The organism is Planosporangium mesophilum (assembly GCF_016863255.1).
GTDB classification, from domain to species: Bacteria; Actinomycetota; Actinomycetes; order Mycobacteriales; family Micromonosporaceae; genus Planosporangium; species Planosporangium mesophilum.
Genome location: NZ_BOON01000006.1, coordinates 1 through 57,671 on the forward strand (window position 1 = coordinate 1; position 57,671 = coordinate 57,671).

The 57,671-nt window shown below is 72.0% G+C and carries 51 protein-coding genes and 1 pseudogene; 19 read left to right on the forward strand and 33 right to left on the reverse strand.

Annotation, left to right across the window (positions count from 1 at the left end):
* Together Pme01_RS03760 and Pme01_RS03765 are read right to left on the reverse strand one after the other, a co-directional pair.
* The coding region (locus tag Pme01_RS03760) for a serine/threonine-protein kinase (RefSeq protein ID WP_203935419.1) at positions 1-1,195 on the reverse strand (1,195 nt) is incomplete at its 3' end.
* A 64-nt stretch (positions 1,196-1,259) separates the two neighbouring features.
* Complete coding sequence (locus Pme01_RS03765) at positions 1,260-3,458, reverse strand: prealbumin-like fold domain-containing protein (protein WP_168112646.1); 2,199 nt, start codon at positions 3,456-3,458, stop codon at positions 1,260-1,262.
* Positions 3,459-3,543: 85 nt separating this feature from the next.
* Between Pme01_RS03765 and Pme01_RS03770 the strand changes: the two genes are divergently transcribed.
* The 3 genes from Pme01_RS03770 to Pme01_RS03780 all read left to right on the forward strand — a co-directional run bounded on the left by Pme01_RS03770 (position 3,544) and on the right by Pme01_RS03780 (position 5,990).
* Entirely contained in the window at positions 3,544-3,753 is a 210-nt protein-coding gene (locus Pme01_RS03770; RefSeq protein ID WP_239088008.1) for an acyl-CoA carboxylase subunit epsilon, read from the forward strand.
* Between the two features lie 147 nt (positions 3,754-3,900).
* On the forward strand, positions 3,901-5,250 hold the full coding sequence (locus tag Pme01_RS03775) for a uracil-xanthine permease family protein (protein WP_168112644.1): 1,350 nt from the start codon (positions 3,901-3,903) through the stop codon (positions 5,248-5,250).
* Between the two features lie 65 nt (positions 5,251-5,315).
* Entirely contained in the window at positions 5,316-5,990 is a 675-nt protein-coding gene (locus tag Pme01_RS03780) for a Maf family protein (RefSeq protein ID WP_168112643.1), read from the forward strand.
* A gap of 1 nt (position 5,991) precedes the next feature.
* On the opposite strand, the gene Pme01_RS03785 is transcribed toward Pme01_RS03780, so the two are convergent.
* The 4 genes from Pme01_RS03785 to Pme01_RS03800 form a co-directional block, all read right to left on the reverse strand.
* Positions 5,992-7,173, reverse strand: a complete 1,182-nt coding sequence (locus Pme01_RS03785; protein ID WP_168112642.1) for an MFS transporter — start codon at positions 7,171-7,173, stop codon at positions 5,992-5,994.
* 46 nt (positions 7,174-7,219) lie between these two features.
* A complete protein-coding gene (locus Pme01_RS03790) occupies positions 7,220-7,963 on the reverse strand; it encodes an ABC transporter permease (RefSeq protein WP_168112641.1) in 744 nt (247 codons plus the stop codon).
* A 1-nt stretch (position 7,964) separates the two neighbouring features.
* Complete coding sequence (locus tag Pme01_RS03795) at positions 7,965-8,918, reverse strand: ATP-binding cassette domain-containing protein (RefSeq protein WP_168113367.1); 954 nt, start codon at positions 8,916-8,918, stop codon at positions 7,965-7,967.
* Positions 8,919-9,053: 135 nt separating this feature from the next.
* Positions 9,054-9,692, reverse strand: coding sequence for a PadR family transcriptional regulator (locus Pme01_RS03800; protein ID WP_239088009.1), 639 nt, complete (start codon positions 9,690-9,692; stop codon positions 9,054-9,056).
* A gap of 202 nt (positions 9,693-9,894) precedes the next feature.
* On the opposite strand from Pme01_RS03800, the gene Pme01_RS03805 reads away from it, so the two are divergent.
* Positions 9,895-11,646, forward strand: a complete 1,752-nt coding sequence (locus Pme01_RS03805) for an acetyl/propionyl/methylcrotonyl-CoA carboxylase subunit alpha (RefSeq protein ID WP_168112640.1) — start codon at positions 9,895-9,897, stop codon at positions 11,644-11,646.
* 58 nt (positions 11,647-11,704) lie between these two features.
* Here the strand turns inward: Pme01_RS03805 and Pme01_RS03810 are convergent, their stop codons facing one another.
* Positions 11,705-12,067 (reverse strand): YbjQ family protein, encoded by a 363-nt coding sequence (locus Pme01_RS03810; protein ID WP_168112639.1) that lies wholly within the window; start codon positions 12,065-12,067, stop codon positions 11,705-11,707.
* Between the two features lie 47 nt (positions 12,068-12,114).
* Complete coding sequence (locus tag Pme01_RS03815; RefSeq protein WP_168112638.1) at positions 12,115-12,264, reverse strand: hypothetical protein; 150 nt, start codon at positions 12,262-12,264, stop codon at positions 12,115-12,117.
* 85 nt (positions 12,265-12,349) lie between these two features.
* Between Pme01_RS03815 and Pme01_RS03820 the strand changes: the two genes are divergently transcribed.
* Genes Pme01_RS03820 through Pme01_RS03830 form a run of 3 tightly spaced genes read left to right on the forward strand, consistent with a single transcriptional unit; the run spans position 12,350 to position 14,363 of the window.
* Entirely contained in the window at positions 12,350-12,991 is a 642-nt protein-coding gene (locus Pme01_RS03820; RefSeq protein WP_168112637.1) for a pyridoxamine 5'-phosphate oxidase family protein, read from the forward strand.
* Between the two features lie 50 nt (positions 12,992-13,041).
* Positions 13,042-13,854, forward strand: a complete 813-nt coding sequence (locus tag Pme01_RS03825) for an Fpg/Nei family DNA glycosylase (protein ID WP_168112636.1) — start codon at positions 13,042-13,044, stop codon at positions 13,852-13,854.
* Positions 13,851-14,363, forward strand: a complete 513-nt coding sequence (locus tag Pme01_RS03830; RefSeq protein WP_168112635.1) for a 2'-5' RNA ligase family protein — start codon at positions 13,851-13,853, stop codon at positions 14,361-14,363. The genes Pme01_RS03825 and Pme01_RS03830 overlap by 4 nt, the downstream gene beginning before the upstream one ends.
* A 20-nt stretch (positions 14,364-14,383) precedes the next feature.
* On the opposite strand, the gene Pme01_RS03835 is transcribed toward Pme01_RS03830, so the two are convergent.
* Positions 14,384-15,787, reverse strand: a complete 1,404-nt coding sequence (locus tag Pme01_RS03835) for an NAD(P)H-quinone dehydrogenase (protein WP_168112634.1) — start codon at positions 15,785-15,787, stop codon at positions 14,384-14,386.
* 109 nt (positions 15,788-15,896) lie between these two features.
* On the opposite strand from Pme01_RS03835, the gene Pme01_RS03840 reads away from it, so the two are divergent.
* On the forward strand, positions 15,897-16,352 hold the full coding sequence (locus Pme01_RS03840) for a gamma-glutamylcyclotransferase (protein ID WP_168112633.1): 456 nt from the start codon (positions 15,897-15,899) through the stop codon (positions 16,350-16,352).
* Positions 16,353-16,501: 149 nt separating this feature from the next.
* On the opposite strand, the pseudogene Pme01_RS03845 reads toward Pme01_RS03840, so the two are convergent.
* Together Pme01_RS03845 and Pme01_RS03850 are read right to left on the reverse strand one after the other, a co-directional pair.
* Positions 16,502-17,221: pseudogene (locus Pme01_RS03845) on the reverse strand (SCO6745 family protein); the annotation flags it as partial.
* A 31-nt stretch (positions 17,222-17,252) separates the two neighbouring features.
* Positions 17,253-18,161 (reverse strand): hypothetical protein, encoded by a 909-nt coding sequence (locus Pme01_RS03850; RefSeq protein ID WP_203935420.1) that lies wholly within the window; start codon positions 18,159-18,161, stop codon positions 17,253-17,255.
* An 18-nt stretch (positions 18,162-18,179) separates the two neighbouring features.
* Here Pme01_RS03850 and Pme01_RS03855 point away from each other — a divergent pair, with 18 nt between their 5' ends.
* Positions 18,180-18,755 (forward strand): 3'-5' exonuclease, encoded by a 576-nt coding sequence (locus tag Pme01_RS03855; protein WP_168112632.1) that lies wholly within the window; start codon positions 18,180-18,182, stop codon positions 18,753-18,755.
* Here Pme01_RS03855 and Pme01_RS03860 read toward each other — a convergent pair.
* A complete protein-coding gene (locus Pme01_RS03860; protein WP_168112631.1) occupies positions 18,745-19,392 on the reverse strand; it encodes an MBL fold metallo-hydrolase in 648 nt (215 codons plus the stop codon). The two genes, Pme01_RS03855 and Pme01_RS03860, sit on opposite strands and share 11 nt — an antisense overlap.
* Positions 19,393-19,501: 109 nt before the next feature.
* Here Pme01_RS03860 and Pme01_RS03865 point away from each other — a divergent pair, with 109 nt between their 5' ends.
* Positions 19,502-20,446: a DUF4349 domain-containing protein gene (locus Pme01_RS03865; protein WP_168112630.1), complete on the forward strand. Its 945-nt coding sequence runs from the start codon at positions 19,502-19,504 to the stop codon at positions 20,444-20,446.
* A 52-nt stretch (positions 20,447-20,498) separates the two neighbouring features.
* Here Pme01_RS03865 and Pme01_RS03870 read toward each other — a convergent pair whose 3' ends face one another.
* Both Pme01_RS03870 and Pme01_RS03875 read right to left on the reverse strand, forming a co-directional pair.
* Positions 20,499-21,761: an amidohydrolase gene (locus Pme01_RS03870; protein WP_168112629.1), complete on the reverse strand. Its 1,263-nt coding sequence runs from the start codon at positions 21,759-21,761 to the stop codon at positions 20,499-20,501.
* Between the two features lie 712 nt (positions 21,762-22,473).
* Positions 22,474-24,069, reverse strand: a complete 1,596-nt coding sequence (locus Pme01_RS03875; RefSeq protein ID WP_168112628.1) for an acyl-CoA mutase large subunit family protein — start codon at positions 24,067-24,069, stop codon at positions 22,474-22,476.
* 339 nt (positions 24,070-24,408) lie between these two features.
* On the opposite strand from Pme01_RS03875, the gene Pme01_RS03880 reads away from it, so the two are divergent.
* Positions 24,409-26,382: a serine/threonine-protein kinase gene (locus Pme01_RS03880; protein WP_239088010.1), complete on the forward strand. Its 1,974-nt coding sequence runs from the start codon at positions 24,409-24,411 to the stop codon at positions 26,380-26,382.
* A gap of 105 nt (positions 26,383-26,487) precedes the next feature.
* On the forward strand, positions 26,488-28,203 hold the full coding sequence (locus Pme01_RS03885) for a phospho-sugar mutase (RefSeq protein WP_373315446.1): 1,716 nt from the start codon (positions 26,488-26,490) through the stop codon (positions 28,201-28,203).
* 61 nt (positions 28,204-28,264) lie between these two features.
* Here the strand turns inward: Pme01_RS03885 and upp are convergent, their stop codons facing one another.
* Positions 28,265-28,897, reverse strand: a complete 633-nt coding sequence (upp, locus tag Pme01_RS03890) for a uracil phosphoribosyltransferase (RefSeq protein WP_168112626.1) — start codon at positions 28,895-28,897, stop codon at positions 28,265-28,267.
* A gap of 86 nt (positions 28,898-28,983) precedes the next feature.
* Here upp and deoC point away from each other — a divergent pair, with 86 nt between their 5' ends.
* From deoC to Pme01_RS03915, 5 genes are all read left to right on the forward strand, one after another.
* Positions 28,984-29,934, forward strand: coding sequence for a deoxyribose-phosphate aldolase (deoC, locus tag Pme01_RS03895; protein WP_168112625.1), 951 nt, complete (start codon positions 28,984-28,986; stop codon positions 29,932-29,934).
* A 5-nt stretch (positions 29,935-29,939) separates the two neighbouring features.
* Complete coding sequence (locus Pme01_RS03900; protein WP_168112624.1) at positions 29,940-31,370, forward strand: aldehyde dehydrogenase family protein; 1,431 nt, start codon at positions 29,940-29,942, stop codon at positions 31,368-31,370.
* The gene (locus Pme01_RS03905) at positions 31,360-32,217 is read left to right on the forward strand and encodes an aldehyde dehydrogenase family protein (protein WP_168112623.1); all 858 of its coding nucleotides are present in this window, start codon (positions 31,360-31,362) and stop codon (positions 32,215-32,217) included. Before Pme01_RS03900 ends, Pme01_RS03905 begins: the two co-directional genes overlap by 11 nt.
* Positions 32,218-32,347: 130 nt before the next feature.
* On the forward strand, positions 32,348-33,367 hold the full coding sequence (locus tag Pme01_RS03910) for a SatS C-terminal domain-containing protein (protein ID WP_239088011.1): 1,020 nt from the start codon (positions 32,348-32,350) through the stop codon (positions 33,365-33,367).
* Positions 33,368-33,609: 242 nt separating this feature from the next.
* Entirely contained in the window at positions 33,610-36,372 is a 2,763-nt protein-coding gene (locus Pme01_RS03915; RefSeq protein ID WP_168112622.1) for a transposase, read from the forward strand.
* A gap of 196 nt (positions 36,373-36,568) precedes the next feature.
* On the opposite strand, the gene Pme01_RS03920 is transcribed toward Pme01_RS03915, so the two are convergent.
* From Pme01_RS03920 to Pme01_RS03940, 5 genes are all read right to left on the reverse strand, one after another.
* On the reverse strand, positions 36,569-37,159 hold the full coding sequence (locus Pme01_RS03920) for a GTP-binding protein (protein WP_168112621.1): 591 nt from the start codon (positions 37,157-37,159) through the stop codon (positions 36,569-36,571).
* A gap of 1 nt (position 37,160) precedes the next feature.
* The gene (locus Pme01_RS03925) at positions 37,161-37,535 is read right to left on the reverse strand and encodes a DUF742 domain-containing protein (protein WP_168112620.1); all 375 of its coding nucleotides are present in this window, start codon (positions 37,533-37,535) and stop codon (positions 37,161-37,163) included.
* Positions 37,536-37,603: 68 nt separating this feature from the next.
* Positions 37,604-38,008, reverse strand: coding sequence for a roadblock/LC7 domain-containing protein (locus Pme01_RS03930; RefSeq protein WP_168112619.1), 405 nt, complete (start codon positions 38,006-38,008; stop codon positions 37,604-37,606).
* The gene (locus Pme01_RS03935; protein WP_168112618.1) at positions 38,005-41,568 is read right to left on the reverse strand and encodes a sensor histidine kinase; all 3,564 of its coding nucleotides are present in this window, start codon (positions 41,566-41,568) and stop codon (positions 38,005-38,007) included. The genes Pme01_RS03930 and Pme01_RS03935 overlap by 4 nt, the downstream gene beginning before the upstream one ends.
* A 406-nt stretch (positions 41,569-41,974) precedes the next feature.
* A complete protein-coding gene (locus Pme01_RS03940) occupies positions 41,975-43,048 on the reverse strand; it encodes an adenosine deaminase (protein ID WP_168112617.1) in 1,074 nt (357 codons plus the stop codon).
* Between the two features lie 28 nt (positions 43,049-43,076).
* Between Pme01_RS03940 and Pme01_RS03945 the strand changes: the two genes are divergently transcribed.
* Positions 43,077-43,895 (forward strand): putative RNA methyltransferase, encoded by an 819-nt coding sequence (locus Pme01_RS03945; protein ID WP_168112616.1) that lies wholly within the window; start codon positions 43,077-43,079, stop codon positions 43,893-43,895.
* A 3-nt stretch (positions 43,896-43,898) separates the two neighbouring features.
* Here Pme01_RS03945 and Pme01_RS03950 read toward each other — a convergent pair whose 3' ends face one another.
* The 10 genes from Pme01_RS03950 to Pme01_RS03995 form a co-directional block, all read right to left on the reverse strand.
* Positions 43,899-44,579 (reverse strand): DUF4272 domain-containing protein, encoded by a 681-nt coding sequence (locus Pme01_RS03950; RefSeq protein ID WP_168112615.1) that lies wholly within the window; start codon positions 44,577-44,579, stop codon positions 43,899-43,901.
* Positions 44,580-44,651: 72 nt separating this feature from the next.
* A complete protein-coding gene (locus Pme01_RS03955; RefSeq protein WP_168112614.1) occupies positions 44,652-45,011 on the reverse strand; it encodes a cupin domain-containing protein in 360 nt (119 codons plus the stop codon).
* The gene (locus Pme01_RS03960; RefSeq protein WP_168112613.1) at positions 45,011-46,294 is read right to left on the reverse strand and encodes a thymidine phosphorylase; all 1,284 of its coding nucleotides are present in this window, start codon (positions 46,292-46,294) and stop codon (positions 45,011-45,013) included. The genes Pme01_RS03955 and Pme01_RS03960 overlap by 1 nt, the downstream gene beginning before the upstream one ends.
* 43 nt (positions 46,295-46,337) lie before the next feature.
* Entirely contained in the window at positions 46,338-47,042 is a 705-nt protein-coding gene (locus tag Pme01_RS03965; RefSeq protein ID WP_168112612.1) for a cytidine deaminase, read from the reverse strand.
* Positions 47,043-47,064: 22 nt separating this feature from the next.
* Positions 47,065-48,327 (reverse strand): ABC transporter permease, encoded by a 1,263-nt coding sequence (locus tag Pme01_RS03970; protein ID WP_168112611.1) that lies wholly within the window; start codon positions 48,325-48,327, stop codon positions 47,065-47,067.
* Positions 48,324-49,490 carry an ABC transporter permease gene (locus Pme01_RS03975; protein WP_168112610.1) on the reverse strand — a complete coding sequence of 389 codons (1,167 nt, stop codon included), beginning with the start codon at positions 49,488-49,490 and terminating at the stop codon, positions 48,324-48,326. Before Pme01_RS03975 ends, Pme01_RS03970 begins: the two co-directional genes overlap by 4 nt.
* Positions 49,483-51,033, reverse strand: a complete 1,551-nt coding sequence (locus Pme01_RS03980) for an ABC transporter ATP-binding protein (protein ID WP_168112609.1) — start codon at positions 51,031-51,033, stop codon at positions 49,483-49,485. The genes Pme01_RS03975 and Pme01_RS03980 overlap by 8 nt, the downstream gene beginning before the upstream one ends.
* An 80-nt stretch (positions 51,034-51,113) precedes the next feature.
* The gene (locus tag Pme01_RS03985) at positions 51,114-52,184 is read right to left on the reverse strand and encodes a BMP family lipoprotein (protein ID WP_239088012.1); all 1,071 of its coding nucleotides are present in this window, start codon (positions 52,182-52,184) and stop codon (positions 51,114-51,116) included.
* Between the two features lie 232 nt (positions 52,185-52,416).
* Complete coding sequence (locus Pme01_RS03990; RefSeq protein WP_168112608.1) at positions 52,417-52,764, reverse strand: hypothetical protein; 348 nt, start codon at positions 52,762-52,764, stop codon at positions 52,417-52,419.
* A gap of 10 nt (positions 52,765-52,774) precedes the next feature.
* On the reverse strand, positions 52,775-53,002 hold the full coding sequence (locus Pme01_RS03995; RefSeq protein WP_205863645.1) for an SCO4848 family membrane protein: 228 nt from the start codon (positions 53,000-53,002) through the stop codon (positions 52,775-52,777).
* A gap of 144 nt (positions 53,003-53,146) precedes the next feature.
* Between Pme01_RS03995 and Pme01_RS04000 the strand changes: the two genes are divergently transcribed.
* Complete coding sequence (locus Pme01_RS04000) at positions 53,147-54,193, forward strand: LacI family DNA-binding transcriptional regulator (protein ID WP_168112606.1); 1,047 nt, start codon at positions 53,147-53,149, stop codon at positions 54,191-54,193.
* Here the strand turns inward: Pme01_RS04000 and Pme01_RS04005 are convergent, their stop codons facing one another.
* From Pme01_RS04005 to Pme01_RS04015, 3 genes are all read right to left on the reverse strand, one after another.
* Positions 54,194-54,628: a hypothetical protein gene (locus Pme01_RS04005; protein WP_168112605.1), complete on the reverse strand. Its 435-nt coding sequence runs from the start codon at positions 54,626-54,628 to the stop codon at positions 54,194-54,196.
* 149 nt (positions 54,629-54,777) lie between these two features.
* Positions 54,778-56,757, reverse strand: coding sequence for a fibronectin type III domain-containing protein (locus tag Pme01_RS04010; RefSeq protein WP_168112604.1), 1,980 nt, complete (start codon positions 56,755-56,757; stop codon positions 54,778-54,780).
* 353 nt (positions 56,758-57,110) lie between these two features.
* The gene (locus Pme01_RS04015; protein ID WP_168112603.1) at positions 57,111-57,665 is read right to left on the reverse strand and encodes a hypothetical protein; all 555 of its coding nucleotides are present in this window, start codon (positions 57,663-57,665) and stop codon (positions 57,111-57,113) included.
* Positions 57,666-57,671 lie beyond the last annotated feature (6 nt).

Below are 57,671 nucleotides of genomic sequence, written 5' to 3' on the forward strand. Positions count from 1 at the left end.
CGGGACGGTCGGCCGGTTCGGCGGCCGGGGCCGCCTTCGCGGGCGGGGTCGTCTTCTCGGGTGTGGCCACCTTCGCAGGCGCCGCAGCGGGCTTTGAAACGGGCACCGGAGCGGGCGCCGCAGCGGGCGGCTCCACGGGCTTTGAAACGGGCGCCGGAACGGGTGCCGACGCGGAGACCGTCGCCGGCGGAGCGGAGGGCGCCGGATCCGCCGCGGACGGCGCCGGCGCGGAGGCGGCCGGCGGCACGGGCGGCTCTGCAGCCGGCGGCACGGGCGGCTCGGCAGCCAGCGGCACGGGCGGCGACACCGGTTCGGCCTTCGGCGGGCGCGCCTGGCTCCGGCGGGGTTTGGGTACCAGCCACATCCGGGAGGCGAAACCGCCGCCGGCGGCCCGGCGCAGCAGCCGCTCGGCCTCCTCGGCGTCGATACGGCTCTCCGGATCCTTGCGCAGCAGTCCATTCAGGACAGACTTCAGCGGGCCCGCGTTACGCGCCGGCGGCGGCTCCTCCGTCACCAGCGCGGTCAGCGTCTCGATCGCTGACGACCGCTGGTAGGGCGAGCTGCCCTCGACGGCCGCGTACAGCGTCGCGCCCAGCGACCACAGGTCCGACTCCGGCCCGGTGATGCCCTGGCGGGCCCGCTCGGGCGCGATGTACGCCGGCGAGCCGAGCACCATGCCCGGTCTCGTCACCGTCGCGTCACCGGCCATGGTCGCCAACCCGAAGTCGGTCAGCACCACCCGGCCGTCGTCGGTGAGGAGCACGTTGCTGGGCTTCACGTCACGATGCAGGACGCCGGCCCGGTGGGCGGCGCGCAGCGCGCCGAGCACCTGAAGCCCGATCCGCGCGACCCGGGCGGGCGGCAGTGTGCCGTCCTCGTTGATCACCTCGTGCAGCGACCGCGACGGCACGTACTCCATCACGATCCACGGATGCATATCGGTGCGCACGACGTCGTAGACGCGGACGACGCTGGGGTGGTTGAGCCGCGCGGCCGCGCGGGCCTCGCGCAACGTACGCCGGCGCATCTCGTCGCGTTCCTGCGCGGTCAGCCCCTCCGGCGGGACGACCTCCTTGATGGCGACGTCGCGGTGCAGCACCTCGTCACGCGCGAGCCAGACCCGACCCATGCCGCCCTGACCGAGCGACCGGACAAGCCGGTACCGCTCGGCTAGTAGAGGTTGCGTGACCGACATCCCGAGGAAGATACCCGGTTTCGACCAAAGGCATGCGTCACCGTCACCGGCGCGGCTGACTGCGTCACACGGACCGGCGACGCAGAAGTACCCCGATAAGAATGATTCCACCTAATACGAAGACCCCACTACCGACCAATATGATCGGCAACAGGCCGCGAATCTCCTCCAGGTACGTGCTGCCGGCCACCACCGCCAGCGGGGCGCTGAACTCGTCGGTCACGGTGACGCCGTACTCCGGCACGTCGCGGGTCACGCCCACGGGGGACGGCAACTCCGACGGTTCGCCTCCGGAGGCCGGTTCCCGCAGGGCGGAGGCCTTCACCGTGCTGGTACGCGCGGCGCCGGTCGCGGGCTGGCTGACCACGCAGTCGGTGGGCTCCAGGAACGCGAGCGGCTCCGGCAGGTTCGCCGGCCCGTCCGCGGCCGGGTCGAGCACCACCCGCCCGCCCGATCCGTCCGCACAGGACACCTCTACGACGGCCGGCTCCTGGCGACCCGACCGCGCACCGGTCGCCCGCAGCGTCACCCGCAGGCGCGTGGTCGGCTCCGGCCGGTACGAGGCGGTGCACGTCGGCTCCGGACCGCCTGGCGTGAGCGAGACGCGCACGGTACCGTCGGCCACCGCCTCGGCGGCGGAGTCACAGCTCAGCGAGGCCAGCCGCCACGCGGTCGTGAGCGTGGACCGGGGCGGCACCGCGGTGAGCAGGTAGCCGCCGAACCCCGGATCCCGGGGTACGTCCCCGGCGGCGGCCGCCGGTACCCCGTACCCGGTGGTGTTGGCCGCCGCCCACCAGCCGCCGCCCACGCTGTCGACCGGGACCACCGCGAAGGCCGCGCCCGCGACGCCGTCGGCGGTGACGACCGCGAGTCGCAGCGCCGGCGCCTTGCGGGCCAGCCGCAACACGCACTCCAGCCCGACGCCGGCCACCAGGTCGACCTTGACGGTCATCGCATCCACGCCGACCGTGGCGCCGTTACAGAGCGCTCCCGCTACCGTCCACTGTGGCGCCTGCGCCGGCGGCGGCGTGACGGTCACGGTGTAGCGGCCGGGGGGCAGCGCGGTGAGGTCGGCGCCGCTCGCCGACACCGCCGTGCCGTCGGCGTCGGTCGTGGCCGTGAGGTTCTGCCGGGTGGACCCGCCGACGACGGCGAGCCCGAACGCGCCACCCGCTCCGGCACCGAAGAGCTTCAGGCTCAGGCCGCGCGGCAGCGCCGGTGGCTCCATCGAGTACGTGCAGAGCACGGTGTCACCGGCCGCGAGCGCCACCGACGCCGTGGCGGTGGCCGCGTCCACCGACGACCTGCTCGCCGCCGACCGTCCGTCCGATCGGCTGGCGCCGCAGGTGACCCCGGCCACCCGCCAGCCGGCCGGCACCCGGGGCGTCACCTGGTACGACGCGGGCGGCCGGGTGAACGACGCCTCGACCGGTTCGCCGGAGCCGGCCAGTGAGAACTGCCCGTCGGTGGCGTTGGTCAGCCCGGACACGAACGGCACCGGCTGGGGGTAACCGACCGGCCGGGTGGTGCGCATCCGCACCGTGACGGTGCCGCCCGCGGCGGCGCCCTTGACGTAGTACGCGTAACAGAAGACGTGCCGGACTCCGGACGGGAACGACAACCACTGGAGATTGCCGGCGGTCCGCCCGTCGACGGCGCAGCGCAGGGCGCCGAACCCGGACCCGTCGCCGACCGGCCGGTCGGGCGTGCCGCCCTGTACCCACAGTTGGCGCCGGGCCGCCAGGGCGATCTGCTCGTCACTGAGCGCGACGGTGACCCCACCGGCCAGCAAGCCGCCGGTGTCCCGGCCGGTCGGGTCCAGCCGGGGCGTCCAGTCCCTGGTCGGCGGTGTCGTGAACGGCCGCCCGGTCACCGTCGAGTACCGGCCCTTGCGCTCATGCGCCGAGCCCAGGGTGAACCGCCAGCCGGGCAGGTCGGCGCAGCCGCTGTCGATGCCGTCCTCGACGCTGGGATCGACCGGCTGACCGGCCCGGTACGGGCTGTCGCGCCCGGGCCTGCTCAGGGTCTCCCCGGCGTCGCCCCGGCTGAGCATCTCCCCCACGTCACCGCGGGCCCGGCCCACGGCCACCTCGGCGTAGGAGCCACAGGAGCGGGCCGCGAAGGTCACCTGGTACCGGGTCGCCGCCGACGACGAGTAGGGGGTCGTGTCCCCGGCGCGCGCCGGGCGCACCGGAACGGCGACCAGGGCGCCCAGCAGGCCGCCGACGACGACGGCGAGCAGCATGGGCGCCCTGCTCCGCATCAGGTTGAATGCCTCGATAAGGTCGAGTATGCGCGTCCGCGGCCCATCGGGGGCCGTGCCACGCGAACACATTTCGGGAGGTCAGGTGGCCGACGAGACGACTCCGGCGATTCGGGTGGTGCGCGGGACCCCGACGCCTGAGGAACTGGCGGCGCTGGTGGGCGTGCTGCTGCGACGCCCCGCCGCGGTACCGGAAGCACCGGCGACCCGGTCCCGGTGGCGCGCGAGCGCGCTGCCCGGCGTACCGCTGCGTTCGGGCCCCGGTGCGTGGCGCGCCTCCGGGCTGCCTGCCTGAATCTATGCAAAGTGTCACATATTGCGACCTCGCACGTCCGCGAAGCCGCAAAGAGTGACACTCTGCGCGGATCTCGGGATGGCCCTGCTGACACGCGGCCGCGAACAGCCGCTACGCTGCCGCGCAGCATAGTGCGGAGGCGGCAGGATGATCGACTTGAACTGGCGGTTGCATGGCGACGGGCGGCACATCCGCCCCGGTGAGGTGGTCGCCCCCGACGAGCGGCTGAGCTGGCCACGCACGATCGGCATCGGCGCGCAGCACGTGCTCGCCATGTTCGGCGCGACGTTCCTGGTCCCCCTGCTCACCGGCTTCCCGCCGGCGACGACGCTGTTCTTCTCCGGTATCGGGACCATCCTCTTCCTGCTGATCACCCGGAACAAGCTGCCCAGCTACCTCGGATCCAGCTTCGCGTTCATCGCACCGGTGGTCGCGGCGACGACCGCGCACGGCAAGGCGACGGCGCTCGGCGGCATCGTGGTGACCGGCCTGCTCTTCGCGGTGGTCGGCCTCATCGTGCACAAGGCCGGTACGGGCTGGATCGAGTGGCTCATGCCCCCGGTCGTCACCGGCGCGATCGTCGCGCTGATCGGGCTCAACCTGGCTCCGGTCGCCAAGTCCAACTTCGTCAAGCAGCCGGTCACCGCGCTGGTGACGCTCGTGGTGATCCTGCTGGTCACGGTCGTCTTCTCAGGGCTCCTGGGGCGGTTGTCGATCCTGGTCGGCGTGATCGCCGGGTACCTCGCCGCGGCGATCCAGGGCCAGCTCGACTTCACGGCCGTACGCAAGGCGGCCTGGGTGGGCCTGCCCGACTTCACCGCCCCGAGCTTCGACCTCGGCGTGATCGTCCTGTTCGTGCCCGTCGTCCTGGTGCTGATCGCGGAGAACGTGGGTCACGTCAAGGCGGTGGCGTCGATGACCGGGCGGCCGCTGGACCACCTGATCGGCCGCGCGTTCGTCGGTGACGGCCTCGCCACCGCGCTTGCCGGGGCCGGCGGCGGCTCGGGTACCACCACGTACGCGGAGAACATCGGCGTCATGGCGGCGACCCGGGTGTACTCCACCGCGGCGTACTGGGTGGCCGGCATGGTCGCCTTGCTGCTCGGGCTCTCCCCGAAGTTCGGGGCGCTCATCAACACGATCCCGCCCGGCGTGCTGGGCGGCGCGACGGTGGTCCTGTACGGCCTGATCGGCGTGCTCGGCGCGCGCATCTGGGTACAGGCGCGGGTCGACTTCACCAATCCGGCCAACCTGATGACGGCGGCCGTCGCGCTGATCATCGGTATCGCCGACTTCGCATGGAAGATCGGCAACCTGATGTTCAACGGCATCGCGCTCGGCTCGGTCGCCGCGGTCGTCGTCTACCACGTGATGCGCCAGATCGGCATCCGCCGCGGCACGGTGTCGCCGGTCGGCAGCCTGCCCGAGGCGACGCAGCCGGCACCGGCCGCGACCACCGGCAAGCGCGGCCCGTCCCGTCGGCGCCGTCGCCCGTAAGCCATGATCTTGGACACGTGTGCGACCCGTGGGCCCCATACGTGTCCAAGATCCAGGCGAGGAGTATGGACGACATGACCAGATTGGTACTGGCCTCGCAGAGCCCGGCCCGCCTGCAACTGCTGAAGTCGGCGGGCATCCCGGCCGAGGTCGTCGTCAGCGGCGTCGACGAGTCGGTGGTTCAGGCGGACGGGCCGGAGGCGCTCAGCGGGATACTCGCCCGACTCAAGGCGGAAGCGGTGGCGGCCCGACTCGGCCCCGAAGCGGTGGCGGCCCGGCTCGGCCCCGAAGCGGTCGCGGCCCGGCCCGACTCCGGCCCCGAGCCCGACCGGGTGCTCGTCCTCGGCTGCGACTCCGTGCTGGCCTTCGACGGTCAGATCCTCGGTAAGCCGACCGACGCCGACGACGCGGTACGCCGGTGGCGGGCCATGCGCGGCCGGTCCGGAGTGCTGCACACCGGGCACTGCCTCATCGACGCGCGGACCGGCGACAGCGCGGCCGCGGTCGCGTCGACCAAGGTCCACTTTGCCGACCTCACCGACACCGAGATCGCCGCGTACGTGGCGACCGGCGAACCCCTGCGCGTCGCGGGCGCGTTCACCATCGACGGGTTCGGCGGCGCTTTCGTCGACCGGATCGAGGGCGACCCGGGTACGGTCATCGGGCTGTCCCTGCCGCTGCTGCGCCGGATGCTGTCCGAGCTGGGGACCGAGCTGATCAGTCTGTGGCGGGCGGGCTGACTCAGTCCAGGGTCGGCGCGAGCGCGGGCTGCGCGGCCGCTACCCGGTTCCGCAGCGTCACGATGGCCAGCGCCGACATCGCCAGGAACGCCGGTACCAGCAGGAACGCCAGGTGCGGGCCGACCCGGTCGGCGACCGACCCGAGCGCGAACGGGGCCACCCCGAAGGACACCCCCACCGCGTACGAGGTGCGCGACGCCGCCAGGTCGGGCTGGCCGCCCGAGTGCTGGACCGCGAGCGCCATGCCCAGCGGGTACAGCAGCGCGATGCCCAGGCCGGTGACGACCAGCCCGGTCAGCGCCAGCCACGGAGCGGTCGCCGGCCAGAAGATCGCGAAGCCGACGGCGCTGAGCGCGAGCGCGCCGAGCATGACGGCGGCGCCGGGCAGGCGCGCCACCAGCCGGCTGCCGACGAGCCGACCCACGAACATGCCGCCGAGCAGGGTCGAGACCGCGGCCGTCGCGCCGGCCGGGCTGACGTGCGCATGGGTACGCAGGACGTCCGCCACCCAGAGGTTGAGGCAGACCTCCACCGAGCCGGTGGCGAGCAGGCTCGCCCACACCAGCCAGAACCGCCCCGGCAGCCGGCCGGTCGCCGGGGAGTCCTGGAGCTGGACCGCCGGTAGGCGTACCCGGGTCAGCAACGCGAACGCGGCGATCGCGACGACCACGGCGACCACGGCGGCGATCCCGGGCCGCCAGCCCAGGCCGGCCGCGACGCTCGAGCCGACGATGAGCGGGGCGACCACACCGATCGCGGCGGCACCGGCGTTGGCCTCGCTGATGGCGGCCGGGCCGCCCGGACCGTGATGGTCGGCGAGCGCGGCGGTGACGCCGTTGACGACCAGACCGCCGGCCGTCGACGCGAGAGCCGCCCAGGACAGGGTCGCCGGCAGGGCGTGCGACAGCAGCAGTCCGGCCGCGGAGACGCAGACACCGAGCAGGCCGCCCCAGATCACGGCGGCGCGGCCGAACCGGCGTACCAGCGGCGGTAGCAGCGCGCCACTGATCAGGCCCCCGAGCGCGAACGCGACGCCGTGCAGGCTCGCGACCGCCCTGCTGGTGTGCTGCTCGTCGCGCAGCAGCGGTACCACCGGGCTGAAGCCGTACAGAAAATAGGCCCACGCGGCCAGCTGTGCGTAGGTCAACCAGGTCAGGCGATCACGGACCAGCACACGGGGCACGACCGGAGACGCTAGCCGTCCACGGTCGTGCCCGGGTCAGCAGGGTTCAGCGCACACTGCGGGCGAACGACCGGGCCGCCCAGGCCGCGGCGGCGACCGCCAGTACGGACACGATGACGAGCGCCTTCCAGACGTTGGCGTTGCCCGGGTCGCCGGCGAACAGCGCCCGGGACGCGTTCACCGCGTACGTGAACGGGTTCCACTCCCCGACGGTCTTCAGCCAGCCGCTCAGCGGCAGCAGGATCCCGGACAGCAGCAGGATCGGCATGCTGACCGCGTTCATCAGCGGCGCCAGCGCGTCCTCGCTGCGCAACTTGAGCGCCAGCGCGTAGGACACCGCCGACAGCATCAGCGCGATCAGGGCGAGCAGCGCGAACGCGAGGAACAGATCGCCGGCACGTACCGACAGCCCGAAGGGCAGCGCCAGTACGGTCAGCAGGGCCGCCTGTACCAGCAGCGTGACCACGTCCCGCAGGGACCGGCCCAGCAGCAGCGCGAGGCGGCTGACCGGGGTCACCCGCATCCGCTCGATGACGCCCGCCCGCAGCTCGGCGATCAGGCCGAAGCCGACGAACAGCGTGCCGAACATGGCGAGCTGGACCAGCAGGCCGGGCACGAAGAACCGGTACGCGTCCTCGGCGCTCATCCGCAGCGCGCCCTTGAGCAGCGGCCCGAACAGCAGCAGGAAGTACAGCGGCTGCATCAACCCGACGATCAACCAGACCGGGTTGCGCAGCACGAGCGTCATCTGGCGGGTGAACACCATCCAGGTGTCCCGGACGAGTTTCATCTCAGGCTCCTTCGCCGCTGTCGCGCAGGGATCGGCCGGTCTTGGCCAGGAACACGTCGTCGAGGCTGGGGCGGTGCAGCTCGATCGAGCCGAGCGCCAGCCCCGCGCCGTCCAGGGAGCGCAGGATCTGCGGGATCGCGGTGGCACCGGCGTCGACGTACAGGCGCAGGCCGTTGTCGATGGTCTCCAGCCGGTTGACGTAGGACTCCCCCTGCAGCAGCGCGGCGGCCCCCGGGGTCGCCCCGTTGAGCCCGACGGTCACCACGTCCCCGGCGATCTCGCGCTTGAGCTCGGCGGACGTACCCTCGGCGACCAGCTGGCCGTGGTCCATGATCGCGATGCGGTCGCAGAGCGCGTCCGCCTCATCCAGGTAGTGCGTGGTGATGAAGACGGTCATACCCTCGTCGCGCAGCCGCCGTACCTCGTCCCACATGTGCGCGCGACTCTGCGGGTCCAGGCCGGTGGTCGGCTCGTCCAGGAAGACCACGCGCGGCTGGTGGATCACGCCGAGCGCGATGTCGACGCGGCGGCGCTGCCCCCCGGAGTAGGTCTTGCACGGCCGGTCGGCGAAGGCGTCCAGCTGGAACGCCTTGATCGCGTGCTCGGCGCGGCGCCGGGCCTCGGCCTTGTCCACCCCGTACAGGCGGGCCTGGTAGACCAGCTCCTCGCGGGCGCTCACCTCGTCCCAGGTGCAGCCGCCCTGAGCCACGTACCCGATGCGCCGACGCACCTCGCCCGGCGACCGCCGCAGGTCGGCGTCGGCGACCGTGGCCTCGCCGCCGTCCGGCTCCAGCAGCGTCGCCAGCATGCGCAGGGTCGTCGTCTTACCCGCGCCGTTAGGCCCGAGGAAACCGAAGATCTCGCCCTCCTCGACCACGAGGTCGACCCCGCGTACCGCCTCCACCGTCGTCTTGCGGCCGCGGAACGACTTCCGCAGCTCCTTTGTCTCGATGATCATTTCGGCCTCCGCCTGTCTCGTGACGGGCGCGCCGGCGGTCCCCCCGCTGCGCGACGCCGCGATGATGTCATGATGACGCCATATTGCGACGGACGGAAGCTATCGCGACATCGTTCTGCTAGTCAAGTTTGACTATTTCTCGACAGGTCCCGGGCCGAACTCATCGGCGATCGCCGCCCGCCAGCGCCGCCCGAACTCCGCCTGGTCGACCTCGCTGTCGTGCCAGCCCTCGCCGGCGGCGATCCGGTCGGCTATCCGACCGCACCAGGCGATCTCCGCCTCGGCGCGGGCGACCGTGAGCTCGGCCATCCAGGTCACGTGTGCCGGTTTGTACTTCGACCACTCCGGCTCACCGGCGAGCAGCGCCCGCATCGGCTCGATCCTCGCCTCCAGCAGGCGCACCCGGTTGCGCAGTGCCGCCACCGCTTCACGCCGGGGCAGCGCCGGCAGGTACGAGAAGGCCGCTCCGAACGGGTCGAACGGATCCTGGTACTCCCACCAGTACCGGCGCAGCAGCTCCTGGAACTCCTGGTCACCGGCCCGGGTCACCCGGTACGTGGTCCGGGCCGGTCGGCCGCCCACCTGCTCGGTGGCCACCTCGGCGAGCAGGCCTTCTTCTGCCAGTTTCCGCAGCGCGTGGTAGATCGAGCCCGGCTGGATGTTGGCCCACTGGTCCACGCCCCAGCTCATCAGCTCGCGGCGCACGTCGTAGCCGTGGACCGGCTGGAGCCACTTCACCAGACCGAGAATCATCAGTCGCGTTGTTGACACCCGACTAGCTTATAGCCAAATTTTACTAATCCGTGACGTCACGATCGTCATCAGGACGGCGACTGTCGCGAATGTCATCGCCGGAAGGTGATGTCGGCCGCATTTGGACGACCGGAAGCTTGGCTAAACTGCGCGGCATAACGGTCGGTCAGGCACGACGACGCTGCCTTCAGGCCGTCTCAGCAGCGGGAGGAGCGTCCAGGTGCGCAAGGTACTCATCGCCAACCGGGGTGAGATCGCCGTCCGGGTGATCCGGGCCTGCAAGGACGCGGGCCTGGCCAGCGTCGCCGTGTACGCCGACCCGGACCGCGACGCGCTGCACGTCCGGTTCGCCGACGAGGCGTACGCACTGGGCGGCGACAGTGCCGCCGACTCGTACCTTCGCATCGACAAGCTCCTCGACGTCGCGGCCAAGGCCGGCGCCGACGCCGTGCACCCCGGCTACGGCTTCCTGTCCGAGAACGCCGACTTCGCCCAGGCCGTCATCGACGCGGGGCTGACCTGGATCGGCCCCACCCCGCAGGCGATCCGGGACCTGGGCGACAAGGTGACCGCCCGGCACATCGCCCAGCGCGCCGGCGCGCCGCTGGTACCCGGTACGTCCGAGCCGGTCGGCGGAGCCGACGAGATCGTCGCGTTCGCGCAGGAGCACGGCCTGCCGGTGGCGATCAAGGCGGCGTTCGGTGGCGGTGGCCGGGGCCTCAAGGTGGCCCGCACGATCGAGGAGATCCCGGCCCTGTTCGAGTCCGCCACCCGCGAGGCGGTGGCGGCGTTCGGCCGCGGCGAGTGCTTCGTCGAGCGGTACCTCGACCGCCCCCGCCACGTCGAGGCGCAGGTCCTCGCCGACCAGCACGGCAACGTGATCGTGGTCGGTACCCGCGACTGCTCGCTGCAGCGCCGCCACCAGAAGCTGGTCGAGGAGGCGCCCGCGCCGTTCCTCACCGATGACCAGCGCGCCCGGATCCACTCCAGCGCCAAGGCGATCTGTCGGGAGGCCGGCTACCACGGCGCCGGGACCGTCGAATACCTCGTCGGCGTGGACGGCACGATCTCGTTCCTCGAGGTGAACACCCGGCTTCAGGTCGAGCACCCGGTCACCGAGGAGACCGCCGGCATCGACCTCGTACGCGAGCAGTTCCGCGTCGCCGACGGCGAGAAGCTCCGGTTCGACGCCGACCCGACCCCGCGCGGCCACTCCATCGAGTTCCGCATCAACGGCGAGGACCCCGGCCGCAACTTCCTGCCGGCCCCCGGCACCGTCACGGCGCTGCGCCTGCCCGAGGGGCCGGGTGTACGCGTGGACACCGGCATCGAGTCCGGCAGCGTGATCGGCGGCAACTTCGACTCGCTGCTGGCCAAGGTCATCATCAGCGGCGAGGACCGCCGGCAGGCGATCGAGCGGGCCCGCCGCGCGCTCGACGAGATGGTCGTCGACGGCATGGCCACCGCCCTGCCGTTCCACCGGGTGGTCGTGCGGGACGAGGCCTTCACCGACGAGCCGTTCCGGGTGCACACCCGCTGGATCGAGACCGAGTTCGCCAACGAGATCCCGCCGTTCTCCGGCGGCGCGGGGGCGGACACCGAGGCCGAACCCCGCGAGACCGTCGTGGTCGAGGTGGGCGGCAAGCGCCTGGAGGTCTCGCTCCCCGCCGGCTTCGGCGCGGCCGCACCCGCGGCGGCGGCCGGCCCGAAGGCGTCCCGCAAGCGCGGCTCCGGCCGCAAGCAGGCCGGCGCCCCGAGCGGGGACTCGCTGACCAGCCCGATGCAGGGCACGATCATCAAGATCGCGGTGGCCGAGGGCGACACCGTGGCCGAGGGCGACACGATCGTCGTACTCGAGGCGATGAAGATGGAGCAGCCGCTCAACGCACACAAGGCCGGTACCGTGAGCGGCCTGACCGCGGCCGTGGGTGAGGTCGTACCGGCCGGCACGGTGATCTGCGAGATCAAGTAGCTCGGTGATCGTCCCTTGATCGTCACAACGTCCCCGCCGTTGTGACGATCAAGGCGGTCTAGGCGACCTCCTCCGCCGCGGTCCTGGCCGTCTGCCGGCGCGCCTCGGCGGTGATCGGCACCGCCACCACCGCCGTCCCGTACGCGCACAGCTCGACCCAGTTACCCGTGATGTCGCGGTTGTCGAACCGCATGCCGATCACCGCGGTTGCCCCCCGGCTGTGGGCGGCGTTGATCATCTGTGAGATGGCCGACGCACGGCTCTGTACCAGCACCTGGGCCATCTGCGCGCCCTGACCGCCGTCCAGGGCGCGGAAGCCGGCCACGTAAGGGTTGCGGGTACAGGCCGTCACGCCGAGCACCTCGCCCAGTACCGCGCGGATCTCGTACCCGGGCAGACTCTCCGTCGTAACGACTAACACAAATGGAGCGTAAGCCTGATACGTCGCCCCGCACGGGTAATTCCTCGTCAGGAGCGCTCCGCGGCCGCCTCCTCGATCAGATTGATCACTCGTTCGGCCGACATCGGTCCCCGCTGGTCACCGCGTCTGGCCAGCGGTGACGAGTACACGTGCCGGTGCCCGGCCCGCCGCTCCTCCTCCCGGATGCAGGACTCCACGGCGCGCGGAATATTTCACACCGCATCGATCCTGCTCGACGGCTAGGCTCAGTGGAGAGCACAGCTCCGCACGGGGAGGACCACCATGGTGGACACGACCGAGTTCGTCGAGATCACTTCCGCGAGCGAGCTGCGGCAGCTGCTCGGTGAGCCGATGCCCCGGGCGGTCACCAAGGAGCGGGTACGGCTGCACGAACGCGACCGGGAGTGGCTGGCGGCCTCGCCGTTCTGCCTGATCGCCACGGCCGGAGCGGACGGCACCTGCGACGTCTCCCCGAAGGGCGATCCGCCCGGGTTCACGTACGTCGTCGACGACGCCACGATCGCGATCCCGGACCGTCCGGGCAACCGGCGCGCCGACGGCTTCCTCAACATCCTGAGCAACCCGCACGTCGGCCTGCTCTACCTGATCCCCGGCCGCCGCGAGACGCTGCGGATCAACGGCCGGGCGAGGCTGGTCCGCGAGGCACCGTTCTTCGACGAGATGATCGTGCAGGGCCACCGGCCCCAGCTCGCCGTCGTCGTGGAGATCGAGCAGATCTTCTTCCACTGCCAGAAGTCGTTCATGCGCTCGTCGCTGTGGAAGCCGGAGACCTGGAGCCCGGACGTGCTGCCGTCCCACGCGCAGCTCGTCAAGAGCGTGCAGAAGACCTCGGAGACGGTCGAGGAGCTGGAGCGCTACTACGGCGATCAGTACGCCGACCTCCTCTACAAGCCGGCCCTGTAGGCCGCCGCCGCGCCGGTAGGCCGCGCCGGCCCGGCGGGTACGGTCAATCGATGCCCGAGGGACACACCATCCGCCGCCTCGCCGACCGGCACCGCGAGCTGTTGGGCGGGCAGCGTGTGAGCGCGTCCAGCCCACAGGGGCGCTTCGCCGCCGGCGCCGCCCTCATCTCGGGCGAGGTGCTCGAGGAGACCGACGCGCACGGCAAGCACCTGCTGCACCGGTACGGCGACGACCTGACCCTGCATGTGCACCTCGGCCTGTACGGGAAGTTCACCGACGGGACGGGCGCGCCGCCGCCACCGGTCGGTGAGGTCCGGCTGCGGCTGGCCACCGGTGACCACTGGCTCGACCTGCGCGGCCCGGCCGCCTGCGAGGTGCTGGCGCCGCCGGAGGTCAAGGCGCTGCTCGGGCGGTTGGGCGCCGACCCGCTCCGCGACGACGCCGACCCGGACACGGCGTACGTCCGGCTCAGGCGCAGTACCAAGCCGATCGCCGCGCTCCTGCTGGACCAGTCGATCGTCGCCGGCACCGGCCTGATTTTCGTGACCGAGGCGCTCTTCCGGGCCGGCCTGCCGCCCACCATGCCCGGCCGGGCGCTCACTCCCGAGGCGTGGCGGGAGATCTGGGCCGACCTGCGGGCGTTGATGCGGGCCGCGGTGGAGGTGGGCAGAATCGACACGGTGCACGTCGCGCACACCCCGGAGGCGATGGGCCGACCACCGCGGATGGACCGTCACGGCGGCGAGGTGTACGTGTACCGCCGCACCGGCCAGCCGTGCCTGGTCTGCGAGAGCCCGGTACGGACGGCACCGCTGGCCGGACGCAACTCGTACTGGTGCCCGACCTGCCAGGTGTCGCCTTGACCGCAGCGCTGGAGCTGTACTTCGACCCGGCCACGGAGCGCCGCATCCACGTCCTCTGGAACGCCCTGGCCGCCGTCGACGTGCCGACCCTGCGCCAGATCAGCCCGCGGCACCGGCCGCACCTGTCGCTGGTCGGCGCGGAGCTGCTGGACGGGCCGACCGTGGCCAAGGCGCTCGCCGGGCTGCCCGCGGCGCCGCCGCTGACGCTGTCGTTCCAGTACACCGGGCAGTTCGTCGGCCGGGTGCTGTTCCTCGGGCCGGCGCCGAACGCCGCCCTGCTGGTCCATCAGGCCGAGGTATGGCGGCGGCTGCGCGACGAGGGGATCGAGCTGTCGGAGCTGTACGCTCCGGGCGTATGGGTGCCGCACGCCACGATGTCGATGCGGGTGCCCCGGCCGGTACTCACCGAGGCCATCCGCCGCTGCCTGGAGTTCCTGCCGATCGAGGCGACCATCTCGGCCGCGGCCGTGGTGGACCACAAGCGCGACATCCGGTTCCCGCTTCCGTGATCATGGGGAAGCAGGGGCGGCTACTCGAACTCGTGCTGCATCAGCTGGCGGGCGGCCTCGGCGACCGAGCCCGACAGCGACGGGTAGATCGTGATCGTGTGCGCCAGCTGGTCGACGGTGAGGTGGTTCTCGACGGCCATCGCGATCGGCAGGATCAGCTCGCTGGCCTTGGGCGCCACCACCACGCCGCCGACCACGAGACCGGAGGCGGGCCGGCAGAACAGCTTCACGAAGCCGTCCTCCAGGCCCATCATCTTGGCCCGGGCGTTGCCGGTCAGCGGCAGCATGACGGTACGCGCGGGCACCTTCCCGCTGTCGACGGCGGCCTGGCTGGCGCCGACCGACGCCAGCTCCGGGTCGGTGAACACGTTGGAGGCCACGATCTGAAGCTTCAGCGGCGAGACCGCCTCGCCGAGGGCGTGCCACATCGCGATCCGGCCCTGCATCGCGGCGACGCTCGCCAGTGCCAGCACCCCGGTGCAGTCACCGGCGGCGTAGATCCCGGGCACGTTCGTCCGCGAGACCCGGTCGACGGCGACGTGCCCGCCAGCGCCGATCTCCACCCCGTACTCCTCCAGGCCCAGCCCGGAGGTGTTCGGGATCGCGCCGACCGCGATCAGTACGTGGGAGCCCTCCACGGTGCGGCCGTCCTGCATCTCGACGACGACGCCGTGTGCGGTACGCCGGGCGGCGGACGCGCGGGCCTGCCCCATGATCTTCATGCCCCGGGAGCGGAACACGTTCTCGATGACCACCGCGGCGTCCGGGTCCTCGTGCGGCATCACCCGGTCCCGGCTGGACACCAGCGTGACCTCGACCCCCATCGCCAGGTAGGCGGAGGCGAACTCGGCACCGGTCACACCCGAGCCGACGACGATCAGGTGCCGGGGCAGCTCCGTCAGGTCGTACACCTGCCGCCAGTCGAGGATGCGCTCCCCGTCGGGGCGGGCGTCCGCCAGCTCGCGGGGGGTGGCGCCGGTCGCGATCAGGACCGTCGTGGCGTCGATCGGGTACTCCGGGTCCCCGTTGCCGGGCGTCACCATGACCCGGTGGGTGTGGCCGAGCGTGTCCTGGCCGAGGCGGGCGGTGCCCTGCACGAACCGTACGCCGGCCTTGGTCAACGTGGCGCAGATGTCGCTCGACTGCGCGGCGGCCAACCGCTTCACCCGCTTGTTGACCACCGACGCGTCCACGCGCACGTCGGCGAGGCTCGCGCCGTGGATGCCGAACTCCTCGGTGTCACGGTACGCGGTCACCACGTCGGAGCTTGCGATGAACGTCTTCGACGGCACGCAGTCGTGCAGGACGCACGCCCCACCCGCGCCCTCCCGCTCGACGACGGTCACCTCCGCCCCGAGCTGCGCGGCCACCAGCGCCGCCTCGTAGCCCGCGGGCCCTCCACCGATGATCACAACGCGATTCACAGGCTCAAGGGTAGCGAGACAGCGACGGAACGGGTGTCGCGCCACATATCGGATCCGACACGCTCCGCAGTATTCTCCCCGGAGGACGGCGGACGATATCGTCAGCGCCGTGCGTCATTACGCCGCGTACGGCTCAAACCTGGACCCCGCACGGATGCGGGCATACTGCCCCCGATCGCCGATGGTGGGTGTCGGCTGGATCGAGGGCTGGCGAGTCACCTTCGCCGGTGGTGACCTCCTCGGCTGGGAGGGTGCGGTCACCACGATCGTGGAGTCACCCGGCGACCGGGTCTTCGTCGCGCTCTACGACGTCCACCCCGAGGACGCCAAGCAGCTCGACGAGGTCGAGGGCGTGTCGGCCGGCACCTATCGCAAGCTCCACGTCCGGGTCGCCACCCTGGAGGGCGACGTGACCGCGTGGATCTACGTCTTCACCGGGTACGAGGGCGGCCTGCCGACGGCGTGGTACCTGAGCGAGCTGGTGAGCGCGGCGGAGCAGGCCGGCGCGCCGGCCGACTACGTCGAGCAGCTGCGGTCCCGCCCGACCCGGGACGCCAAGCCCTAGCTCGCTCCCCGGGCGGCGCCGCTGTCGGTCGAGGGCCCGGCCTTACGGAACCCCGGCCCTCGGTTGGCGGTCCAGTCGTACGCCCGGCCCGGCCTGGCCGACGCCGACGCGTTCGGCTGGCGCTCCCGGTGCTGGTCTTTCTGCAGTTCCCGGGCCGCCTCCAGCAGGTCGACGAGTTCCCGCCGCTCGTCGGGCTCCAGCGCTCGGTACGCCTGGCCGGCGATCCGGTCGGTCAGCGCCTCGGCCCAGGCGCGCCTGCGCAGCAGCGGGGCGAAGGACGGGTACGGCGGCTGCCAGCCGAACGTCGTGGCCCCGGACTCGCCGTCGGGCCCGGCCACGATCGCCTCCAGCGGGCTGAGCGCGCTCGCCCGTACGGCCTGGATGTGCGCGCCGCCGCGATGTTCGCGCAGCAGGTGCAGCAGGACCGCGGCGCGGGCACCGGGCGCGCGCTCCGGTACCGGCATCGCCCGCCACGCGGCGAACAGCGGCATCCCGGCCGCGTCGGCCTCGACCACGACCCGCTCGGCCAACTCCACCAGGCGGCTCAGCCCGTAGAACGACTCCAGCGTCTCCCTGCCCCACCGGCAGCACTCGGCGAGGTTGTGCCGGGCGATCTCGACCGGCGGCGCCACCTTGCGGGCCGCCTCCCAGCCGTCCCGTACCGCCTCGGGCGCGACGAACGCCATCGCCGCCGCGGCCGTGTCCGGACCCACGTCTCCCAGCGCTCCGGCGCGACCGGCCACATAGAACGCCCAGCCGGTCAGGCCCAACTGGCGCGCCTTGCGCATCGTCCGGGGGTCATGGCCGAAGGCGCTGCCGAGTTCGAGTACCGCACTCTTGGCGGCCGCCGCAGCCTGCTCGGGAGTCACCGGCCCATTGTGCCGGTGCGGTCGCTTTCCGTCACGCCTGCGGCTCCTCGGCTTCCAGGCGGTCCACTGTGGCACGGGCCTTCTCGACCCGGCGCCGGGCCGCGGTCACGGACCGCTCGGCCAGCACACGGGCCGCCTCCGCCTCCGCCAGTTCGGTGCGCGCGGCGAGCAGTTCCCGGTTCGCCGCGACCCGCGCCCGCCTGCGCTCGGCGGCGGCGGCCTGCTCGGCGCGGCGCTGGGCGGCAGCCTCCTCGGCCCGGCGCCGGGCGGCGGCTGCCTCCTCCGCGCGACGTTCGGCTGCCTCCTCCGCGCGACGTTCGGCCGCTTTCCGCTCGGCCCGGCGTTCGGCCACGGCGGCCCCCTCGGCCCGGCTCTCCACGGCGTTGGCCACACCGGCCTCGTCGGGCTCCCCCTCCCCGGCCGCCCCGCCGCCCTGGACCAGGCGGAGCCGGGGGCGGGGGGTCTCGCCGAACCCGGCGTACGTCACCGTCCTGGTGAGCCGACCGGCGCGTACCAGGTCCGCCACCGCCGGGTCGGCCAGCGCGGCACCGAAGGTGGCCTCGATCTCGGCGGCCGGCAGGTTGTCGCGGCGATGGTCGCGCCGGGCGAGCTTGATCACCTCCCGGGTGAGCCCGGCGAGCACGGCCCGGCGCTGTACCGACAGCTCGCGCAGGTCGTCGCCGCGCAGTTCGCGCTGGGCCGCACGCAGCGCCTCGCCCAGCTCGAGCAGCTCCTCCACCAAGTCGGGGCGCTCCCGTACGAGCAGGTTGACCGCCCAGCCCCCGACCGTCGGCCGGCGCAGCTTGCCGATCTCAGCGGCCAACCGGCGGTCGCCGGCCCGCCTGGCCCGCTTCGCCGCCTCGTCGCGCGCGGCCACGAACTCGTCCGGCGGCAGCGCGTACAGATCGGCCGCGACGGCGGCGAGCGGATCGGCATCCACCCACCTATCTTGGCTGTGATGCACGCCGACATCTACTTCTCCGTCGACATCGAGGCCGACGGCCCGATCCCGGGTCCGTACTCGATGAGCAGCATCGGGGTCGCCGTGGCCGGGCGGTTCCGCCGGACCTTCGAGGCGTTCGACCCGGGCGAGCGCACGTTCTACCGGGAGCTGCGGCCGATCAGCGACGACTTCGTACCCGAGTCCGCGGCCGTCTCCGGGCTCGACCGCGACCGGCTGCGCCGGGAAGGCACGGATCCCGCCAGCGCGATGACCGAGCTGACCACCTGGATCCGGGACAACGCGGTCGACGGCCGGCCCGTCATGGTCGGCTACCCGGCGGGCTACGACTGGATGTTCCTGTACTGGTACCTGATCCGCTTCACCGGCGAGAGCGTGTTCAGCCACGGCCGCTGCCTCGACATCAAGACCCTCTACGCGACCAAGGCGAAGGTACCGGTCAGCTCGGTGTCCAAGGGGACGATGCCCCGGGAGCTGAGGTCGGCGCACCGCCACACCCATCACGCCCTGGACGACGCCATCGAGCAGGCGGAACTGTTCGCCAACCTGATGCGTTGGGAGCCTAGAGGCTGATCCGCTGGCCGGGCTCCAGCCGCGCGTACTCGGTCTTCGACAGGTTCTTCATGTTCTGCGTCGTGATCATGTGGCCGACGTCGTTGAGGATCCCGTCGTGCATGGCGTACGCGCGCCGCGGCGCCACCTGGCGGACGAACTCGACCGCCTCGGAGAGCTTCATCCACGGCCCTGCCACCGGCACGAACAGCGTGTCGACCCGCGCGTCGGTCGGTACGTCGAACGAGTCCCCCGGGTGGTAGAAGCCGCCGTCGCCGCCCGGCTCCTCGACGAAGAATCCCACGTTGGCGACCTGCGGCAGGTCCGGATGGATGATCGCGTGCAGCCCGCCGTACGCGCGGAGCCGCAGCCCCGCGGCGCTGAACTCGTCCCCTGGGACCACCGGGTTGACCACCCCCGACAGGGCGGCGAGCTTCGGCATGACGTCCGGGTGCGTGAACACCTCGATGCTCGGCCGCTTGCCGAGCGCGTCGGCGAGCGCGTCGGTGTCGAGGTGGTCGAAGTGCTCGTGAGTGATGAGGACCGCGTCGGCGCCGTCGAGCGCCTCCCGCTCGGAGAGGGTTCCCGGATCGATCACGAGGACGGCCCCGTCGTGCTCCAGCCGTACGCACGAGTGAGAGAACTTGGTCAATTGCATCGTGACCTCCTCGCATCGAAACCGATACCTGCCGGGCGGAACCGCTGCGACGGCCGGGCACGTCCGACGGACGGCTTCACCGTTTGATGACCCTACCCGGGGAGGACATATGTCAGTCATACGTTCGTCGAGGTGGTTGGCGGTCGCGACGCTGGTCAGCGTGTCGATCGTCGCCGTCGCCGCCGGCTGTGCGTCGAACGGGTCGACGAACGCCAGCAGCTCGGGCGCCGGCGCGCAACGACAGGCCGGGACGCAGGCCAAGGACGCCGCCGGGGTCGCGCCGGTAGCGCCGGCCCAGGGCGGTAACGCCGCGAAGCCCGGGGCCGGCGCCCCGGCGCAGCTCGCGGTCGACTCCCGTGCGCTGATCTTCACCGGTACCGTCACGATCCAGGTCACCGACGTCGGGCGGGCGGCCTCGGACGTGAGCGGACTCGCCACCGCGGCCGGCGGCTTCGTCGGCGGTGACGAGCGCACCAGCGACAAGGATCGCGCCCAGGCACGGCTGACCCTCCGCGTACCGTCGGCGCGCTTCACCAGCGTCGTGGAAGGCGTCAGCAAGCTCGGCAAGGACGGCCGTGACGAGAGCCGACAACTGTCCACCCAGGACGTGACCGATCAGGTGACCGACGTGGACGCCCGGATCGCGACCGGGCAGGCGAGCGTCGACCGGGTACGCGACCTGCTGTCCAGGGCGCAGACCATCGGCGAGATCGTGTCCCTGGAGTCCGAGCTGTCCCGCCGCGAGGCCGACCTGGAGTCGTTGAAGTCCCGCAAGCGCACGCTCGACGACCAGACGACGCTGTCCACGATCACGGCGGTACTGCTGGGGCCGCCGACCGGCAAGGCCGCGCCGGACCAGTCCGACACCGGGTTCCTCGCGGGCCTCGCCGCCGGCTGGCGCTCGTTCACCGCCTCGGTACGGGTACTGCTGACCGTGCTGGGTGCGCTGCTGCCCTGGCTGATCGCGCTGGGAGTGCCGGCGCTGGCCGTACTGTGGTGGCTGCGCCGGGCCCGCCGGTCACGGGCCGAGCCGGCGAGCGCTCCGGCCGAGTGAACGTTCGGGGGTCATGCGCTCTTTCGCGCATGACCCCCGCTTGACGACCAGGTCAGAACGCGCCGGCGGACAGGGCCGCGAGGGCGGTGTGCACCATGACGCGTACGCCGTAGCCGATGGACCGCTCGTCGACGTCGAACGCCGACTGGTGGATGTCGAACTTGACGTCCGAGCCGGGAATGCCGCAGCCCAGCCGGATCATCGCGCCGGGCACCTGCTCGAGGTAGAACGCGAAGTCCTCGCCGCCCATGCTGATCTCGGCCTCGACCACCCGCTCCGGGCCGAGCGCGGCGCCGGCCGCACCGGCGATGACGGCGGTGGCGAGCCGGTCGTTGACCACCGGCGGCACGCCCCGGGTGTACTTGACGTGGGCCTCGGCGCCCGTGCCGGCGACCACGTCGTGGATCAGCTGCGTGATCAGCTCGGGCACCTCGCGCCAGGCGTCACGGTTGAGCACCCGGACGGTCGCCCGCGCGTACCCCTCGATCGGGATCGCGTTGGCGGCCTCGCCGGCGCGGACCGCGCCGAAGACCATGGAGACGCCGGCGCGGGGGTCCACCCGGCGATCCAGCAGCGACGGTACGTCCACCACGACCCGGCCCAGCGCGTGTACGAGGTCGGCGGTCAGGTGGGGTCGGGCGGTGTGACCGCCCCGGCCGGTGAGCGTCACCTCGACCTTGTCGGCCGCCGCGGTGAACGGTCCGGACCGCACGCCGACCAGGCCCACCGGCAGCTGCGGGTAGCAGTGCAGCGCGAAGATGCCGGAGACGTCCTTGAGCCCGCCTGCCGCGATCACCTCCGGCGCGCCCGACGGCATGTGCTCCTCCGCCGGCTGGAACAGCAGCCGCACCCGGCCGGGCAGTTCGTCGCGCTCCGCCAGTTGCGCCAGGGCGAGCCCCGCCCCGAGCAGCACGGTCGTGTGCACGTCGTGGCCGCAGGCGTGGGTGACGTTCTCCACCGTCGAGCGGTACGGCACGTCCTTGGTGTCGGGCAGCGGCAGCGCGTCGAGGTCGGCCCGCAGCGCGATCACCCGGTCGCCGTGCCCGATGTCGCAGATGACCCCGTTGCCCTTCGGCAGCATGCGCGGCTCGAGGCCGGCGGCTTTCAGCTCGCGCGCAACCAGAGCGGCGGTCTCGAATTCCTGGCCCGAAAGCTCTGGGTGTGCGTGGATGTGACGTCGTACGGCTACCAACTCCGCGCCCCGAGCGGCGAGCCAACGGTCGAGCTGACCGGGCAGCGGATCAGCCCCGGGCGGTGTCCCGGGCCAGGACGACGTCAGCGGGCTACTCGGTGGTAGCGACAACGCACTCGTCACGGTGAGTTCTCGATCTCGTTCTAAAGGATCAGCGCGCCCCGTGCGCGCCCCGGACAGCCTAGCCCCGTTGTGGTGACGGAGCGCAACATCATTCTCGTAGCGGCCACGTAGCGCTACGTCACGAAATCCCTGGTAGGGGCAATTCGAGGACGCCGGACCCGCCGCGAATGCGCTATTGGTCGCTGTCACGTGCCCCACCCCTCCTACAACGTGTGACGACCATGGCGGTCACGGACGGATTCACAATTGACACGCGACACTGATGACTGCCAATGCGTCTGCGCAGCTAGAACCGCGGCACAGTAACAGACAGTGACGACGATGGACGCGGACCAGGCGCGACTTCCGAGAGTCCGGCCACACACGGGTCCCCCACCGCCCTTCACCCATACGCCCACATCGGCAAGATCGCGAGGGTCTGGAGCAAAGCGTCGCTCTCCTTGCCGGGATGGACAGGGGACAAACATGGGGCGTTGGCCCCAATTCCGCCCTGTCCACCGCAATCCACCCGACTACGAGAGCACTACGTCCCTAATACCCGTTTTATCGTTCCAAACACGTACTGCGAGTTTGGTCGCTGTGCAATTGATCTCTTTGGGGAACCGTTATAGGCCGTCGACGATGAGTCGACGATGAATCGCTGAGCGTCACGGCGCTGACCTGTCCACAGCGCCGCATGTTTCCCCAGGCAGCGGTACGGGGTTTCGGACGCTCAGAAGCGGTCGCTGGGGCGGTAGAGGCCCCACACCCCACGCAGCGCGTCGCACACCTCGCCGACCGTGGCCTTTGCCCGCAGCGCCTCCTTCATCGGGTACAGCACGTTGTCCGTACCCTCGGCGGCCTTGCGCAGTTCGGTGAGCGCGCGCTCGACGGCGCCGTTGTCGCGCGAAGCCCGCAGCTCGGCCAGCCGCTGAGCCTGCGCCGCCTCGATCGACGGGTCGACGCGCAGCGGCTCGTACGGCTCCTCGGAGTCGAGGGTGAACCGGTTGACCCCGACCACGACCCGGTCGCCGTTGTCGATCTCCTGGGCCACCCGGTACGCCGACGACTCGATCTCGCGCTTCTGGAACCCGGCCTCGATCGCGTCGACGGCCGAGCCGAACTCCGCGACCTGCTCCATCAGCGCGACCGCGGCCTCCTCGATCTCCGTCGTCATCGCCTCGACGACGTACGAACCGGCGAACGGGTCGACGGTCGCGGTCAGGTCCGACTCGTACGCGATGACCTGCTGGGTACGCAGAGCGAGCCGGGCGGCCTTCTCCGTGGGCAGCGCGATCGCCTCGTCGTACGAGTTGGTGTGCAGCGACTGGGTACCGCCCATGACCGCGCCGAGTGCCTGCACCGCGACCCGGATCAGGTTCACCTCGGGCTGTTGGGCGGTGAGCTGCACACCCGCGGTCTGGGTGTGGAAGCGCAGCATCCACGACTTCGGGTTCTTGGCCCCGAACTCCTCGCGCATGATCCGGGCCCAGATCTTCCGGGCGGCACGGAACTTCGCGACCTCCTCCAGCAGCGTGGTGCGCGCGACGAAGAAGAACGACAGCCGGGGCGCGAAGTCGTCGACGTCCAGGCCGGCCTCGATCGCGGCGCGCACGTACGCGACGCCGTCGGCCAGCGTGAAGGCGATCTCCTGGACGGGCGAGGCGCCGGCCTCGGCCATGTGGTACCCGGAGATGGAGATCGTGTTCCACTTGGGGATCTCGGTCCGGCAGTACGCGAACGTGTCCGACACCAGCCGCAGCGACGGCTTGGGCGGGAAGATGTACGTGCCGCGGGCGATGTACTCCTTGAGGATGTCGTTCTGGATCGTGCCGCTCAGCTTGTCGCCGGGCACGCCCTGCTCCTCGGCGACGAGCTGGTAGAGCAGCAGCAGCACCGACGCCGGCGCGTTGATCGTCATCGAGGTCGAGACCTTGTCCAGCGGGATGCCGCCGAAGAGCAGGCGCATGTCCTCGATCGAGTCGATCGCGACCCCGACCTTGCCGACCTCGCCGTGCGCGATCGGGGCGTCCGAGTCGTACCCCATCTGGGTGGGCAGGTCGAACGCGACCGACAGACCGGTGGTGCCGTGCGACAGCAGCTGCCGGTACCGGGCGTTGGACTCCGCCGCGGTGCCGAACCCGGCGTACTGACGCATCGTCCACGGGCGGGAGGTGTACATCGTCGGGTACACCCCGCGGGTGAACGGGTACTCACCCGGTTCGCCGAGCCGTTCGGCCAGATCGGCCGGCACGTCGGCGTCCCGATAGACCGGCTTGACGGGGAAGCCGGACTCGCTGCGGCGACCCTCTGCAGACGACGAGCTCATACCCGGAGATGGTAAGCGCGCGTTAAGTCGATACCACCGCCCGTGTGGTGAGGGATACCGCACAAAGCCGTCATCGGGACCTCCCGAATGGGAGATTTCGTCGGTGAATGTGGATCCGGCTTCCCCTGCCCTGGGGCCACCGGGCAAGATAGGGGCGTTGTTGGCCGGAAGATCTCGTCCTCGCCAGCCGCTCTGAACGGTCCCGATCTGACACCGACCCGGAACTACGGTTAGAAGCCAGTGACGACTCAGCTACCGACGTGGCACGGCGAGCCGCTGCCACCCTCCGGCTCCACGGCGTCCACCAGCTCACGGCACAGTCAAGACTCGGATGGCGACATGACGGACTCGGCCATGCCGACCGACCGATCTTCCGACCGCTTCCGCGACCGTACCGAGCTCCGGCCGGAGGTCGTGCCCACCCGGAACGGCGACGGCGAACTGCGCGGCTCGCCGGGCACGATGATCGGGTCCCGGTACGCGCTGCGCACCGCGATCGGCCACGGCGGTATGGGTACCGTCTGGCGGGCGACCGACACCCTGCTGCGCCGCGACGTGGCGGTCAAGGAGGTCCTGCTCCCGCAGGGCATGGCCGCCAGCGACCGGGACGCGATGTACCAGCGGACCCTGCGCGAGGCGCGGGCCGCGGCGGCGCTGTCCCACCCCGCCGTGGTGCAGGTGTACGACGTGGTGACCGACGGGGGCCGGCCGTGGATCGTCATGGAGCTGCTCCAGGCGCGCAGCCTCGCCGAGATCATCGTCGAGGACGGCCCGCTCGCGCCGCGCGCCGTCGCGAAGATCGGCATCGCGCTGCTCGGCGCGCTGGAGATGGCGCACGCGGCGGGCGTACTGCACCGCGACGTGAAGCCGGCCAACGTGCTCATCTGCAACGACGGCCGGTGCGTGCTCACCGACTTCGGCGTCGCGCGGATGCCGGCGGACAGCCAGCTCACCACGCCGGGGATGGTGCTGGGCTCCCCGCACTTCATCTCCCCGGAGCGGGCCATCGGGGCGCCGTTCGGCCCGCCCAGTGACCTGTTCTCGCTCGGCGTGACGCTGTACACGGCCGTGGAGGGGCGCCCGCCGTTCGACAAGCCCGACCCGATCGAGACGATGCGCGCCGTCGTCGAGGAGCAGCCCGCGCCGTCGATGCGCGCGGGCGCGCTGGTGGGCGTGCTGGCCGGGCTGCTGGAGAAGGACCCGGCCCGGCGCTGGGACGTGCCCAGAGCCCGCGCCGTCCTGCGCGAGCTGCTCTCCGGCGCGCTCGCCAGCAACGCGACCACGCACCAGACCGACCCGTACGCGGTGGTGCGGCCGGTGCCGTACACGCCGCCCACCGCCCCGTCCGCCCCGTCGGGGCAGATCGGCGGCCCGGCGATGCTGGCCCCTGGCGAGAGCCTGAGCGGCGCCATCCGCCGGCGGCAGAGCACCGCTCCCCGTCCACCGGCCCAGCGCTCGCCCGTCGAGGCCGAGGGCGCCGACCCGGGCTCGGCCCTGCCACCCACCGGCGGGTTCCCGGCCCCGACCGGCGCGTTTCCCGGCAGCGCCGCCGGGGCACCGACCGGCCAGGTCTACGGCGCTGCCGGGCAGCCCACCCCCTCCGCTCGCCCGGGCGGGCACGCCCAGCGCGGCGCCGCGCTGCTCGCCGGTGCCGGGGCGTTGACCCGGCAGGTGTCGGAGCGGGCGGCCACGGCCTATCGCGGGCTACCGCCGAAGGGCCGGGTGGCGGTGCTCGCCGGCGCGGTCGTCGGCGTGCTGGTCCTCGGCATCATCGTCGGCACGACCATGTTCGGCGGCTCCGCCCCGGCCCCACCGGCCGCCAAGCCGAGCGCCACCCCGAACCAGCCGTTGATCCCGGTACAGGAGTACCGCGACCCCAAGGGAGTCGCGGTGAACGTGCCGGCGGGTTGGCGGCAGTCGCAGCCGAAGTCCGCCACGTACATGGACTTCATCGACCCGGCCAACCCGGATCGGTGGGTCCGCGTCAGCGTCTCGAGGAGCAACGAGGCGACCGGCCGCAAGGCGCTGGAGTCGGCCGCCCGCCGGTTCCAGAGCACCAGCGCCAGCGCCAACGGCAGCTGCCAGGGCTACCAGCAGGTCCAGTTGGCCGACACCAGGCTGGCCGGGTACGACGGCGCGGTCTTCGAGTACACCTGCGCACCGCCCGGCAAGGCGCCGCGGCGCGGGCGGTGGACCGCGATCGTGGTCAACGGCATGAAGTACGAGATCACGCTCTCGGCGCCGGCCGCGACCTTCGACGACAGCAAGAAGATCGAGGACGAGATGGTGCGGTCGTTCCGGCTCAGCGCCTGACGGCTCGTGGCGTCCCGGCTCCGGCTGGGTTGCCGGCGGCTACCCTACGGGGTTTGAGCCCGCGAAGCGGGCTCCCGCCTGCGGACGTCAACGATGGGAGCACCGGTGACCAGCCCGAACCACGAGTCGGCGAGCGTCGCGTCGGATGAGCTGGCCGCCGCGGCCCGGGCCTGGCTGGACGACGACCCCGACGCGGGCGACCGCGCCGAACTGGCCGCCGCGCTCGAGGCGCTGCCCGGCAGCGCCGCCGACCTGGCCGACCGCTTCGCCGGCCCGCTGCTGTTCGGTACGGCCGGGCTGCGCGGCCCACTGCGCGCCGGCCCCAACGGCATGAACCTCGCCGTCGTCCTCGGCGCCGCCGCGGGCCTCACGCGCTGGCTGGACGAGCGGCGGCTGGCCGGGCCGGTGGTCATCGGGTACGACGCCCGGTACCGCTCCGCGGAGTTCGCCGAGGCCACCGCCCGGGTGGTGACCGGTACCGGACGGCAGGCACTCCTGCTCCCCCGTCCACTGCCGACACCGGTCCTGGCCCACGCGGTACGCGCGCTCGGCGCGGCGGCCGGCGTCATGGTGACGGCCAGCCACAACCCGCCCCGGGACAACGGGTACAAGGTGTACCTGGGGGCCTCGGCCGCCTGCCCGGGCGGCGACGGGGCCCAGCTCGTACCGCCGGCCGACGCCGAGATCGAGGCCGCGATCCGCGCGGCCGGCCCGGCGAACCGCATCCCGCTCGGGGATCCGGGCGAGACGCTCGACGAGCGGATCGTTGCGTCCTATCTGGACGGTGCGGCGGCCGTGGTGGACCCGGCGAGCCCGCGCGACCTCGTCGTCGCGTACACGCCGATGCACGGCGTCGGCGCCCGCGTCCTCACCGGGGCGATGGTGGCCGCGGGCTTCCCGGCGCCGCTGGTCGTCGCGGAGCAGGCCGAGCCCGACCCCGAGTTCCCGACGGTGGCCTTCCCCAACCCGGAGGAGCCGGGCGCGATGGACCGCGTGATCGCGCTGGCCCGGTCCGGCGGCGCGGACCTCGCGATCGCCAACGATCCTGACGCCGACCGCTGTGCGGTGGCCGTACCCGACCCGACGGCACCGGACGGCTGGCGGACGCTGCGCGGCGACGAGGTCGGCGTGCTGCTCGCCGACCACCTGATGCGCCGGGGGGTACGCGGCCGGTACGCCACCACGATCGTGTCGTCCACGCTGCTTTCGAAGCTGTGCGCGGCGAACGACGCGCCGTACGGCGAGACGCTGACCGGCTTCAAGTGGATCGTCCGCGCCGGGGTGCCCGGCGTCCCCGGCCGCGCCACGGGCGGCGACGCCCCGCTGGTCTACGGCTACGAGGAGGCGCTCGGCTACTGCGTGGCGCCCGACCACGTACGCGACAAGGACGGCATCAGCGCGGCGCTGACGGTCTGCGAACTGGCCGCCGGCCTCAAGGCCAAGGGGGCGACCCTGCTCGACCGCCTCGACGAGCTGGCCGCCACGTTCGGGGTGCACGCCACCGACCAGGTGTCGATCCGCGTCGACGACCTGGCGCAGATCGCGGAGATGATGCGGGCGATCCGGACCCGACCGCCCGCGTCGCTGGTCGACCAGCCGGTGACCGGGGTGGAGGATCTCCTGCCGGCCACCGACGGGCTGATCCTGCGCACCGGGTCCGCCCGCGTCGTGGTGCGCCCGTCCGGTACCGAGCCGAAGCTCAAGGCGTACCTGGAAGTGGTGGAACCGACCGCGGACGGCGACGTGGCGTCGGCGCGGGAACGCGCCGCGGCCGCCCTGGCCGTGCTGCGCACCGAGGTCGGGGCCGCGCTCAACCCATGATCACGGAGACCCGGCGTCGTCATGGCGACGCCGGGTCTTCGTGATCATGGGAAAGGGTGAGTCAGAAGCGGGGCATGCCGCCGAACTGGCGGTCGCCGGCGTCACCGAGGCCCGGCACGATGAACTTCTTGTCGTTGAGCCCCTCGTCGATCGAGGCGGTGACCACGCGCAGCGGCAGGCCGGAGCGCTCCAGCCGTTCCAGGCCGACCGGGGCGGCCAACACGCACAGCACGATGATCTCGGTGCAGCCACGGTCGGCGAGCAGGCGGCAGCAGTGCTCCAGCGATCCGCCGGTGGCGAGCATCGGGTCGAGCACCATCACCGGCTTGCCGGTCAGGTCGGCCGGGAGCGACTCCATGTAGGCGCGCGGCTCGTACGTGGCCTCGTCGCGGGCCAGGCCGACGAAGCCCATGGACGACTCGGGCAGCAGGGACAGCGCCGCGTCGGCCATGCCCAGGCCGGCGCGCAGCACGGGCACCAGCAGCGGCGGGTTCGCCAGCCGGGTGCCCTCGGTCGTCGTCACCGGGGTCTCCACCGGGTAGGTCTCGACCGGGTAGTCGCGGGTCGCCTCGTACACGAGCATGGTGGTCAGCTCGTGCAGCGCGGCGCGGAAAAGCCCCGGCTCGGTGCGCGCGTCGCGCATCGCGGTCAGCCGCGACTTGGCCAGCGGGTGGTCAACCACTAGTACGTCCACGGCCAGCAAACCTAGCGCGACCGTCGGCACGACCCGCGCGCGGCTATCCAAGATCAGTAGTCGGACCCGTGCGTACACTGGCCGGCATGACGGCAACGGTGGCGTCGGGCCTCGATGAGGTGGCCCGGTCGAACGCGGCGCTGCGCGCGTTCCTGCACGGCCTGCCCGGTGTCGACCAGGTGGGTGCCGACCAGCGGGCTGCGATGCTCGGCACCCGGTCGATCAAGACGACGGCGAAGGCCTGGGCGCTCGACCTGGCGATCCGCATGGTCGATCTGACGACCCTGGAGGGGGCGGACACCCCGGGCAAGGTACGGGCGCTGTGCGCCAAGGCCCGCCGCCCCGACCCCGAGGACCCGTCCTGCCCGCCGGCGGCCGCCGTCTGCGTCTACCCGGCGATGGTCGGCGTGGCGGCCGAGGCCCTCGACGGCTCAGGCGTGCACCTCGCCAGCGTGGCGACCGCGTTCCCGTCCGGGCAGGCGCCGCTGGACGTCAGGCTCGCCGAGACCGAAGCCGCCGTGCGCGACGGCGCCGACGAGATCGACATGGTGATCAGCCGGGGCGCGTTCCTGGCCGGGCGTTACCTCGACGTGTACTCCGAGATCGTCGCGGTCAAGCAGGCCTGCGGCGACGCCCACCTGAAGGTCATCCTCGAGACCGGCGAGCTGGCGACCTACGACAACGTCCGGCGCGCCTCGTGGCTGGCGATGATCGCCGGCGCCGACTTCATCAAGACCTCCACCGGCAAGGTCTCGCCGGCCGCCACCCTTCCGGTCACCCTCGTGATGCTGGAGGCGGTGCGCGACTTCCGCGCCGCCACCGGCCGACAGGTCGGCGTCAAGCCCGCCGGTGGTATCCGCACCGCGAAGGACTCGATCAAGTACCTCGTACTGGTCAACGAGACGGTCGGCGAGGACTGGCTGCACCCGGACTGGTTCCGGTTCGGCGCGTCCAGCCTGCTCAACGACCTGCTGATGCAGCGCACCAAGATGTCGACCGGCCGCTACTCCGGCCCCAACTACGTCACGCTGGACTGAGGTTCATGGCTTTCGAGTACGCGCCGGCACCGGAGTCCCGTTCCGTTGTCGACATCCGCGAGTCGTACGGGCTGTTCATCGACGGTGAGTTCGCCGACGGGGCGGGCGGCCGGATCAAGACGGTCAACCCGGCCACCGAGGAGGTGCTCTCCGAGGTCGTCGAGGCGGACGCCGCCGACGTCGACCGGGCGGTGGCCGCCGCCCGGAGGGCGTACGACCGGGTCTGGGGCCCGATGCCGGGCCGGGAGCGGGCCAAGTACCTGTACCGCATCGCGCGCATCGTGCAGGAGCGGGCCCGCGAGCTGGCGGTGCTGGAGTCGATCGACAACGGCAAGCCGATCCGGGAGTCCCGTGACGTCGACGTACCGCTGGTCGCCGCGCACTTCTTCTACTACGCCGGCTGGGCCGACAAGCTCGGTTACGCCGGCTTCGGGCCGGACCCGAAGCCGGTCGGCGTCGCCGGCCAGGTCATCCCCTGGAACTTCCCGCTGCTCATGCTCGCCTGGAAGATCGCCCCGGCGCTCGCCTGCGGCAACACCGTCGTGCTCAAGCCGGCCGAGACCACGCCGCTGACCGCGCTGGCCTTCGCCGAGATCTGCCAGCAGGCGGAGCTCCCGGCCGGCGTGGTCAACATCGTCACCGGCGCCGGCGAGACCGGCCGGCTGCTGGTCGAGCACCCGGGCGTGGACAAGGTCGCGTTCACCGGCTCCACCGAGGTCGGCAAGCAGATCGCGCGGTCGGTCGCGGGGACGCGCAAGCGGGTCACCCTGGAGCTCGGCGGCAAGGCCGCCAACATCGTCTTCGACGACGCACCGATCGACCAGGCGGTCGAGGGCATCGTCAACGGCATCTTCTTCAACCAGGGCCACGTCTGCTGCGCCGGCTCGCGGCTGCTGGTACAGGAGTCGATCGCCGACGACCTGCTGGCCGCCCTCAAGCGCCGGATGTCCCTGCTGCGGGTCGGTGACCCGCTCGACAAGAACACCGACGTCGGCGCGATCAACTCGGCGGCCCAGCTGGAGCGCGTCCGGCAACTGTCCGAGCTCGGCACCTCCGAGGGCGCCGAGCGCTGGAGCGCACCGTGCGAGCTGCCCGAGCGCGGGTTCTGGTTCGCCCCGACGATCTTCACCGGCGTCTCGCAGGCCCACCGGATCGCCCGTGAGGAGATCTTCGGGCCGGTGCTGTCGGTGCTGACGTTCCGCACCCCGGCCGAGGCGGTCGAGAAGGCCAACAACACCCCGTACGGGCTGTCGGCCGGGATCTGGACCGAGAAGGGCTCCCGGATCCTGGCGATCGCCGACAAGTTGCGGGCCGGCGTGGTGTGGGCCAACACATTCAACAAGTTCGACCCGGCGTCGCCGTTCGGCGGTTACAAGGAGTCCGGGTACGGCCGGGAGGGCGGCCGCCACGGTCTGGAGGCCTACCTTGCCAAGTGATCGTCTCGCCGTCCGTAAGACGTACAAGCTGTTCATCGGCGGGGCGTTCCCCCGCAGCGAGTCCGGGCGCTCGTACCCGGTGCGCTCGGCATCCGGAGACTTCATGGCCAACGCGGCGCTCGCCTCGCGCAAGGACGCCCGGGACGCCGTCCGCGCGGCCCGTTCGGCGTTCGGTAAGTGGTCCGGCGCCACGGCGTACAACCGGGGCCAGATCCTGTACCGGGTGGCCGAGATGCTCGAGGGCCGCCGGGCGCAGTTCGTCGCCGAGGTGACGGCTTCAGGCGGCGACGCGGACGAGGTGGACGCCGCGATCGACCGCTGGGTCTGGTACGCCGGCTGGGCCGACAAGATCGCCCAGGTGCACGGCGGCGCCAACCCGGTCGCCGGCCCCTTCTTCAACCTGTCCACGCCCGAACCGACCGGGGTCGTGGCGGTCGTCGCACCGCCCGACTCGGCGCTCCTCGGACTCGTGAGCGTGATCGCGCCGGCCATCGTGACGGGTAACACGGTCGTCGTCGTCGCCGCCGAGGACAGGCCGCTGCCCGCGGTCACCCTCGCCGAGGTACTCGCCACCTCCGACCTGCCCGGCGGCGTGGTCAACGTGCTCACCGGCCGGGTCGCGGAGATCGCTCCGTGGCTGGCCAGCCACATGGACGTCGACGCCCTCGACCTGGCCGGCGTACCCGATCGCCAGGCTGCGACCGCGCTCGAGGTGGCCGCCGCCGACAACCTCAAACGGGTGCTCCGACCTGCGGAAACGCCGGTCGACTGGGCCGCGGGACCGGGCGTCGACCGGATGCTCGCATTGATGGAGACGAAGACGGTCTGGCACCCCAAGGGGGTCTAGATCGCGGTTCAATTCGCACGCAGGGGGTAACCGCACACCGAGTGCGGTACGACTAGGGTGTCTGTGCGCGAGACTGGCCGTCGCGACGGTCGCGTCGGTCGGCGCATCGAAAAGCGATACGGAGGTCGCCGTGGCCCGCCAGCCGTCGGGAACAGGTAACGCCGCAGACTCGGCGGAGGACATGAACTCCGGCACCGACGCTTTCAACGAGGCGGACGACGCCGGTTCGCCGGCCGTCGGCAGATCGGCTACCACCGATGCGCTGTGGGCGGATGTCCGGGTGCAGCCGATCGAGATCGCGCTTCCGTCCGGCGTCGGGTACACCCTGCGGGCGTACCGGTTGTCGACCGAGGTACGCGAACCGGAGTTCGGGGACCGCGAGGACGACATCCCCGAGTCGCGCCCGACGCACCGGCTGGGCGACGAGGACGAGGACGCTCCTCCCGGGATCGACGAGGACGAGCTGACGGCCCAGGCGCTGGCCGCCGGGCGGGAGGGCGGCCGGCACCGGGTCAGCCGCGAGGACGACCGCGACGACGCCGAGGTGGCTCGCGACTCCGACGAGGCCGGGGCCGAGACGGCGGGCGACGCCGACGGGACGGCCGCGGAGACCGAGGCGATCGATGAGGCCGAGGCCGAGGCCGAAGAGCCGGCCGAGCCTGAGGACGTCCCGGTGTTCCTGGCCGAGGACGGTGAGCTGCTGCTGTTCCGCAGCCCGGAAGGGCTCGTCGAGTACGTCCGCGGCGACGCCGATCACGAACTGACGCAGCTCGACACGTGGGACGAGCTGCGCGCACGGATCGAGCCGGAGGACATCGTCCCGCTCGACGAGGATCGCTACGAGCTGGACCTGGTGGTGGAGAACCTGCGCGGCGGCCACGACGTGTGGGACCCGGCGCTGATCATCCAGGCCGGCGAGGTCGCCCGGGACGTCGCGTACGCCCTCCGGATACGGCCGGTGATGACAGCCCTGGCCCCCGGCTCGCCTCTGGACGATCTGGACGAAGGCCTCCGAAGGGTCGAAGAAGGCGGGTTCGGTGCCTTCTTCGCACGTCGCAGACTTCGCAAAATTGACCCACAAACTACGGCAGCTCTGAGCTGGCGAACGGTCATTGGCAAGATCTCTGCCGTCGTGGACTGGCGCAACTGACCCCTGACCAGAGAGCATCATCCCGATGAACGGAGTGGGGACGTGTGGCGTGCGGGCGGGGCCGACCGGCCATACAGTCGCGCCGTATGGCTCACCGGCCGGTGGACCCCATCACGATGCGACTTTCCGATAGTTAAACCGTAGAGGCCAGCCTCTGCGGCGGGCACCGGCGAGATCCAGGGACAGGTCCTGCCGGTCGCGTTCCAAGCTCATGAGAACTGTCCCGAGAGGAGGACGACGCGGTGGCGCTCGTACGGGTGTACTGCGGTCTGACATCGGCAGACCTGAACGCCGTACCACCGGGCTCCGAGACCTGGCTCACCGTCGCCGTTGTCGACGACTCCGGTCGCCTCCTGGACATCTGTGACATCAGCGACGACGCACCCGGCTTCGCGGAACTCGGCTCCCTGCTCGCGGAGCGTTCCAACGGGCTCGAGTCGGTCGCCGTGGCGGCGGACAACGACGACCACATCGTCACCCAACTCCTCACCGCCGCCGGCCGCTACCTCGCCTACACCGACGAGGACTCGGCCGAGGACTACGCCGAGCGGTTCAGCGACTCCGAGTCCGCCGACGAGATGCAGTCCAGCCCCGCCGAGCGGCGGGCCATCGGGCTGGCGCGGGCGCTGCAGGCCGGCGTCCTGTCCGCCGTCGCCCAGGCAACCCCCCGCGACCTGCTCGGGCTCAAGCCGGTCCTGTCCGCGCACGCCGCCGTGACCACCGGCCGACAGGGCGCGGCCGCGACCCTGCGCGAGGTGCTCCGGGAGCTGTATCCGGCGGCCCTCCGCGCGTTCCCCGATCCCGCGGAGCCGATCCCGCTCGCCATCCTCGACGCGCTGCCCGAGCCCGGCCCGCTGGGCAGCGGCGCTGGCGGACGGGGCCGGGACGCCCAGGCCATCACCGAACTGACCGAGGCGGGCGTGGCAGACAACGCCACCGTGGCCGAGGCCGTGACCGCGCTGCGGGTGGCGATCGCCGAGACGCCCCGGCGTACCGGCATGAGCCGCTCGGTGACCAGCGCCGTCGCGGAGACCGTGCGGCAGTCGGTCGCCGCCGTACGCGCCCATGACGCCGCCGCGATCGCCCTGGTGTCGGTGCTGTCCGCCCGGATGCCGTCGGCCGGCACGCCGGCACAGCAGGCGGTCCGTTCCCGCCGCGCCGCGACCGAGCCCGCCGCGCCGCCGACCGCGGCCCCCGAATCCGCACAGCCGGCCGCCTCGCACGCCGCACCGGCCGCGACCGAGGCCGCCCGCCCGAGTCGCCGTAGCCGGTCGCAGTCGGCCTCGGTACGCCCGCGGTCGGCGCCGCCGGCCGGGGTGCAGCCGCGCTCCGCTCCGCCCGTCACGACGCCCACGGCGACACCCGCCGCCGCCCCGGTCGTCCCCGCGGCGCCCGTCCCGGTGGCACCGGCGGCCGCCGCCGGCAACCACCGCGTCGGCGCCATCGACCCTCCCACCGAGGTCCAGCCGGCCGCGCGTACCCGTGCCGCCCGCCGGGCCGCCGAGAATCCGGGCACCCCCGAGCAGCCGGCCGCGGCCCACCGCCAGCCCACCACGCCGGCGTCTGCGCCGACGCAGACGCGGGGCCCGGCCCCCGTCCCGGTCCACACGCCGCCGCCCCCGCCGGTACCCGTACAGGCGCCTCCGGCACCGATCCCGGCGCCTCCGCCGGCAGCGGCCCCCAGGCCGGTCAACCCGGCGGTCGGAAAGCAGCCCGAGCAGGTACGGCCGCAGCAGGCGCCGAACGTCCCGCCGCCGCCCGGCCTGACCCCGGCGTACGCCACCGGCCAGCGCCGCGACCCGCGCTCCGAGGCGCCCACGACGAGCTTCAGCGTGGCGCCCGGGGCGACGCCGGCCGAGCCGGCGGCGTCGTCGCTGCCGGCTCCGTCACGGCCCTCGCCGATCTCGGGTCCGCCTTCGCAGTCGTTGCCGGCTGCGGACCGGGGCTTCCCGCGTGCCCACCAGGAGTACCCGGCCGGGGCCGCCCCGCGGCCCGCGGCCGACGTGCCTCCGCCCGGCTCGCGCGCCAACTGGCCGATGAGCGGTGAGAGCGCGGACGGAGAGGGGCGCCCGGAGAACCGCACCCGGGACCGCTCACGCACCGGCGAGACGCCTCGGGTGGACTTCACGCACTCCCTCGACCTCCCCGCCGCGGCCGACGCGGCCGGCGCGGACCGGCCGGACGGCCGGGTCGTGCCGCCCTGGCAGTCCGACGACCTGCCGGCCGAGCCGCCCGCGCTGCGCCTGGTCGAGCCGGCGCCGCTGACCGACCCGGCGCTGTCCGCCGAGCCGCCGCGGTACCGCGAGCCGCTCGCCGGCGACCCGCGGCTGGAGGCTCCGCCGCTCCGACTGGTGGACCGCAGCGGCGGTACCGGCGGTCTGAACGGCGCCACGGGCGGCGGCCTGAACGGAACCCCCGCCGGCCCGAACGGTGCCGTCAACGGCGCTCTGAACGGCGCCACGGGCGGTAGCCTGAACAACGCCGCCGGCGGTCTCAACGGCGCCATCAACGGCGCCGAGCGGGGCCGCCGCGCCGCGCGGAAGGCCAACGCGGAGCAGTCCGAGCCGCCGGCCACCAACCAGATCGACGAAGACCTGCTGATCTTCGCTGAGGCGCGCTCGGCATGGTTCACCGACCACTTCGGCGAGGAAGAGGAGAAGCTCGACTTCGCCAGCCCGTCCGACGAGGGCTGGAAGGCGGCCTCGCACGCCGCCGAGCCGCTCGTCGGCGCGGAGACCCAGTCCGGCCTGCCCCGCCGGGTGCCGCAGCAGAACCTCGTGCCCGGCTCCCCCATCACCGCCCCGGAACGCCCGCTGCGGGTCGTCCGCGACCCCGCGGCGATCGCGGCCCACACGTCCGGGTACTTCCAGGGCTGGCGCCGTGGCCAGGAGGTGGGCGGCTACCGGGTCGGCGGACGGCCCGGACGCGAGTCGTCCGGCGGCTGGGACTTCAGCCGCGACCAGGGCGACGAGCGCGACTACGAATACCGGTCAGCCCGCCGTTGACGCGATCAGGCGCGGTCACCGTCGAGTCCGGACGGTGGCCGCGCCTGAGTCGTTGTGAGCCCCATGTCGTGCCAGGCATCGAGCGCGGCGTCACGCAGGAGCATGCGCCGATGGGCGCGTGGAAGGCATCCGGACACGACTGATCCGGCCCCGCTCGCGGCGAGCGTACGGGACCGGATCGTCGGTGACGGGCGCCTCAGGCAGGCGTGGGCGTACGGGTGCGGCGCATGGTCAGGACGTACTCGACCAGGGAGATCAGCACCTGCTTGGTGGATTCCCGGGTGCGGGCGTCACAGGTGACCACCGGTACGTCGGACGAGACCGCCAGCGCTTCGCGTACGTCGTCGGCGTTGTGGTACTGCACGCCGTCGAAGCAGTTGATGGCGATCAGGTACGGCAGCCGCCGATGCTCGAAGAAGTCGATGGCGGCGAAGCAGTCGGCCAGCCGCCGGGTGTCGACCATGACGACCGCGCCGATCGCACCCCGTACCAGTTCGTCCCACATGAACCAGAACCGTGTCTGGCCGGGCGTGCCGAACAGGTACAGGATCAGGTCACGGTCGATCGTGATCCGGCCGAAGTCCATAGCGACAGTGGTCGTCGTCTTACCAGGCACCTGCCGGGTGTCGTCGACGCCCACGCCTGCCGACGTCATGATCGCCTCGGTGGTCAGCGGCGTGATCTCCGAGACCGAGCCCACCAGCGTGGTCTTGCCCACGCCGAAACCACCGGCGATGACAATCTTCGCTGACGTGACCCGCCCGGACGACGAGCGGTGCGGCGTCATGTCAGAGCCTCCGAAGTCCACTCAGCACCCTTTCCAGCAGTTCTGTGCCCACCGCGTCGTTGTCCTCGAACGAGGTCGGCGCGTACACGGCGACCAACCCTTCCGCCGCCATGTCCGCGACGAGAACCCGCGCCACGCCGAGCGGCAACTGCATCCGCGCGGCGATCTCCGCAAGCGACTGCAGCCTGCCATCGCACAACGTGGCGATGTACTGCTGCTCCTGCCCATGCGCGTTGTTTCGCCCACCGCCGGTACGTCCCCGCACGGTGGTCTCGATCAGCGCCTCGATCGCGATCTCCAGCCTGGGCCGGGTGCGGCCACGGGTGACGGCGTACGGCCTCACCAAAGACCCGGTCGGCTCATCACGCTCGGCCATCCTCGCCGTTCACCTCCTCACTCCTCGGCCTGGTTATCGCACATGCGACTGGTCGCGACAAGAGCCCCTCAGCCCAGCAGCGACGCGGCGGGGCGCGGTGCGGGCGTCAGCGCCTCACCGACCCGGTCGACCAGCAGCGCCATCTCGTAGCCCACCTGGCCGACGTCGCACGCACGCGCGGCGAGCACCGCGAACGACGAGCCGTCGGAGATGGACATCAGGAAGAGGAACCCGTTGTCCATCTCCACCACGGTCTGCAGCACGGCACCGCCCTCGAAGCAGCGGGCTGCCCCCTGGGTCAGGCTGACCAGGCCGGACGCGATCGCGGCGAGCTGGTCGCCGCGGTCCCTCGGAAGGTCGCGCGATGCAGCCAGGAGCAGTCCGTCGGCGGAAACGGCGACCGCGTGTGCGACGCCGGGTACGCGATCGGCGAAGTTGGCGAGCAGCCAACCGAGATCCTGCGTTGTCGTCATGCCTCTTGCTCCTTGCCACCTTGCGAACTTTGGGGTCCGGCCGTGGTGTGCTCCGGGGTCTTCGCATCGCCGGACTTACTGCCCCGGCCGCGCTGAACGCCACGGTGGTACGCCGACAGCAGGCCACGCACGGCCTCCGGCGTGCGCTTGTGCGCGCTGACAGTACCCTTCTCGACCCCACCGGGGACAAGTTGGGACATCGGTACGCGCTTGGGCAGACCGGTGGGAGTCCTGGTGAACTCCTGCTGCTGCGACAGCGCCTGCGCCGCCTGCCAGCCCTCGTCCGCCGCGGTGCGCCATCCGGGATCCGCCATGGCCGCCGCCGCGGCGTGGGGCTGCGCCATGGGCTCGGCCACCGCGGCCGGCCGGACGGGCGCCTCCGGAGCGATGTCCGGCGGGGCCACGGGGGCCGGCGGGGGCATCGGCTCGTACGACGGCGTCCCGGTCGCCGGGGCGCTGTTCGGCGCCGCGGTCTCCGTCGACGCGGGGCCCTGCGTTCGGAACCAGGCCGACTCCAGCTCCCGGAAGATCGGGAGCTCCATCGTCTCGTCGGCGAACCGCTGGGCCGCACCGGCGGCACCGGTCGCGCTCGCGGCCGGGTGCTCGGTGTTCTGCTCCCAGTCGACGCGTACCCGCGGCATCTCCGCCGTCATGTCGAGCGCGGCGGAGAACGCGGGCGGTACGTGAGGCGGCTCGGCCTCGGGCTCGACCGACTGCGGCACCGGTGGCCACGCGGGCGGCGTTGCGGGCATGGCCATCGGCGACCGGTTGACCACCTCGTCGACCGGGCCGGGGGCCTCGGGCGCAAACGGCGACGGCTCGGGAGCGAAGGCCGTCGGGGTCATCGGCGCGGCGGCGTTGTCGGCCTCGGGCTCCGGCTGCACCGGGCGCTGGCGAGGAATCGCCAGCCCGTCGCCGGGGCCCGCGTCTTCCGGCGCCGGCGGTTCGGTCGGTCGCCGCTGCGGCAGCGGGTCACCGACCGACGTGCGGATCTGGTCGACGTCCGGGGTGCGGGTCTGGTCGCCACCCGGCGCACGGGCCGGCGGAGGAGCCGAGCCGTTGACGCCGCTGCCCCCGATGAGGTCGGACCACGCGGGCGGCTGACCCCAGCCGGGGCCGCCCGCCGGGGCACCGGTGTCGCCGCGCGTCGGCGCGTCGGCGTTCGGGCGGGAGCCGCCGAAGAGGCCGGTGTCGCCACCCGTCGGCGCGTCGGCGTTCGGGCGGGAGCCGCCGAAGAGGTCGGTGGCGCCGTTGTCGCCGTACGACCGGGAGTTGCCCATCCCCGCGGGGCTGGCGAACGGGGTGTTGACGGCACCGTTGAACTCGCCCAGCCCGCCGGAACCGGGGCTCACGTCGAAGCCGGAGGCGGCCCGCGGGTCCGTACCCATGCCGCCGAACCCACCGCCGAACGCGCTGCCGCTGTTGGCGGGCTCGTGCGGCCCGCCGGCCGACGGGGAGCTCTCCAGCGCCAGCGGGGCACCGAACGGCGAGGGCTCCGGCGCCGCGGCGGGACGGTCGGCGAGACCCTCCCGGGCACCGGCGACCGGCACACCACCGCGCCCGGCGAGGGCCCTCGGTACCAGGACGCTGGCGGGCAGCGTCAGGTCGGCCACCGTGCCGCGCTCGCGCGCCGGGCGCAGTTCGATCTTGACGCCGTGCCGCGCGGCCAGCCGCGCGACCACGACGAGGCCCATCATCCGGGACACCGCCACGTCCACCATGGGCGGGTTCGCGAGCCGCTCGTTGAGATCCCGGAGCTGCTCCGGGGAGATACCGATACCGCGGTCCTCGACCAGGAGGACGGCCCGGTCACCGACCCGGCGCGCCTCCACGACCACGGCCGAGTCCGGCGGCGAGAAGGCGGTGGCGTTGTCAAGAAGCTCGGCGATGAGGTGGACCATGTCGTTGACCGCGTGGGCCGCGATCTCGATGTCCCGGTCGAGCTCGCCGAAATCGACCCGGGTGTAGTGCTCGACCTCGGACTGGGCCGCCCGCAGCACGTCCATCAGCGGAGCCGGCTCACGCTGGATACGGGTGGAGTCGGCACCGGCGAGCACCAGCAGGTTCTCGTCGTTACGACGCATTCGGGTGGCCAGGTGGTCGAGCTGGAACAGCTCGGAGAGCCGGTCGGGGTCTTCCTCACCGCGCTCGAGCCGGTCGAGGTGCCCGATCAGCCGGTCGACCAGGATCTGGCTTCGGCGGGCCAGGTTGACGAACATCGTCGCGACGCTGGCCCGCAGGGCGGCCTGTTCGGCCGCGGTGCGGACCGCCTCGAGGTGCACGGCGTTGAACGCCTCGGTCACCTGGCCGAACTCGTCGTTGCTGCGGACCGGCAGCGGCTCGGCGATCTGGGCCGCCAACTGCTGCGGCGAGGCCTGGCTGGTCAGCTGCGGGTCACGCAGCCGGGCGACCGCCTGCGGCAGGCCGTACTGGGCGACCGTGAGCGCGCCGTGGCGCAGTTCGCGCAGCGACCGGGCCATCGACCGGGCGACGAACCAGGCGAAGAGGATGGAGAGCATCAGGAGTGCCAGCAGCACGGCGACCTGGAGGATCATCCGCTGCTGCAGGCTGTCGCGCAGGGCCGAGGCATCCTCGACGGCCTGCTCGTCCAGCGTGCTCTCGACCTTGCGGACCTGGTCCGCCCGGCCGACCATCGCCCGGTCCCACTGCGCCGCAGTGAAGATGTCGTTGGGCAGGTCCTCGCCGCCGAGGCTCTGGATGATGCTCTGGAAGTTCTCGCCCTCGCGCCGGTCGGCACCCGACACGGTCTTGTTGTAGAGCGTCTTCTGGGACTGCTCGGCGACCGCCTCGAACTGCCGGTACGCCAGCTCCTGTCCCTTGAGGGTGCCGATGAACGTCACCTTCATCTGTACCGGCATCGAATTCTGGAGCAGCGCCTGGAGCACGACCACGCGCTCTTCGGACAGGTACTCCTTGTTCTGCGACAGGGCCGCCGAGGCGCGCATCTCGGCGCTCAGGTGCGGGTCGTTGGCGAGCTGAGCCGCGGCACCGCGGACGGACACGAGGTCGCCGATGAGCGTCTGGTACCGGAAGATGGCGTTGGTGAGCGTCGTCGGCTCACTGGCGTTCTGCTGGCCGCTGGTCTTGATCTGCTCGCGCTGCTTCGCCAGGTCCGACAGCTCGGTGTCGATGCGGTTGAGCTGACCGCGGAAGTCGGCGGCGACGCCGGCGAGCGCGGAGCGCCGCAGCCGGTACTGCCTGAACGCTTCGTCGGTGAGAGCCGTCTGACGGTCGAACGCCGCGCGGGCGTCGGGGGTCGGTTTACCCAGTAGCAGGGTGGCGGCGGCCCGCTCGTTCTGCAGCTCGTGCACCAACCCGCCGCTCTGGGCGGTCAGCCCGGCCAGCAGGCGTGCCTGGTCGGCGTCGCTGGCGCGGGTGTAGTTGTCCACGAGGCCCAGCACACCGACCACGATGGTGGCGATGGTGGGCACGATCATGATGAGTCCGAGCTTGGACCAGATCGGCGCGTTACGTAGCCACCCGGCCGGCAGTTGCATACGCGAGAACGTAGAGGTCCCCGTCGTTGGCCGTTTGCTCACCTCACCGCCCTCCGAACCGGCGCCTGACGAATAGTAGGCACCCACGACCGGCCGACCGAATTTCGGCCAAGCCTCCGAGATTCCACCATGTCCGCTGGCAAAGAGAAAGCCCAGCATGGACTCCCCCCACGCGACCGCCAGCGACCACGGGGCCCGTGGGCAGCAAAATTACCCCTCGACAGCCCTCACCGAAGGACAGAAAGTCGTAAATGTCGGGATCGTGCCTGTGGGTCTTTTAATATGAGTCGCCCACCACGTCGAGCCGATGGGCGCGAAAGGACCGGACGGGAGAAGAGGACAACCGGCCGTCGTCCACCATGACGGAGGCCCGGCCCCGCGCCCCGGCCGACCCGCTCGGCCGAACGGTCGCTGCCCGGAGCCGTTCGACCGTGCCTCGCCCCTCCGATCAGCCGATCAGCTTGGCGTACGCCGGCTTGATGACCTCGTTGATCAGGACGAGCCGCTCGTCGAACGGGATGAACGCGCTCTTCATCGCGTTCACCGTGAACCACTGCAACTCCGACCAGCCGTAGCCGAACGCGTCGACCAGCAGCGCCATCTCGCGGCTCATGCTGGTGCGGCTCATCAGGCGGTTGTCGGTGTTGACGGTCACCCGGAACCGCAGGTCGCGCAGCAGGCCGATCGGGTGCGCCGCGATGGACGCGGCGGCACCCGTCTGTACGTTCGACGACGGGCACAGCTCCAGCGGGATCCGCTTGTCCCGAACATAGGCGGCGAGCCGCCCCAGCTTCCCGGTCGCCCGGTCGATGTCGTCGACGATCCGCACGCCGTGGCCCAGCCGGTCCGCGCCGCACCACTGGATCGCCTGCCAGATCGACGGGAGCCCGAACGCCTCCCCGGCGTGGATGGTGAAGTGGAAGTTCTCCCGCTGGAGGTACTCGAACGCGTCCAGGTGCCGGGTGGGTGGGTAACCGGCCTCGGCACCGGCGATGTCGAACCCGACCACGCCGGCGTCGCGGTACCGCACCGCCAGTTCGGCGATCTCCATCGACCTGGCCGCGTGGCGCATCGCCGTGAGCAGGGTGCCGATCCGGATCTGGTTGCCCGCGACCGCCGCCTGCGCCGACCCCTCCGCGAACCCGGCGAGGACCGCCTCCACCACCTCCGGCAGCGTGAGGCCGCGCTCCAGATGCTGCTCCGGAGCGAACCGGACCTCCGCGTACACCACCCCGTCGGCGGCGAGGTCGAGCGCGCACTCGGCCGCCACCCGGTGCAGCGCCTCGGCCGTCTGGGTCACCCCGACGGTGTGGGCGAAGGTCTCCAGGTACCGCTCCAGGGACCCCGAGTCGGCCGCCTGGGCGAACCACCGCCCCAGCTCGCCGGCGTCGGTGCTGGGCAGCGTGTGCCCGACCGTGTCGGCCAACTCGACGATCGTGGCCGGGCGCAGGCCGCCGTCGAGGTGGTCGTGCAGCAGTACCTTCGGCGCGCGCTGGATCTCTTCATAGGTGGGTGCAGGCATCCCCTGACCCTAAGGCCATGATGGTCGGGTGCACGCCGACATCCTGCGGTACCTGCGCTGCCCCGTGTGCTCGGGGTCACTGCGGCTCGCGGGGGCGGCGCTGCGCTGCGACTCCGGCCACAGCTTCGACCTCGCCCGGCAGGGGTACGTCGACCTGAGCGCCGGCCGGCTGACCCACGCCGGCGACACCGCCGAGATGATCGCCGCGCGGCAGGACCTGCTCGCGGAGGGGCATTTCCGGGTACTGACGGAAGCGCTCGTGGTGGCGGTGGGTGACCGGCGACCGGGCTTCGTGGTGGACGTCGGCGCCGGTACCGGGCAGCACCTGGCCGGCGTGCTGGACGCCCGCCCCGACGATCTCGGCCTCGCCGTCGACGTCTCCAAGCCGGCGCTGCGCCGCGCCGCCCGCGCGCACCCGCGGCTGGCTGCCGTACGCGCCGACGCCTGGCGCGGCCTGCCGGTGGCCGACGGCGCCGCCGACGTCGTCCTGGACGTGTTCGCCCCGCGCTCCGGGCCGGAGTTCCACCGGATCCTGCGGGCCGACGGCGTCCTGGTCGTCGTCACCCCGGCCGTCAGCCACCTGCGCGAACTGGTCGAGGCGCTGGACCTGGTACGGGTCGACCCGGCCAAGTCCGAACGGCTCTCCGCGACGCTCGGCCCCCAATTCGTGAAGGAGGACGAGCGGCGCCACGAGTGGCCGCTGCGGCTGTCCGCGGCCCGGGCGCGCACGGCGGTGGCGATGGGGCCCAGCGCCTGGCACACCGACCCGGCCCGGCTGGACTCTCTACCGGAGTCCCTGACGGTCACCGCGGCGGTCGACGTGACCCGCTGGCGACCGCGTCGCTGACGCTCAGGTCGACAGGTCGATCTCGTCCCAGTCCCGTGGCTCGTCGTGGTACGGGCCGTTGAACACCACCGCCCACTCCAGCGCCCAGCGGCGCTGGCCGATCGCGTTGGAGTCGAGCGGCCCGGGCAGCTGGAGCCGGTTCCGCTCGGCCTCCAGGTACGCCCAGTCCAGGCAGTAGTACAGGTCGAGCAGGGCCGCCGCCTGGCGCGGCTCGCGGGGCGCGGTGAGGGTACGCGAGCGCCAGGCCGCGTACGTCTCCCCCTGCGGCAGGTCGGGCAGCCGCTCGATGAGCCCCTGCGGCGAGGGGCGCAGCGGGTCCAGGTCGAGGGCGATGCCGAGCACCCAGGCCAGCGCGAACACCGCCTCCAGGTGCAGCATGAAGATGCTGTGGTCACCCTCGCCGGCGGCCACGAAGTGCCACTCGGGTCGGGTCAGCTGCTCGGCGAGCCGCGCCTCGAGCAGCCACTCCATCGCGAGCGGCGGCGGCATGCCGAAGGAGCGGGCCAGCACGACGTTGAGGATCGCGGCCCGCGCCTCGATCTCGGCCAGCGGACGCAGCTCCACCTGGTCACCCAGGTCCCACACCAACGGGAAGTTGGCCGGCGGCAGCGGCAGCCCCAACCTGTGCAGCTCCTCCAGGCTCGCCTTCCGGACGTGGTGCGGATCCGGCGCTGTAACGCTCACGGGCTCTCACTCGGCGGTCGCGTTGCTCGGGTACGTCCTTGAAGCGAACGAACTCTATATCGCTTTGTACCGCTACTCCGGGTCGCGGCGCGCCAGTTCCGGCCCGAACGCCGGCCGGCACACGGCGATGTACTCGGCGCCTTCGTCGGGCGCGGTGGCGTACCGGATGCGCTCCCCCGCCCTCGTCACGACCGCCTGCCCCGCGCCGACGGTCAGGACGCCGCCGGGCGTCTCCACCGTGATCCGGCCGCGCAGCACCAGGGTGTACTCGTCGAACTCCGGCGTCTGGAACGGCTCGGTCCAGCCGGCCGGAGCCACCATGTGGGCGATCGAGACCGCCTCGTCGCCGGTGTTGACCCGGCCGATGTACTCGTCGATGACCTTACCGCCGGGCACCGGCACCCGGGTGGCCTTCTCCACCAGTTCCGCCATCACGCGATCCTTTCCAGTACCAGCGGCCGGCGCTCGGGCGCGGCGTCCGCGACGACGACCGCGCCGCCGGCCGCCGCCAGCGCCGCGGGGATCCGGCCGGCGTCATCGGTACGCAGTTCGTACAGCACGTCGCCGCGCCTGACCTGGTCACCGGGCCGCTTGTGCAGCACGAGCCCGGCGGCGGCGCTCACCGGGTCCTCCTTGCGCGCCCGGCCGGCTCCCAGCAGCCAGGCTGCCACCCCGAGCGGGTACGCGTCCGCGCCGGCGACGTAACCGTCCCGGTCGGCCCGCACGTACTCGGTCTCGGCCGCAGTCGGCAGCGCCGCGTCGGGGTCGCCACCCTGGGCGCGGACCAGGGCCCGCCAGGAGTCCATGGCACGGCCGTCGGCGAGTGCCGCGGCCGGGTCGGCGTCGGGCAGGCCCGCTGCGTCGAGCATCTCCCGGGCCAGCGCGAGCGTCAGCTCGACCACGTCGGCAGGCCCGCCGCCGCCCAGCACGTCCACGGACTCCGCGACCTCGACGCCGTTCCCGATCGCGTACCCGAGCGGGGTCGTCATGTCGGTGAGCAGCGCGACCGTGGCGACGTCGTGGGCCTTGCCCAGCTCGACCATGGTCCGGGCCAGCTCGCGGGCGTCGTCGGCGCTCTTCATGAACGCACCGGTGCCGACCTTCACGTCGAGGACGAGCGCGGACGTACCCTCGGCGATCTTCTTGCTCATGATCGAGCTGGCGATCAGCGGGATCGCCTCGACGGTGCCGGTCACGTCGCGCAGCGCGTACAGCTTGCGGTCGGCGGGGGCCAACCCCTCCCCCGCGGCGCAGATCGCGGCGCCGGTGGTCTGGAGCTGTCGGACGAACTCCTCGTTGGACAGCCTGGTACGGAAGCCGGGGATCGCCTCCAGCTTGTCCAGGGTGCCGCCGGTGTGCCCCAGCCCCCGGCCGGACAGCTGCGGTACGGCCGCGCCGCAGGCCGCGACGAGCGGGGTGAGCGGCAGCGTGATCTTGTCACCGACGCCGCCGGTGGAGTGCTTGTCCACGGTGGGCCGGCTGACTGTCGTCAGGTCGAGCCGCTCCCCGCTGGCGATCATCGCGGCGGTCCACCGCGCGATCTCGTTCGCAACCATGCCGCGCAGCAGGATGGCCATGGCGAGGGCGGACATCTGCTCGTCGGCGACCGCGCCGCGGGTGTAGGCGTCGACCACCCAGTCGATCTGGGCGTCCGACAGCGCACCGCCGTCGCGCTTGGTCCGGATCACGTCGACGGCCGTGAACGCCTCGGTCATGCATCTTCCCTTCCGGCGCAGATCTCCATGATCGCCAACGGTGCTACGGGCGCCATACGCGCGCCACCTCGGCGGGCGGGTCGCCGACGCCGGCCCAGCTCAGCGTGCCGTCCGCCTCGACGACGACCACCCTGGAGGTACGGGCCCGGCCCCAGGCCACCGCCTCGGCCGCGTCGGCCCAGGTAGGGGCCTCCTGGAGGATTCCGGACGCCTCGTCGGCGTGGGACGCGCGCTCCCAGTACGCCGTCCACACCGGACGGCCGCCGGCCACGTCCCGGTGCACGAACACCGCACCGTGGCCGACGAACTCGAGCAGACGGTTCGGGACGACGTCGGGCGCCGGCTCACCGGACGGCGTACCGCGACCCAGATCGTCCGCGCCGAACGCGTACGGCAGCAGCTCGGTCATGGGTACCGGCCCGGTGGCCGTCTCCACCAGACACTGCGGGCCGCCATGCTCCCACAGGAGCTGACGGCAGCGGCCGCAGGGCATCAGCGGCGCGCCCGCGGAGTCCACACAGGACACCGCCACCAGCCGGCCGCCGCCGCTCGCGTGCAGCGCCGACACCAGGCCGCACTCGGCGCACAGTCCCACCCCGTACGAGGCGTTCTCGACGTTGCATCCGACGACCACCCGGCCGTCGTCCACCAGCCCGGCCACCCCGACCGGGAACCGGGAGTACGGCGCGTACGCCCGGTGCATCGCCCCCACCGCCGCCTCGCGCAGCGCGACCCAGTCCACATCCACGTTCAACGCTCCCACTACGTGTTCAGCCGCCCCGCCGGTACCGCTGACCGTCGGCGGCGGGCATCCGCAGCCGCTGCGAGGCCAGCGCCAGCACCACCAGTGTGGTGATGTGCGGGGCCGCCTGCACGAACTCACCCGGAATGGAGTCGGTCGTGGCGTACCAGACGCCGACCAGCAGCGCGACCACGACGGCGATCGCGCCGACCGCCAGGCGCCGGCGTACCAGCTGCCACACGCCGACCGCGAGCAGCAGCAACGCCAGGAACAGCAGCAGCGCGTGCACCGACTTGCTGCCTCCACGAAGCTGCAGCGCGTCGGTGTACCCGAACAGCAGCGCGCCGGAGGCCAGCCCACCCGGCCGCCAGTTGCCGAAGATCATGGCGGCGAGGCCGATGTAACCGCGCCCGCCGGTCTGGCCCTCGCGGTAGATGGTGGACGCGACCATCGACAGGAACGCCCCGCCGAGCCCGGCCAGCGCACCGGAGATGACCACGCCGTAGTACTTGTACCGGTACACGTTGACGCCCAGCGACTCCGCCGCCTTCGGGTTCTCGCCGCAGGAACGCAGCCGCAGCCCGAACGGCGTGCGCCACAGCACCCAGAACGTCAGCGGTACCAGCAGCGCCGCGATGACGGTCAGCGCCGACACCTCGGTCAGTGCGCCGCGCAGGATCCCGGCCAGGTCGCTGAGCAGGAACCAGTGCTTGCGCTCGAGACCGTCGAGGGAGCTGACCCCCGGTACGCTCCAGCGCGGCAGCTCGGGTACGGGCGGCGACTGGGTTACGCCGCCGCCGGGCAGGCCCTTGAACGCCAACTGCGACAGGTAGCGGGCGACGCCACCGGCCAGGATCGTGATGGCGACACCGGAGACGATGTGGTCGACGCCGAACGTGACCGTGGCGAGCGCGTGCAGCAGGCCGCCGAGGGCGCCACCTGCGATCGCGGCCAGTACGCCCACCCACGGTCCCCAGTGGTAGCCGGCCCACGCGCCGAACCAGGTACCGAAGATCAGCTGGCCTTCGAGGCCGATGTTGACCACGCCCGCCCGTTCGGCCCACAGGCCGCCCAGTCCGGCGAGCCCGATCGGGATCGCGGACTGCAGCGCCGCCCGGACGGCTCCGTTGGAGGTGAGGTCGTTCGCGCCGGTGAGCGTTCGGACCGCGGCCAGCGCGACCAGGGCGCCGGCGATCGCCAGCAGCAGGACCGGCAGGCTGAACCGCCGACCCCGCGTCGGGGCCGGGGCCGAGGCGCCCGGGGTGGGAGTCAGGACAGCATCGGCGGTCATGCCGGCACCTCACTTCTGTCCGCGCTCTTGTCGGGGCCCGGTTCGGAGACCGCGGCGCCCACCCGGCGTTGCTGCGCCCGGCGGCTGAGCCTGGTGGCCAGTTCGTACGCCACCACGACCGCGAGCACGGTCGTACCCTGCATGATCGTGATGATCTCTTTCGGGATCTCTTCGATGTCGAGGATCTGCGACGCTCGCGCCAGGAACGCCCACAGCAGCGACGCCAGCGCGATCCCGACCGGCGAGTTGCGGCCCAGCAGCGCGATGCCGATCGCGGTGAAGCCGAGCCCGCCGACCGACGACGAGTACGCGTGCCGCTCACCGAGCAGCTCCGACAGGCCGACCAGCCCCGCGACGCCGCCGGAGAGGAGCATCGCGTAGAGCACCATGCGCCGGGCGTTGACGCCGCTGGCCACCGCCGAGGTCGCGTTCTGGCCGCTGGCGCGCAGGTCGAACCCGAGGCGGGTGTGGCCGAGCAGGAACCAGTAGCCCACCCCGACCAGGACCGCCACCACGACGAAGCCCTTCACGTCGCTGGCCGAACCGGGGATCAGCGGGATGCCGGACAGCCAGGCGTCCTTCGGCAGTACCGGGGTCGTGACGTCGTTGCTGCCCTTGGCCTGCACGCCCAGGTGGTTGGTGGTCAGCAGGAACGCGACGATCTGACCGCCGATGAAGTTCAGCATGATCGTCGAGATGACCTCGCTGACCCCTCGGGTGACCTTCAGGACCGCCGCGACGCCGGCCCAGAAGGCGCCGACCAGCATGGCGATGACCACGATCAGCACGATGCGCAGGAACCCGGGCGCCCAGTCCAGGAACGGCGCGGCACCCACCGCCGCCGCCACCAGCGTCGCCAGCCGGTACTGGCCGTCGACGCCGATGTTGAACAGGTTCATCCGGAACCCGATGGCGACCGCCACGGCGGCGATGTAGTAGTCGGTCGACTTGTTGAGGATGTCGACGAGCGAGTCCGGCTGCGTGCCGTAGTCGAGCATCGAGCTGAACGCCGCGAGCGGGTCCTTGTCGCTGATCACCAGCGCGATCGACGAGATCAGCGCGGCGATCAGCAGGGCGGCGACCGGCGCGAGGAGCCGGGGCAGCAGTTGCCGCCAGTCCAGCCGCTCAGCCCAGGACCGCCGGGGTGCGGCCACCTCACTCATCCGGTCCCTCCGCACACGTCATGGCCAGGCCGAGCTGTTCGGGGGTCACGGTCGCGGGATCGGCATCCTCGACGAACCGGCCCCGGAAGATCACCTTGAGCGAGTCGGACAGGCCGATCAGCTCATCGAGGTCGGCCGAGATGAGCAGGACACCCATGCCCTCACGGCGGGCCCGCTTGATGTGCTCCCAGATCGCGGCCTGCGCGCCCACGTCCACCCCGCGGGTGGGGTGCGCGGCCAGCAGCACCTTCGGCGCGTGGCTCATCTCCCGGCCGACGATCAGCTTCTGCTGGTTGCCGCCGGACAGCGCACCGGCCGGCACGTCGATTCCGGGCGTACGCACGTCGTAGGAGGCCACGATCCGCGCGGTGTCCCGGCGGGCGCCGCGGTTGTCGAGCAGCCAGCCCCGCGCGTTGGGCGACTCGGTCTGGTGACCGAGCATCCGGTTCTCCCACAGCGGCGCGTCGAGCAGCAGCCCCTGGCGGTGCCGGTCCTCCGGCACGTACCCGAGGCCGGCCTCGCGCCGCGCCCGGGTGCTCCATTGGCTGACGTCGACGCCGTCCAGCACGACCCGCCCGGTGGCGGGCCGCATGCCCATGATCGCCTCGATCAGCTCGGCCTGGCCGTTGCCCTCCACGCCGGCGATCCCGACGACCTCACCGCGGTGGATGGTGAAGCTGACGCCGTTCACGATCGGGCGCCCGTCGGCGGTGTGCACCGCGAGGTCGGTGACGGACAGCACCCGCTCGTCGGTGACGGTCGACTCGCGTACCTCCGGGCTGGGCAGTTCGCTGCCGACCATCAGCGTCGCCAGCTGCCGGGAGGTCACCTCGCGGGGATCGACCGAGGCGACCGTCGTGCCGCGGCGGATCACCGTGATCGCGTCGGCGACGGCGAGCACCTCGTGCAGCTTGTGCGAGATGAAGATGATGGTGAGGCCCTCGCGGGTGAGCTGGCGCAGGTTGTCGAAGAGCTCGTCGACCTCCTGCGGTACCAGGACCGCGGTGGGCTCGTCGAGGATGAGCACCCGGGCACCGCGGTAGAGCACCTTGAGGATCTCGACGCGCTGCCGGTCACCGACGCCGAGGTCCTCCATCAGCACGTCCGGGTCGACGCCCAGCCCGTACTGCTTGGAGATCTCGCGGATCCGGCGCGCGGCGGCGCCGCCGATGCCGTGCAGCTTCTCGGCGCCGAGGACGATGTTCTCCAGCACGGTGAAGTTGTCGGCCAGCATGAAGTGCTGGTGCACCATGCCGATGCCGACGTTGATCGCCTGCTGCGGAGATCCGAAGACGACCCGCTCGCCGTCGATGAGGATCTCGCCCTCGTCCGGGCGGTGCATCCCGTACAGCGTCTTCATGAGCGTCGACTTGCCGGCGCCGTTCTCGCCCACGATCGCGTGGATGCTGCCGCGGCGCACCGACAGGTCGATGTCGTGGTTGGCCACCACGCCGGGGAACCGCTTGGTGATCCCCCGTAGCTGCACCGCGGGCGGCTCGCCCGCCCCCGCGGGGGGCGCCGCGGGTGCCACGTCGGTGCTCATCTCTTCCTCCCCGGTAGGGCGGTCATGACAGGTGGCGGGGCCCGGCATCGGGCCCCGCCACGATAGTCGTACGGTCCGGGTCAGCCGTTGGCAGGCTTCGACGGCACGGTGATCTTGCCGTCGATGATCTGCTGCTTGTACTCGTCGAGCTTGGACTTGATGTCGTCGAGCTTGCCGCCGCTGGTCGAGTACCCGACACCGTCGGCCTTGAGATCGAAGACGGTCTCGCCGGCGGTGAACTTGCCCTCGCCCTCGTCCTTGACGAACTGGAACACGGCGTTGTCGACCCGCTTGAGCATCGAGGTCAGGATGACGTCCTTGAGCTCGGGGGCGGAGGTCTCGTACTGGTCGGAGTCGACGCCGATGGCGAGCTTGCCCTTGGCCTTGGCTGCCTTGAACACGCCCGTACCCGAGCCGCCCGCGGCCTGGTAGACGACGTCGGCACCCTGGTCGAACATGCCCTCGGCGGCCGTCTGGCCCTTGGCCGGGTCGTTGAAGCCGGAGCACTTGTCGGCGACGGTCGACAGGTAGTTGGGCTCGACCTGGATGTCGGCCTTGACGGCCTTGGCGCCCGCCACGTACCCGGCCTCGAACTTCTTGATGAGGTCGACCTGGCAGCCGCCGATGAAGCCGACCTTGCCGGTCTTGCTCTTCAGCGCCGCGGCCGCGCCGACGAGGAACGAGCCCTGCTCCTCGGCGAAGGTGAGATTGGCCAGGTTCGGGGCCTTCACGCTGGCGTCGTCGATGATCGCGAACTTGGTGTTCGGGCAGGCCTTCGCGGCGCTGGCGATCGGACCGGTGTCCTTGTCACCCGCGTAGGCGAAGCCGACCGCGATGACCGGGTTGTACCCGGAGGTGCAGAGCAGCTTCAGCCGGGACAGCTTGTCGTTGTCGGTCTCGTCCTTGTTGGCTTCCAGCTCCTTGACGTCGAGGTTCAGGTCCTTCTTGACCCGCTCGAGACCGGCCGCGGCCGCGTCGTTGAACGACTTGTCACCGCGCCCGCCGATGTCGTACGCCAGGCCGACCTTGACGGTCTTCTTCCCGCCGTCGGAGTTGCCACCACTGCTCTTGCCACCACAAGCGGCCGTGCCGAGCGCGACAGCAGCCACGCCCACGATCACGAGCACCTTCATCCCACGCGCTCGGCGCAAGACGATCTCCTTCCGATTGCACCGCCACGTCGCGGTGTCGTCAACGGAGCGGAGCGTACGCCGAATCGGAAGCAAAACCCTGGTCACGTTATAGGGCTGTGACGTGACGTCGCCGGCAATCACCCCAACCGTCACAACTCGCGACCCCAGGGGATCGAAACAACTTCCGGGAAGTCGTTGCCTCACGCCGGTGCGGAGGCAGCGACTTCCCGGAAGTCGTGACGATCTCGGATCAGTGCCAGAACGTCGCGATCGCCGCGTTCGCCAGGGTCAACCCGACGATGGCGAGGAAGTGGCCCCGGTTGACCTCCGGCCGCTTCCGGGAGAAGAACACCATCACGAAGATCAGTACCGCGATGACGCCCTTGACGGCCAGTTTCACCGGGTCGGGCTCCTTGTCACCGCCGCCACGCAGCGGCGCCGCCAGCGCGAGACCGGTCACGACCTGGATCACCGCGCCCCACAGCATCGGCGGATTGATCCGAATCTTGCCCGACACGTACTGCGCGACCGCGCCGCCCAGCAGTACCGCGAACCCGATCAGGTGCGCGTACCGCAGCACCAGCCGGAGAGCCTCCATGCCCGCTCCTTCACCGCTTGCGGGCGGCGCGCCAACCGCGCAGCCCGAGAACCCCGACCGCGGTGCCGATCGCCAGTGAGACCACGATGAGCACCGCGTGCACCCACAGGAACGAGGTCGGGGTGTTGCCGTGCCAGGAGCGCGGGTCGGCCCAGATCGCGACCGCGAAGCGGGGCCAGATCACCCAGCTCCACACACCCACGGCCACCAGGAACACCGACCACCGTCGCGAGAGCATCACGGCTGCCGAGTATGCCGTACCCGCCGATGGGCGATCTGACGACCGCCCATCGGTGGCGCCCACGTCACCCGCGGCCACCTGCGATCCGCACGTGCTTGCATGAACTGTCGCAAGCCCTTTCGGGGTGGTTAGAGTGCCGCCATGACCCCCAGCGCAGGCGGCGACAGGGCGGCCGGCCCGAGCCGGGCCCGGTTGGCTGACGTCGCCCGGCAGGCCGGCGTCAGCGAGGCGACGGTCTCCCGCGTCTTCAACGACAAGCCGGGGGTGAGCGCCGAGACCCGGCAGGCCGTGCTGACCGCCCTCGACGTGCTCGGCTACCAGCGGCCCGAGCGGCTGCGCAAGCGCAGCGCCGGCCTGGTCGGCCTCGTGGTCCCGGAGCTGGACAACCCGATCTTCCCCGCCTTCGCCCAGGCCGTCGAGGGCACGCTCGCCCAGTCCGGGTACACCCCGGTCCTCTGTACCCAGACGCCCGGCGGTGTGACCGAGGACGAGTACGTGGAGATGCTGCTCGACCGGCAGGTCTCCGGCATCGTCTTCGTCTCCGGCCTGAACGCCGACACCACCGCCGACGCCGACCGGTACCGCAAGCTGATCTCCCGCCCGCTGCCGGTCGCGTTCATCAACGGGTACGTCGAGGGCGTCGAAGCGCCCTTCATCTCCTGCGACGACCACGCCGCCGGCGGGATGGCCGTCCGGCACCTCGCGTCGCTCGGGCACCGGCGCATCGGGCTGATCACCGGACCCGGGCGCTTCGTACCGGTACAGCGCAAGCTGGCCGGCTACCGGGAGGCGATGCGGAAACTCTTCGGCACGAGCGACTGCGACCTCGTCGAACTGTCGCTGTTCGGCGTCGAGGGCGGCGACGCCGCCGCCGGCCGCCTGATCGAGCGGGGCGTCACGGCGATCGCCTGCGGCTCCGACCTGATGGCGCTCGGCGCGATCCGGGCCGCCCGCTCCCGCGGCCTCGACGTGCCTCGCGACATCTCCGTCGTCGGCTTCGACGACTCGCCGCTGATCGCGTTCACGGACCCGCCGCTGACAACGCTGCGCCAGCCCGTACGCGAGATGTCCGTGGCCGCCGTGCGCGCCCTGCTCGACGAGATCTCCGGCGACCCCACGCCGAACTCCGAGTACGTCTTCCGCCCGGAGCTCGTCGTCCGCGGCTCGACCGGACCGGCGCGGGGCTGATCAGCTCCCGGTCAGCCGGGCGGCGATGCGGGCGAAGCCGGCGCGCAGCTCCTCCTCGCTCGGCGGCGTGCCGGGCTCGGTCAGCGCCGGCGCCGCGCCGCCCGGCGCGTATCCGTTGTCCGCGTATCCGTTGTCCGCGTACCCGTCGTCAAGGAGGTCCGGCTCCCCGTCGCTCTCGACGGCCAGCCGCGCGGCGGCGATCTCGTCCCGGATCCGCTCGACCGACACGTACGGCTGGAGCGGTTCGACGACCGCCATCAACTCCTCGTCGGCGACGATCGACTCGGCGAGAGCCATGGCGTGCGCGCGCTCGTACGGCCCGCAGACCACCGGCTCCCACTCCTCGTCGTCGCTCAGCGGTCCGAAGGTGATGATCCACGGCAGCTCGAGGACCGGCGAGTCTGGCGGAAGTTCCAATGTCACGAGTGCACCCACGCCGGACATCATCGCCCTGATATCCGCGCTGTTGTGCCGTTTACCCCGAATTCAACGTAAAGGGGTGCACCCGGCCGCTCGCGGTCGGGTGCAAGGGTGCGCCCCGGGTCGCGGACGACCCGGGGCGCACGAGAAAAACGGCCAGGCCGTCAGGCCGTCAGGCGAGCCAGCCGCCGCGCGAGCCGACCGTCGGCGCCGGCCACCAGCACCATGCCGGCGAAGAGCAGCGCGAACGCGATCAGGACGACCCGGTTCACGTCGACGCCGGTGACCGGCAGGCCGCCGGCCGCACCGGGCGCGGTGACGCTGACCGCCTCGACCACGTACCGCACCGCGCCGTCCGCCCCGAGGCCGGTCGCCAGCAGCGTGTGGCTGCCGACGGACACGCTCGACGGCAGCGTCACCGTCGCGGTGAACGTACCGTCATCCGCGACCGTCACGGTGCCCATGTCGACCGGCGTCGAGTACAGCGTCAGTACCACGGTGGTACCGGGCTTGAACCCGTTGCCCGAGATGGTCACCTTCCCACCGACCGGCGCCGTGGCGCTGCCGACGGAGATCGCGCCGGCCGGGACCGCGGCGGGCGCCTGCGGGGTACCGGAGGGCGGAGCGCTCGGCGTACCCGTCGCCTCCGGCGAGTCACCGTCCGCACCAACGGCCACCACGTGCAGCGTGTAGGCAACGCCGGCCGCCAGGTTGTCGATCGTGCACGGCGAGGCCGTGACCGTACCCGGGCAGGACCGGGTCGGGTACCCGTCGGCGGTCGCGGTCACCCGGTAGCTGGTGACCTCACCGCCGCCGAACGGCGGGATCCACGAGACCTCGATCGCGTTGGCACCCGGCCGACCGGTGACCTCCATCGGCTCGGTCGGCGGCCCGATCGCCACCGCGATGCCGGTGAGGCCCTCGGTGACCGGCGCCGACTTCTTCGTGGCATCGGTCGACAGCTCGGCCCAGATGCTCGCGTCGTACGTCCCCGGCGCCAGGTCAGGGATCTCGCAGGTACCCTCCGCGCAGGTCACCGTGGTGCCGGCCACGGTCGCCCCGGTCGCGGGGTGCGCCTCGGCCTTGACCGTGACGCCCGCCTGGTCGGTGCGGTAACCGATGAGGAGAGTGGTACCGAACGTTCCGTGGCCGAGCACCGTCGGCGCGGCCACCCCCACCGCCGCACTCGTCGTCGCGCTCACCTTGCCCGACTGGTTGCCGGCGTCAGTGGGATCCACGGCCCAGATGTGCACGGTGTGCGTACCCGGCGCGACGTTGGTGAAGTCGCAGTTCGCCGCGCCACACAGGATCGAGGTGGTGTCGGCTGCGTTGTCCAGCGTGGCCCGCACCTGGACCCCGGTCTGGCTGACGGTGTACGACGCGCTCACCGTCGTACCGTCCACGGTGGCTGTCCCCACGGTCGGATCGGCGACGACCATCAGGCCGCTCACCGCCGCACCCGGCGACGTTGCCGACGGCGTGGCCGCGTCAGCGGCCCAGACCTTCCCGCTGTACGTCTTTCCTGAAGTAAGACCGGAGACCGTACACGTACCGCCGGTGCCGGCGATGGTGGTGCAGGTGCCGCTCACCGGGGTGGTGCCGTCGGTCAACTCAACGCCGTGCGTCACGCCGGTCTGCGTGTCGGTGAAGTCGATCGTCGCGGTGCTACCGCGCACCTTCTTGCCGGTGATGGTCGGGTCCGCCGGGCCCGCCACGATCTGGACGTTCGGGACCGCTGCGACTGCGGCCTTGCCGTTGGCCGCCGGCGCTGCCGTGGACGGCGAACCGCCAGTTGTGGACGGTGCCGGCGTGGCGGCCGCCTTCCTGCCCTTCGCCCGGTCCTTCGCCCGGTCCGTCGCCCGATCCTTCGCCCGGTCCTTCGCCTGAGCTGAACCCGACGGCGCCGGTGACCTGTGCGCTGCCTTGGCCGCACCGTGACCGGTCCGGTGCGTCGACGTGGCCGTACCGGCTCGGCGCGCCGCCGAGGCCTTACCGTCCGCCGAGGCCTTACCGTCCGCCGAGGCCTTACCGTCCGGCGTGGCCTTACCGTCCGGTGCGGACGACGTGGCCGCCGCCGGATCCCCCGCGCCGTCCGCGGCGTACGCGGGTGCGGTCGCCAGGCCGACCGAGGCCGTCACCCCCATGACGGTTCCTGCCGCAAGCAGCGCCCATCTCGGTGCCCGTGCCCGCTCCCGGGACATGATTGTTTGGAGCACTTTCAACCCCCCTGTGTGTCCACGCGGCGTTCTTGCCGCTCAAGACCCACAAGCAATCTATGACCAATGTGGAGGATTCGGGCCGAATCCAAAAAATTCAGTGATTTTACGTATCGTCCGCACGTCAGGCCCGCAGCCGAACCCGGCGTGTCGCAAAGACTGCCGGTACGGATGAGGGGACGCAAAACGCAGACAGGGGTGCTTCCCGGTTCCGGGAAGCACCCCTGTCTGCGTGCGTGATGGTCAGGCGGCGCGGGTGGCGCCGCTCGAAGTTACAGCGATCAGGCGCCGTTCACACTGCGGCGGCGCCACACGACGGTCAGACCGATCATGAACGCACCGAGCAGGACGACGCCGGCGCCCAGGGCGACCTGCTTGCTCAGGGCCTGGCCGTCCTGGCCCGTTACGGGCAGCGAGGAGTTGCCGCTACCGGCCGCCGCGACCACGACGACGACCGCCGTGACGGAGTGGGCGTTGCCGCTCGGGTCCACGCCGGCGCCGGTGAGGGTGGCCTTGCCGGTCTGGGTCAGCTTGACCGAGGTGCGGAACGTGCCGTTGGCGTCGGCGGTCACGGTGTTGACGACCGCGCGCGGCGCGGGCAGGCCGGCCAGCACAACCTGACCCTTGTCGGCCGCCTGGTACGAGGCGGTCGAGTTGGTGCTGCTGTAGGTGACGCTGATGGTCACCTCCGAGTTGGACTTGAAGCCCTCGCCGACGAACGGCACGGCCTCGCCGGCGACCGCCTTGGCCGGGACGGTGCCCGCCGGCGGCGGGTAGTCCTGCGCGTTCGCCGCCGAGGGCACCGCGAGAGCGGCACCCACCACGGCAAGCGCCATGACCAG

What these genes read in the sequence shown, in the direction of transcription:
- Pme01_RS03780 (WP_168112643.1), top strand. Translation starts at nt 5,316, where the DNA reads ATGGACGACATGACCAGATTGGTACTGGCCTCGCAGAGCCCGGCCCGC.
- Pme01_RS04000 (WP_168112606.1), top strand. Translation starts at nt 53,147, where the DNA reads ATGACCCCCAGCGCAGGCGGCGACAGGGCGGCCGGCCCGAGCCGGGCC.
- Pme01_RS03960 (WP_168112613.1), bottom strand. Translation starts at nt 46,294, where the DNA reads ATGACCGAGGCGTTCACGGCCGTCGACGTGATCCGGACCAAGCGCGAC.
- Pme01_RS03995 (WP_205863645.1), bottom strand. Translation starts at nt 53,002, where the DNA reads ATGCTCTCGCGACGGTGGTCGGTGTTCCTGGTGGCCGTGGGTGTGTGG.
- Pme01_RS03790 (WP_168112641.1), bottom strand. Translation starts at nt 7,963, where the DNA reads ATGAAACTCGTCCGGGACACCTGGATGGTGTTCACCCGCCAGATGACG.
- Pme01_RS03865 (WP_168112630.1), top strand. Translation starts at nt 19,502, where the DNA reads ATGTCAGTCATACGTTCGTCGAGGTGGTTGGCGGTCGCGACGCTGGTC.
- Pme01_RS03855 (WP_168112632.1), top strand. Translation starts at nt 18,180, where the DNA reads ATGCACGCCGACATCTACTTCTCCGTCGACATCGAGGCCGACGGCCCG.
- Pme01_RS03900 (WP_168112624.1), top strand. Translation starts at nt 29,940, where the DNA reads ATGGCTTTCGAGTACGCGCCGGCACCGGAGTCCCGTTCCGTTGTCGAC.
- Pme01_RS03955 (WP_168112614.1), bottom strand. Translation starts at nt 45,011, where the DNA reads ATGGCGGAACTGGTGGAGAAGGCCACCCGGGTGCCGGTGCCCGGCGGT.
- Pme01_RS03975 (WP_168112610.1), bottom strand. Translation starts at nt 49,490, where the DNA reads ATGAGTGAGGTGGCCGCACCCCGGCGGTCCTGGGCTGAGCGGCTGGAC.
- Pme01_RS03765 (WP_168112646.1), bottom strand. Translation starts at nt 3,458, where the DNA reads ATGCGGAGCAGGGCGCCCATGCTGCTCGCCGTCGTCGTCGGCGGCCTG.
- Pme01_RS03925 (WP_168112620.1), bottom strand. Translation starts at nt 37,535, where the DNA reads ATGGCCGAGCGTGATGAGCCGACCGGGTCTTTGGTGAGGCCGTACGCC.
- Pme01_RS03970 (WP_168112611.1), bottom strand. Translation starts at nt 48,327, where the DNA reads ATGACCGCCGATGCTGTCCTGACTCCCACCCCGGGCGCCTCGGCCCCG.
- Pme01_RS03825 (WP_168112636.1), top strand. Translation starts at nt 13,042, where the DNA reads ATGCCCGAGGGACACACCATCCGCCGCCTCGCCGACCGGCACCGCGAG.
- Pme01_RS04010 (WP_168112604.1), bottom strand. Translation starts at nt 56,757, where the DNA reads ATGGGGGTGACGGCCTCGGTCGGCCTGGCGACCGCACCCGCGTACGCC.
- Pme01_RS03775 (WP_168112644.1), top strand. Translation starts at nt 3,901, where the DNA reads ATGATCGACTTGAACTGGCGGTTGCATGGCGACGGGCGGCACATCCGC.
- Pme01_RS03980 (WP_168112609.1), bottom strand. Translation starts at nt 51,033, where the DNA reads ATGAGCACCGACGTGGCACCCGCGGCGCCCCCCGCGGGGGCGGGCGAG.
- Pme01_RS04015 (WP_168112603.1), bottom strand. Translation starts at nt 57,665, where the DNA reads ATGGCGCTTGCCGTGGTGGGTGCCGCTCTCGCGGTGCCCTCGGCGGCG.
- deoC (WP_168112625.1), top strand. Translation starts at nt 28,984, where the DNA reads ATGACGGCAACGGTGGCGTCGGGCCTCGATGAGGTGGCCCGGTCGAAC.
- Pme01_RS03860 (WP_168112631.1), bottom strand. Translation starts at nt 19,392, where the DNA reads ATGCAATTGACCAAGTTCTCTCACTCGTGCGTACGGCTGGAGCACGAC.
- Pme01_RS03940 (WP_168112617.1), bottom strand. Translation starts at nt 43,048, where the DNA reads ATGCCTGCACCCACCTATGAAGAGATCCAGCGCGCGCCGAAGGTACTG.
- Pme01_RS03930 (WP_168112619.1), bottom strand. Translation starts at nt 38,008, where the DNA reads ATGACGACAACGCAGGATCTCGGTTGGCTGCTCGCCAACTTCGCCGAT.
- Pme01_RS03820 (WP_168112637.1), top strand. Translation starts at nt 12,350, where the DNA reads ATGGTGGACACGACCGAGTTCGTCGAGATCACTTCCGCGAGCGAGCTG.
- Pme01_RS03920 (WP_168112621.1), bottom strand. Translation starts at nt 37,159, where the DNA reads ATGACGCCGCACCGCTCGTCGTCCGGGCGGGTCACGTCAGCGAAGATT.
- Pme01_RS03990 (WP_168112608.1), bottom strand. Translation starts at nt 52,764, where the DNA reads ATGGAGGCTCTCCGGCTGGTGCTGCGGTACGCGCACCTGATCGGGTTC.
- Pme01_RS03875 (WP_168112628.1), bottom strand. Translation starts at nt 24,069, where the DNA reads ATGAGCTCGTCGTCTGCAGAGGGTCGCCGCAGCGAGTCCGGCTTCCCC.
- Pme01_RS03880 (WP_239088010.1), top strand. Translation starts at nt 24,409, where the DNA reads ATGACGGACTCGGCCATGCCGACCGACCGATCTTCCGACCGCTTCCGC.